The sequence below is a fragment of the Niveispirillum sp. FG156 genome, from assembly GCF_057809555.1.
Map to the genome: position 1 here is coordinate 1 of NZ_JBMDKE010000008.1, position 57,671 is coordinate 57,671.

Consider the following 57,671-nt stretch of genomic DNA (forward strand, 5'->3'; position numbering starts at 1 on the left):
CATGTCAATTGGAACCAGAGACTGGGCGTGGGGCAAAACCTAAGGCTCTTGGTATTAGACATCGACTCATAATCTGATTATCTGTATACAGCTATTTAGATTATGAAACATAACAATGGGAGGGTGACCGATGGCTGCGCGTTTTCCCCTGAACGCATGGTATGTGGCGGCTTATGATGTGGAGGTTGGGCGCAAGCTTCTACCCCGCACAATCTGCGGCAAACAGGTGGTTCTCTATCGAAAGCTGGACGGCTCTGCGGTTGCCCTGGCCGATGCCTGCTGGCACCGGTTGCTGCCCCTGTCATTGGGGCGGCTGGAAGAAGACCGCGTTATTTGCGGCTATCATGGTCTGGCCTATGATGATACTGGGCGATGTGTATACATGCCGTCGCAACAGACCATCAACCCATCAGCCTGTGTGAAAAGCTATCCGCTGGTGGAACGTTACCGGTTTCTGTGGATCTGGCCGGGTGATCCGTCCCTGGCCGACCCGGCCCTGATACCGGACATCCATTGGAACAATGACCCGACCTGGGCTGCTGATGGCAAGGTGATCCATGCCAAGTGCGATTACCGGCTGGTGGTCGATAATCTGATGGATCTGACGCACGAAACCTTCGTGCATGGCAGTTCCATCGGCAACCATGCCGTGGCGGAGGCGCCCTTCACCGCCACCCATTCCGATACCACCGCCACCATCACCCGCTGGATGACGGATATCGAGGCACCGCCCTTCTGGGCCGATAATCTTGGCCGCAAGGATCACGTCGATCGCTGGCAGATCATCAATTTCACCGCCCCCTCCACCATCATTATCGAGGTTGGTGTGGCGCCCACCGGCACGGGCGCACCGGAGGGGGACCGGTCAAAGGGCGTGGATGGACGCGTCATCAACTGTCTGACGCCCGAGACGGAGACGACCTGTCACTATTTCTGGGCGTTCGCGCGGAATTTCGACATCCATAATCAGGCCCGCACCCATAAGATCAGGGAAGGTGTCGCCGGCATTTTCCGGGAGGATGAACAGATCCTGGAAGCGCAACAGCGGGCCATCGACGATAATCCCGGCCATATTTTCTACAATCTGAATATCGATGCCGGGTCGATGTGGGCCCGCCGCTTGATCGACCGGATGGTCGAGAAGGAAAACCGCCCCACCCTGTCCGCCGCTGCTGAATAGGGACGGGAAGCATGAGCTATAACAAGGACGCCGCACAGACGGTGCGTGCCCTGGCCGGCATCCGCGATCTGATTCTGCGCGGCGATGTGGAACCGGGGGAAAGGCTGTCGGAGCCGGGGCTGGCGGAAAGGCTGGGCATTTCCCGTACACCGATCCGCGCGGCGCTGGCCCGGCTGGAACAGGAAGGGCTGCTGGAACGCGTGCCATCCGGCGGCCACATCCCGCGCCGTTTCACGATGGACGAGGCCATCGACGCCATTGAGTTGCGCGGCGTGCTGGAAGGCACCGCCGCACGTCTGGCGGCGGAGCGGGGCGTTGAGCCAAGGCGGATGATCGCCATCAACCGGGTGCTGGACGGTATCGACGCCGTGATGGTCAGTGATATGGCAAACCCGCCATTGGACCGCTATACGGCGCTGAATGCGGAATTCCATGCGCTTCTCTCCGGCCTGTCGGGTAGCGAGACGATTGAGCGGGAGATCGACAGGATCACCCGCCTTCCCTTCGCATCACCCAGCGCCTTTCTGGACAAGCCCGGATCAACGGTGGTGCCGCATTCACTGGTCCTGGCACAGGCGCAGCACCGCGCCTTGGTAGAGGCCATCGGTCTGCGTGAAGGCGCCAGGGCCGAGGCCGTGGCGCGGGAGCATGCGCGGTTGGCGCGGCGCAACCTGGAACAGGTGATGGAGGGCGGCAGCGATGCCTTGCGCCGCTTCCCTGCCCTGGCCTTGGTTGCTTGCTAAGCCATCCCATAGGCGAGGAAATCAGAATGAAGAATGATGCCGTCTGGCTTGATGCCGACATCGTACGTGTTGATGACATTGCCGAGGGGGTACGCCGTATCGAGTTTGCGGCGGCCTTTCCCCTTCCGGCTTTCGATCCCGGTTCGCATATCGCGATCCGTGCCAGCATCGGATCGGGCCACGCCATCCGCACCTATTCCTGTTTGCCCGACGCAGCCCCTGGCCATGTCGCGGTCGGGGTTAAACTGCATCCCAACAGCCGGGGCGGATCACGCTTCATGTTCGGCCTGAAACCGGGCGACAAGGTGCGGATCACGACGCCGGAGAACAGGTTCGACCTGTCCTGGCGTGCGCCTGAGTATCTGCTGCTGGCCGGTGGCATCGGGGTGACGCCGATCTATGGCATGGCACAGGCATTGATGGCGCGCGGCGCGTCAGTACGCATGGAATATGGGGGGCAGAGCCTGACCGCGATGCCTTTCATCGACCCGTTGCGCACCCTGCTGGGGGAACGGCTGGCTGTCCATCCGCAAGATCAGGGTGCGATGATCGATCTCGACAAGGTCATCGCCAATCTGTCACCCGACGGGGAGCTTTATATCTGCGGCCCCTTGCCGATGCTGGAGGCCGCAAAGCGCGCTTGGGCCAAGGCGGGACGCTCCACCAGCCGGTTCCGGTACGAGGTATTTGGCGACACCGGTCGTTTCACCGAAACACCGTTCACCGTCCGGGTGTTGGGATATGACGGCGAGGTCACTGTACCATCGGACCAATCCCTGCTGGATGCGCTGGCCGATGCCGGCATTCCGATGATCCATGATTGCCGACGCGGTGAATGTGGTCTCTGTGCCGTCGATGTGCTGAATCACAGTGGAGAGATCGATCATCGCGATGTTTTCCTGGCAGAATCGGAAAAACGTGAAGGATCGAAACTTTGTGCCTGCGTATCCCGGATTGCCGGCGGCGCAGCGGTGATCGACACAGGCTATCGGCCATAAGCAATCGATAGGATAAAGGCCAGGTGGTTTTGAGCCACCTGGCCTTTCCTATTTTGGTGATGTCACATAACTAAATAGTGTCAGGACTCAGCCCTTGAAGCAGCGCTGATAGACCTGATCCAGCAGCCCCAGCAGCAGGACACGTTCAGCATCCGACAGATGGGCCATCACGTCCCGTTCCGTCTCTTCCAGATTGGCGAATAACTGGTCCAGGGCGTCCCGCCCCTTTGGCGTCACCACCAGTTCATAGTAGCGCCGATCATTCGTGGACCGGCGGCGTTCAGCCCAACCACGGCCTTCCAGATCGTCAACAATCTGCACCGTCGCCGACTTGTCCAACCCCACCTCCCGCGATAGGAGGTTCTGGGAAATCCCAGGGTTTGCCGAGATTATGGCCAGCGAACTGAACAATCCGGAGCGAAGGTTCCATTCCGCATTACGGGCAGAGAAATTGCGTGACAGGTGGTTCTGGATACGGCGCAGCCGGAAGCCGATGAAGTCACCCAGTCGGCCCAGGTCAATCTCCGGCTGGTCGGCCGCATCGATCTTGTCATTCGCCATGGTCATCATCGGAAAGGGAGCAGGATTTGCACAAAACCTTGATACCGTATGCTGATCACTCTGTCCGCAAATTCCGTTCTCCGGGATCGCATTCAGGAAATTAGATAGTTGTTAACATCAACCGTCTATGTTATGAACGATAACGAAAGGCGAGAGTGCCTTCAGACGGGGCAAAGAACCCCGCCCGCACATCCAGGGAGGATGAAATGTTCCAGAAGTGGACGCCTCGCGGCGCCGCGCCCATTGCGCTGGCCGTCGGTCTTTACGCTATCCCCGCCATGGCCCAGGCCCAGCAGGCCGCAGCCCCCATCGTGCTGGAAGAGATCATCGTGACGGCGGAGCGCCGTTCCACGAACCTTCAGGACACGCCCATCGCCATCACGGCCCTGACCGCCGAGGATCTGCGCGAAAAGGGTGTTGTCGATCTGAAGGGTGTGGCCGATGCCACCCCGAATTTCCAGATGACCACCTCTGGCAACGGTTCCGGCGGCAGCAATTTTGCGCAGCTGTTCATCCGTGGCGTCGGGCAGCCCGACTTCATCATCACCAAGGACCCGGCGGTCGGCATTTATATCGACGGCGTCTATCTGGCGCGCGCGCCCGGTGCGGTTCTGGAACTGCTGGATATCGAACGGGTGGAAGTGCTGCGCGGGCCGCAGGGCACGCTGTTTGGCAAGAATACCTCTGGCGGTGCGCTGAATATCAGCACCAAGGCACCCAGTGATGAGTTTGGTGGGGTCGCGGAACTGCGTGTCGGCAATTATGGTCGCATGGATGTCGGTGGTTCCGTCAATGTGCCACTGGTCGAAGATAAGCTGGCGCTGCGGGTTAGCGCCCTGTCGCGCGATCAGGATGGCTATTACAAGCGTCTGCTGCCTTCCGCCGATGGCACGAAGCGCAACGGCAATGACGTGAATGTCCGCAGCGGCCGCGCCACCCTGGCCTGGACACCAACCGACACGCTGCAGGTGACGCTGTCGGGCGACGTGACCCGTGAACGGCAGGCCGCGACCGATTATCAGGCGGTCGGTATTTTCAATACGGCGGCAGCGGCGCCGAATATCGAGCTGTATAACCGCGTCGTGCTGGCCCCGCAGGGCCTGACCTATGATAATCGCTGGGTGGCGCCCAAGCCCTGGACCACCTATTCCACCTCCACCAGCTACGCCAATTCCGATGTCTGGGGCGTGTCCGGCGTGGTGGATTGGGACCCCGGAATGATCGGGGTGAAGTCCATTACTGCCTATCGTGACCTGGACGTACGCAGCAAGGCCGATGCCGACGGCACCCCCGCCGATATCGTGGCCTCTGCCGGGATCAGCGTACAGCAGCACCAGTTCAGCCAGGAATTCCAGTTCAGCGGTGACGGTTTTGACGATCGCCTGAACTGGCTGGTCGGCCTTTGGTACTTTGAGGAAAAGGCCCAGGATACGCAGTCCTCACGTCAGCTGGTGGGTCTGGTGGAGGCGCTGCGCGCGGCACCCAATCGCTCCATCTCCCCGCCGGGTGTCGCCGCCACCACCTGCCCCGCCAACGGGACGGGTCCGGCCAGCTGTCTGGGTGGTGCCAATAATGCCAACAATCTGCGATATGACCAGATGCGTCTGGGCAACCGCTGGCTGGACGGATCGTCCTACGCCGCCTTCGCCCATGCCGGATACAAGGTCACGGATGCGTTCAGCCTGACCGCCGGGGCGCGTATCAGCAAGGAGAAGAAGGACTTCCGCTATTACGAGGTCCGACCCCTGCAGAACAATCTGGTCAGCTTCAACAACGTCAAGGCGGGCGACACCTGGGATGTGTTCACGCCCAAGCTGGGGGCGGAATACAAGTTCGACAGCAACATGATGGCCTATGTATCCTGGTCCAAGGGGTTCAAGGCCGGTGGCGTGAATGGTCGCCCGACCCGCGCCGATCTGTTCAACACCTTCGATCCGGAAAAGCTGACGGCCTATGAGGCCGGATTCAAGGGCGACTTCTTCGACCGTCGCCTGCGCCTGAACCTCGCCGCCTATTTCAGCGAATATAACGACATCCAGATCACCCGGAACACCACCGATGCCACGGGCGCCTTCATCCGCCTGGAAACCAATGGCGGCGATGGGGAGATCAAGGGGCTGGAAGCCGAAGCGACGGCATTGCTGGCTGAGGGGCTGACCCTGCAGGCAGGTCTGGGCTATACCGATTTTAAGTTCACCAAACTGCTGCCGCAGCAGGCGACGGCGGGCACGGTGCTGCTGGGTCTGAAGAACGAACTGCCCTTCGTGCCGAAATTCACAGGTAATCTGGGCCTGACATATGAGGTGCCGGTGTCGGCGGACGGTGCGGCGGTCCGCCTGCGTGGCGATTGGCGCCATTCCAGCAGCTATTTCATCGATATCGACAATACCGCCGCCGTGGCCCAGGACGCCTATGACGTCTTCGATGGTCGCATCACATTTGTGCCCGCCACCGGTGGCTGGGAATTGTTCGTGGCGATGAGCAACATCGGTAACAAGGCCGTCATCGCCAATGGCGTCGCGTCGCCCGCCAATGGCAACCAGATGGTCACCTACAAGCCGCCGCGCATGACCTATGGCGGTATCCGGGTGACGTTCTGAGGGCGGCACTACGGGTAGAGTTTGTCTGATGTAGGTGGAAGAGGGTCAATCTAGCCCCAACCGTCATCCCCGCGAAAGCGGGGACCCAGCGTAGAGCGGCGTCTGCCGCGATAAGGATTATATCGGCGCTGACCGCGCCTCTCGCTGGGTCCCCGCTTTCGCGGGGATGACGGAAGAGAGGGGCAAAGAGAAGACGAACGGGAGGCATCTTGGTTCAACGCTTTGACAAACCACCCTCATCCGGTGGCGGGCTGCTGACCCGGGTCTCATTTGTGCTGGGGGCGGCCGGGCTGTTGATGGCCATGTCGGCAGATGCCATTGCGGTGCTGGGCCGGCATGTAGGCTTCACCCTGCTGGGCGCCATTGAGGTGGTGCAGGCCAGTGTGGTCCTGGCTGCATCGGCCGCCATGGTGGGGGCCACCCTGTCCGGTGCCCATGCCCGCGTTCACATCCTGATCGAACGGCTGGGGCCGACCTGGCATCAGCGCTACGACCGGGCGTCGGATTTTGCCTGCTGCCTGTTCTTCCTGTTCCTGGCCGCCGGGTCGGCCTGGGTCGCCGCGGACCTGTGGAGTGGGTTTGAGGTGACGGAAATCCTGGGCCTGCCCCTGCGCTGGCTGCGGGTGGTGTGGGTCGGTTCCTGCCTGCTGATCGCCCTTCTGTTCCTGATGCGCGCGCTGGGCAAGGGAGGCAACCATGAGTCCTGAAATTTGGGGTGCCCTAGGCATCATCGCGCTGCTGACCTTGCTGACGCTGGGTCTGCCCATCGGTGTGGCGCTGGCTGCTGTCGGGGCCGGCGGTATCGCCATCCTGGTCACGCCGGAAGCGGCCCTGATCAAGGCCGGGGTGGTGGCGTTTGAGACCATCGCCAAATACGAATTGGGCGTGCTGCCGCTGTTCCTGCTGATGGCGCATCTGTGCTTCGCGGCGGGTGCCAGCCGGGATTTCTTTGACGCGGCGGCCCGTTTCATCGGGCACCGGCCCGGCGGTCTGGCCCTTGCGTCCATCGCTGGCTGCGCCGGGTTCGGGGCGATCAGCGGGTCCAGCCTGGCGACCGCCGCCACCATCGGGTCGGTAGCGCTGCCGGAGATGCGCAAGCATAATTACTCTCCTGCCTTTGCCACCGGGGCGCTGGCCGCCGGCGGCACCTTGGGCGCGCTGATCCCGCCGTCCGGCGCCCTGATCGTGTTCGGTATCATCGCTGAACAATCCATCGGTCGCCTGTTCGCCGCCGCCGTGATCCCCGGTTTGAGCCAGGCCCTGTTCTACATGATCGGCATCTACATCCTGTGCCGCATCTGGCCCGAACTGGGGCCGAAGACGGCGCGGGTGCCGTGGCGGGACCGGCTGCCGGCCCTGCGGCGCATCATCGATATCGTGGCCCTGGTCATGTTCGTGGTCGGTGGCCTGATGGTCGGCTGGTTCACCCCGACGGAGGCCGCATCGGTCGGGGCCGTGGGTTCCTTCCTGCTGTGTGCCATCCGGGGTGCCCTGACGCGGGCCGCCATGACCAAGGCCCTGTCGGATACGCTGCGTACCACCGGCATGATCTATGTCGTCATCATCGGCGCCATCCTGTTTTCCACTTTCATCAGCCTGACGGGCATCACGGGGCATATGTCGGCCCTGGTCGCTGATCTGGATGCGGGGCCGCTGGCCGCCGTGCTGGTGATGACCCTGCTGCTGCTTGTGCTGGGATCGTTCCTGGATGGGTTGGCGCTGATGCTGCTAACGGCACCGATCTTCCTGCCGATCATTATCGATCTGGGCCTGTCACCCATCTGGTTCGGCATCTTTTTGGTGCGGACCATGGAAATCGGGTTCGTGCATCCACCGCTGGGCCTGAACTGCTACGTCATCCATGGCATCGCCAAGGATATCCCGCTGGGCACCATCTTCCGGGGCATCGTGCCCTTCCTCGCCATCGATTTCGTGCATCTTGCGGTCATCATCGCCTTCCCGGCGGTGACGCTCTGGCTGCCCAAGGTGCTGGGAGCATGAAGATGGCCAAGCAACTGACCCGCCTTCTGGCCGCCGGTGCCCTGCTTGCCCTGTCCGCCTGTAGTGGCAAGGAAGAAGCGCCCGGCACCATCACCCTGTCCTATGCCAGCCCCTATCCGCCCGGCCATCCGTTCAGCAAGGCGGACATCGAATGGATGCAGGCCATCACGGAAAAGTCCGGCGGCACGCTGGTGATCAAGCCCTTCTGGTCCGGATCACTGATTACGTCGGATCAGAGCATGGTGGAAATCCGCCATGGCGTGGCCGATATCGGTCTGATCACGCCCATCTACGCCCGTGGCGGCGCCCATGCGCTGCGTGGACAGGCAGGTTTCTATGGCGGGATCAAGGACCTGCCCGATCAGGTCGCCATCTATAAATGCCTGGAAGCCGCCTTCCCCGTGTTCAGTCAGGAATTGCAGGGTCTGCATGTCCTGGCCGTGCAGGGCGGTAACTTCCCCGGCGTCCTGACCCGGCACAAGCCGATCGAGAAGCTGGAAGACCTGCGTGGCCTGCGCCTGCGCGCACAGACGGAGGCGCTGGGCGTGCTGCGTGACCTGGGTGCCGATCCTGTGAACATGCCGATGGGAGAGGTCTATTCAGCCCTGGCCAAGGGTGTGATCGACGGAGTGGTGGCTCCGGTCGACACCGTCCATTCCCTGCACTTTGGCGAGGTTGCCTCTTATTTCACCGGTCTGCATTTCGACCGTGGCGCCTATCCGGCCCGCGCCATGTCAGACAAGGCCTGGCAACGCCTGACGCCGGAACTGCGTCAGGTACTGAAAGACGCGCAGCCGATCTGGGAAGCGGCATTGTCCCGCCAGATACTGAGTGCCGAGGATCGCGGCATGGAAAAGGGCAAGGCGCTGGGCATGCGCATCACCGACGCCCTGCCCCCAGCGGATCAGGAACGGTTCCGGGCGCTATACGCACAGAACGCCCGCCGCATCGCGGATGAACTGTCGCACTTCAACGTCGATGGTCATCCGATCCTGGCCCATGCCCAGGAACTGATCGCGGCCCGAGGGCGGGGGGAGACACCCGCCTGTTTCAACAGCCAAACGGAGCAATCGCCATGACACGCGAAGGCCCCCTGGAACGCCCCCTGTCTGGGTTGCGGATCGCTGATTTCAGCTGGGTCGGCGCCGGTCCGCGCGCCACAAAGGATCTGGCCGATTACGGCGCCACCGTCATCAAGGTGGAAAGCGCCAAGCGCCTGGACCTTGGCCGCCTGTCCCCGCCCTTCAAGGATGGAAAGCGGCACCATGATGCATCCGCCTTCTTTGCCATCACCAATACCGGCAAGCAGGGTGTCACCATCAACCTGAACGATCCGCGCGGGATCGAGGTGGCGAAGAAGCTGATCGCCTGGGCCGATGTGGTGGTGGAGAATTTTGGCAAGGGCTACATGGACCGGATCGGCCTGTCCTGGGACGTTCTGAAATCCATCAAGCCTGACATCATCCTGCTGTCGGTCAGTGTGGCCGGGCGTACCGGCCCCCTGTCGGACCTGCGTGGTTATGGCAATTCGGCGGCTGCCCTGTCCGGTTTCGCCGCCCTGTCCGGCTGGCCCGACCGGGGGCCGCACATGGCCCCCTTCGCCTATGGCGATGTGGTGGCCCCCATGATGGCGACGGTGGCGGTGCTGGCAGCATTGGAACATCGACGGGTCACGGGCGAGGGCCAGCATCTGGACGTGTCGCAGGTGGAGCCGATGATGCTGGTCACATCGGATTGTCTGGCCGATGGTCAGCGCGGGATTGAGCCGCGACGCGGGAATAACGATCCGCGCATGGAACCGCATGGCCTTTTCCCCTGTCGCGGTCCCGATCAATGGTGCGCCATTGCGGTCCGCGACGATGCGGACTGGCGGGTTCTGGCCGGACTGTCGGGGATCGATGATCCGCGTTTCGCCACGCTGGAAGGCCGAAAGGCCCATGCGGGCGATCTGCGCGCGCTGCTGTCTGCCTGGACGGCCACCCAGGACAAGCACCGGCTGGCCGACTGCCTATCCGCCGCAGGAGTGCCGGCGGAGGCGGTGAATGACGGGCGGGATGTCTTTACCGATGCCGAACTGGAACGGGCCGGCCATTACCACCGCGTCCGCCATGATAGGCTGGGCGACTGCGAGATGCCGGGGCCGCCCCTGCGCTTTTCCGATGCCGCCATCCATGTCGGCCCGCCGCCGCTGCTGGGCGGCGATAACCGCGCTGTTTTTGTCGACCTACTGGGTATGGACCCCGCAGCGGTCGATGAACTGACGGCCACCGGCGCGCTGGCGTGAGGGGGATGACGATGCTGAACCATCTGACCATCATCGACGCCACCGGCGAACTGGGTGCCTTGGCGGGCCATATGCTGGCGCAACTGGGTGCCGCCGTGACCCGGCTGGTGCCAGCGGGGGGGGGAAAGGCCGACCCTGTCTGGAACCGGGACAAGCGTTGCATGGCGCTGACCGATGCCGACCTGCCGGCGCTGCTGTCCAATGCCGACATCCTGCTGCGCAACGGGCCGCTGCCGGGCGTGGACATCACGGATTATCCGCGCCTGATCGATGTCCTGCTGACCCCGTTCGCCTGTAGCGACCGCCCGGCCACCGACCTGACCTTGATGGCAAGGTCTGGCCTGCTGCATATCGGCGGCGATCCGGACAAGGAGCCGCTGCGCCTTCCGGGGCAGCAGGCCTATGCGCTGGGCGCCATCCAGGCGGTGATCGGGGCGCTGACGGCGTTGCATGCCCGCAAGGATAAGGGCCAGGGCGTCACCGTCTCCGCCTATCAATCCGCCGTTCTGGCCAATTACCGGGAGCCGGTGATGTGGGATTGGGCGGGCAAGGTCGGCGGACGGCAGGGCAATTTGCTGGTGCGTGGCAAGTCCGGTGTCAATCAGGTCTGGAAGGTGGCCGATGGCTGGGTCACCTGGGCCCTGGTCGACAATCCCGGCATGATGCGCGCCATGGTCGCCCTGATGCAGGCCGACGATATGGCAGGCCCGCTGGCCGGGGTGGAGTGGGAGAATATCCTGGTCGCCGATTTGGCCCAGGAAACCCTGAAAGAGTGGGAGAAATTGGTAGGCGCGTTCTTCGCCACCAAGACCCGCGCCTTCCTGGCCGACCAATCCAACCGCCATGGCATGGGCCTGTCGGCCATCGATGAACCGGACGATGTGCTGAACAGCGCGCACCACGCGGCACGCAGCGCCTTCGTCCCCTTCGACGATCCCGTGTCGGGCCGCACCATCCGGGTGCCCGGCCCCCTGTTCCGCACCAACCGGGAGGACGCGCGATGAATGGTCCGCTTTCCGGCCTGACGGTCATCGATTTCTCCAAGTTCCTGCCCGGCCCTTACTGCACCTGGATGCTGGGCAATCTGGGCGCCGACATCATCCGCGTGGAAAACCCGCGCGAATTGGCGAAACAGGCGCAGGTCTTCGGCTGGGACAAGCTGGATGCGAACGCCCGCGCGGACTTGCGCGCCCGCGACATCTATGCCCGCAACAAGCGCAGCCTGGTCATTGATCCCGGTCACGTAGACGCCCAGCCGGTGATCGAGGCGCTGGTGGCGAAGGCCGATATATTGGTGGAGGATTACCGGCCCGGCGTGATGGAGATCATGGGCTATGGTGCCGCCGCCATGCTGGAACTGAACCCAAGGCTGATCTATACGTCAGTGACGCTGTGTGGACAGACGGGGCCGTACCGGGACAAGCCGGGGCATGATCCGGTGGCGCTGGCCATCGCCGGGGCTTTGTCCCGCATAGGCGAGGATGCCGCCCGGCCCAGCTTCCCCGGCGTGCCCGTCGCCGATCTGTTGAGCGGATCGAACGCCGTCATCGGCATCCTGTCCGCGATCATTGCGCGCGGTGTGACGGGTCGGGGTCAGCATGTCGATGTCGCCATGTCCGACGCCTCCCTGGCCCTGATCGCCAGCACGATTTCCCGCAATCCCGACCTGTCGAAGGTGCCGGGGCGCGGCAAGCGGCGGGCCGACAGCGGCATTTGGGAAACGGCGGACGGGCGTTTCATCACCACCACCGACATGGAACCCCGCTACTGGCAGCGTTTCTGCGTGGCGGTTGGTCGCCCCGATTTTGCTGCCCTGCAGATGGATGTCAGCCGGCGGGAAGAGATCGCGAACGCCCTGGCCGCCATCTTCCACAGCAAGACCCTGGCCGAATGGCTGGACATCCTGGCGGCGGCGGATACGCAGTTCGCACCCGTGCATAACCTGCCCGACGCCCTGTCCGATCCGCATAACCGGGTGCGCGGCATGGTGTTTGAGGTGCCGCTGCCCGGCGGCGGTACCGCCCCGCATATCGGCCTGCCCATCCGCCTGTCCGACACGCCCGCTGCCCCGCCGCGACCGGCGGCCCCGGCGGGTGGCGACAGTGACACCATCCTGGCCGGCATCGGCCTTTCCCAAACCGACATCCAGTCCCTGCGCGACAAGGGCGCCCTGTCCGCCCGTCAAGGATCACGAGCATGAGCACGACCGAGAACAACCAGCAGCGCCCCCTGGAAGGACTGCGCGTCCTGGATCTGACCCGCGCCCTGGCAGGACCCTACGCAACCTTGCTGCTGGCGGGTCTGGGGGCCGAGGTGATCAAGCTGGAGGACCCGGTCGGCGGCGATCTGGCACGCGACAACAGCCCCTATGTCGGGCGCGACGGTGTGGTGGTGGAACGTCGGCACGCGGATGACATCTCCATCTCCCACCTAACCCGCGCACGCGGCAAACATGGCATCAGCCTGAACCTGAAGCATCCGGACGCCAAGGCGGTGTTCGCCGATCTGGTGAAGGGCTGCGACATTGTCGTGGAGAATTTCACCAGCGGCACCGCCGACCGGCTGGGTGTGGGCTATGACGCCGCCAGGGAAGCCAATCCGCGCGTGATCTATTGCTCCCTCTCCGGCTTCGGGGCTAATGGGTCGGAGGGTGGCAAGGCCATGGATGTGATCATCCAGGCCCTGTCGGGCGCCATGTACACGTCGGGCGCGCCGGGGGAGCCGCCGGTGCGCATGGGCGTGCCCATGGCCGACATGCTGGCCCCCGTCTTTGCCGTGATCGGTATCCTGGCGGCATTGGAACAACGGCACCGCACCGGGGTGGGGCAGCATATCGACGTGTCGATGCTGGGGGCGCTCACCTCCTTCGTCGCCATCGAGAACTGGTCCGCGATGGCCGCCGCCGGCATGCCGTCGCGCACGGGCCTGACGGTACAGCGCCTGTCGCCCTTTGGCGTGTTCGAATGCGCCGATGGTTACATCGCGCTGGTGGCCGTGCATGACAAGCTGGCCGCCGGTCTGTTCCGCGCCATGGGACAGGTGGAATTGCTCCAGCACCCACAATTTGCCACCCGCGACGCCCGCGTGGCCAACGCCACCGAGTTGGAGGCGCGGATCAACGCCTGGTCAAAGCAATTGCCGGTGGTCGATGTGGTGGCAGCCCTGGAGGCACAGGGCGTGCCCGTGGCTCCCGTACGCCATCCCGAGGATGCGCTGGTCGATCCGCGCGTGATGGCCCGCAATGAGACCATGCCCATCGCCCATCCCAGCTACAGCTCCGACATCGACCTGCGCACGGCTGGCATTCCCATCCTGTTCTCCGGCGCGCGCACCGGGTTCGATCCCGTGCTGCCGGTGGCCATCGGGGAGCATAATGGCGATGTCTATGCCCGCCTGACGGGCTACAGCGCCGAACAGTTGGAAAGCCTGAAGCGGCAAGGGGTGATCTGATGGCCCGCCATCCCACCCTGGCCCCGCTGCTGACCGCCGCTGATGACTCCGCCGGAACGCTTGAAGCGCTTCGAGGTCAGGGATATCGCCCCCTGCGCCTGCTAGGCGTGGACGGCCCCCGCGCCTTGGTGCGGGCGGCGGGGCTGCTGCCCGTCCGGCTGGTGCCAACGACGGCACCGACGCCGATGATGGATGCGCTTATGGGCGGGGCCGGCCTGTCGGTGCGGGGCAAATCGTTGCTGGAACAGCTGGTGGGGAACGGGGCCAGACCTGATCCGGTCTTGATCACCAGTGCTGATAATGAACAGCCGCAGGTCTTCGCCGCCCTGCGCGAACTGGCGCGGGAGGCAGAGAACCGCCTGGGGCCTGTGCATTTCCTGGACCTGCTGCATGGCGGGGGGGAACAGGCCGCCCGATATAATGCCGTCCGTTTCACACGATTGCGGGAATGGCTGGCCGGTCTGGGCACGCCTGTGGGCGATGTGGCGCAGGCGGAGAAGGACGAGGCCCGGCTGCGGGTGCTGTTGGCGCAGGCCTTGGGTCTGCGCCGTACGGGACAGCTGACGGGTGCGGAGGCTGTACGGATCGTGGCCGCCGCCGCCATCCTGCCGCCAGAACAGGTGGAAGCGTTCCTGTCGGCACTGCTGGCCGATCCCCCGCCGCCGGTTGCCGCCGTCCGGACCCTGTTCCTGACCGGCAGCACACAGGAGGATTTCCGGCTTTATGATCGGTTGGAAGTGGCCAGTGCGATGGTGTTGGGCGAAGCGCAAGATTGGGGCCGCCCCTGGTGTGGTGGGTCCCCAGATCTTTCGCACCATATCGTATCCCCAAATTCCGCCCCTCCTCGTCATCCCGGCGAAAGCCGGGACCCAGGAGCCACAGGAACAAACCTAGACGCTGCGTCGATAGAAGCTGCTGCAAGGTCGGGCGCTCGGCCCCTGGGTCCCGGCTTTCGCCGGGATGACGGAGGGGAATTTAAAGCCGCCCCCATGGCCCGCCGCAGCCCCGATGATCCCAACGCCCTTATCGCCGCCGCGCGGGTTGCGGGTGCAACGGCCCTGCTGCACGCCATGCGCCCCGGTGACGAGGCGGCCCCCTGGGATGTGAAGCCATTGGGTGCCGCCTGCGCCGCTGCCGGCCTACCCTTCCTGGCCGTCACCTGGGATGGCGGCGGGGAAATGCCCGCTGCCCTGGCCGCATTCCTGGCCGATCCCATGGCCCGACCAAGGCCAGCACCCCCGGCGCCATCCCCGTCCCCTGCCCGCGTCAGCGGTGGACGCGCCGCCTTGAAGCCGCCGACACGCAGCCGCAAATCGCTGTCCGCCGTCGCCAGCTTCGGGCAGTTCCAGCGCGACTGGTTTGCGGGCCTGCGGGAACAGGTGGCGGCGGGTGCGCCGCTGGCGGTCGTCAATGCCAATGCGCCGCAGGAAATCCTGCGGGCCATGGACATTCCCTTTGTCGTGAACCAATGGTGGGCCTCCATCGTGGCAGCGAAACAGCAATCTGGCCGCTATTTCAGCCTGTTGCGCGACCGGGATTATCCAGCGGATGTGGAGGCCTACAGCGCGCAAGGGCTGGCCGCCGCATTCGACGATGATGCGGAAAACGCCCCCTGGGGTGGTCTGCCAAAGCCGAATTTCCTGGCCGCCGTCACCGGTACGGATGCCACTGCCCGCATTTTCCGCCATTGGGCGATGGAGACGGGGGCCGACCTATACCTCTATCAGCGCAGTTTCGACAGCCGCTGGCACATTCCCACCGATTGGTGGGAAGACCTTCCCGGTGATTGGGACCGGCATCTGGAGCCAGAACGTCTGGACCTGATGGAAGGGGAATTGCGTGCCCATGTGGCGCGGCTGGAAACGGCCACGGGCAAGCAGTTCGATCCCGACCGTTTTGCAGAAGTGATGGATCTGGTGAATGAACAGGAGGAATGGTACCGCCGTACCCGCGACCTGATCGCCGCCACACATCCTGCCCCGGTCAGCATCGTCGATACGATGCCCGCCACCATGGTGCCGCAATGGCATCGCGGCTCCATCTGGGCCCGCGATGCCGCGAAGGCACTGTATGAGGAAGTGGCCGCCCGTGCGGCGGCGGGGGACGCCGCCTGCCCCAATGAGCGTGTACGCCTGATGTGGGTCGGGCGTGGCCTGTGGAGCGACATGGCCTTTTACCAGCGCTGGGAGGAAAGCCATGGCGCGGTCTTCGTCTGCTCCATGTATCTGTCGCTGGCCGCCGATGGCTATATCCGCCATCACGACCGGGATCGTGATCCCATGCGGGCCCTGGCGGCCCGTTTCGTCACCATGGGTGATGAATTGCGCATGCCCACCTGGGCTGGGGCCTGGCATGTGCGCGATGCCCGTATCCATGGGGTCCACGGGGCGGTCGCCTTGACCGACGCCGATCCTTTTGTGCTGCGGGCGCTGGAGGAGGCGGGCATCCCCGTGCTGCGCCTGGACCTGGATAATTACAATCAGGAAAGTGCGGATGCAGCCGCCGTCGATAGGGCTGTGACCCGCTTCATTGAGGGGCTTCAGACCTAACCCACCTGTCATTGCAATTGCCGCAAGCCGTGATGTCAGGCAGAAGGGAACCATTCCTTCGGCGGATACGGGGTGGACTTGCGGTATGGATGATGCGAGGGCGCGCGCTTCACGGCTACAGGATATCGCCCGGCAAGCCGGCGTGTCGGTTTCCACCGTATCGCGGGCATTGAGCGGCAGCAGCGCCGTCAATGCCGAAACCCGCCGCCGTATCCGTGAACTGGCGGAGGCGGCGCAGTATGATGCGCCCCCTCGCCGCGCACGGCAGACGGCAGGCGGCGACCGGCCATCCGTGATGGTGGTGATGCCACCCGCCCATGCCGGCGGGCAATCGGTCGACCCGTTCAGCCTGGGTCTGGTCGGCGGGACCAGCCTTGCCATGCGCGAACGGGGGCTGGACCTGACCATCGGCCATGCCACCCCGGTTGATCAGCGCGGGCTGGCCGATCTGCTCGACAGCAGCCAGACCGACGGGATGATCTTCCTGGGTCAGAGCCAGTTGCACGAGGCGTTGAACCGCCTGTTCCGCGATGGCCGGCGCTTCGTGGTCTGGGGCGCGGTGGCACCGGATCAGGACTATTGCTCCGTCGGCAGTGACAATGTCCGGGGTGGATATCGCGCCGCCCACCATCTGGCCCGCCTGGGGCGCAAACGTATCGCCTTTCTGGGTGACACCCATACGATCGAACTTGCACAGCGTCATCAAGGCTATGTGAGCGCGTTGCAGGAGGCGGGTCTCACGCCGGACCCCAGCCTGCACCGGCGCTGCCGTCTGGTGCCCGATGCGGCGGTGGAGGCGGTGGATGATCTGTTGGACCAGGGCGTGGCATTCGATGCCATCGTGGCGGTCAGTGATCTGGTCGCCATCGGTGCCATTCGCGCACTGAACCGGCGCGGCCTGTCCGTACCGCACGATGTCGCCGTCGTCGGCTATGACGATATCGAAATTGCGGCCCATGCCCACCCGGCCCTGACCACGATCCGCCAGGATACCGCCAAGGCCGGGCGTTTGCTTGTGGCCAAACTGCTGCGCCTGCTGGCCGGGGATCAGGCTACGTCGGAACGGCTAAGCACCGATCTGATCGTCCGGGAATCCTGCGGCGCCTGATTTTTTGCAGATTATTTGTTGCAATTGCAGTGACCCTCATCCCACCTTCACGGGAAGGCCGAGCCGCCCAAGAACCATCATGACAGTTGGAGGAACCATGCCCCCGTCTCCGCGCCTGCTGCTGCTGGCTACCGCCGCCAGCCTGTCGATCCTGGCCCTGGATGCCGGACAGGCGGCCCATGCGGCGGAGACGCGGACCTTTCCGCCCTATGCGCTGGAGCCAGGGGCCAAGCCTGCACGGGTGACGGTGGAGGTCAAGGGACAGCCGGGCACGCGGCAGTTCCACCTGACCAGCAGCGCACCACAACGCGACAATACGCCCGGCACACGCGATATCACGGAGCGCGGTGCCTACACCTTGACCGGCAATCTGCTGTTTGACGCGCTTTTCGCGCAGTCGGTGGACGATGCCGCCCAGGCCAGTGTCAGTTCGATCAAGGATGGGGCCTATAATGGTGGGCAGCCCATCGCCTGCAACTGTTTCGAGACGGGCGAGAAGTGGAACTATGTCTGGACGCGGGATCTGTCCTACGCGCTGGACCTGGGGCTGGCGGGGCTGGACCCTGTTCGCGCGGTGGACAGTCTGTTGTTCAAGACAGGCAGTTTCCGGGCAGGCGTGACGGTGCCCGCCGAACTTCCCTCTGGGTCCACGCAGATCGTGCAGGATACAGGCTCGGGCGGTTCCTGGCCGATCAGCACAGACCGCACCACCTGGGCGCTGGGGGCGGAGGCGGCGCTGGCCAACCTGCAGGGCAGCGCCCGTGCCGATTTCGCACGCAAGGCCTATGACGCGCTGCGCGGCACCGTGGAGGCGGACCGGGTCGCCGCATTCGACACGGCCAACGGTCTTTACGGTGGTGAACACAGTTTCCTGGACTGGCGCGAACAGACCTATGCCCCGTGGGTCCGCGAACATCTGCCGGCGATGGCGCAATCCAAGGCCTTGTCCACCAACGTCCTGCAATATCGTGCCCTGCGTCTTACCGCCCGGCTGGCCCGTGAACTGGGCGATGGTGCGACGGCGGCCCGGTATGATGGCTGGGCGGATGCCCTGACCAAGGCCATTGATGCGAGTTTCTGGGACGCGCGGGCCGGGATGTACGCCACCTTTACCATGTCAGAGCCGACGCCGGCCCGGATTGAGAAATACGATCTGCTGGGCAATGCGCTGGCTGTCCTGTCGGGTGTGGCATCGCCGGAAAAGGCCAGGTCGATCTTCGACCGCTACCCCTTCGCCCCATTCGGCCCCTCAGTGGTATGGCCGCAGGCACCGGGGGAGTTTGTCTATCACAACCGTGCACAATGGCCGTTCGTCACGGCCTATGCCGTGCGGGCCGCCATCGCCGCTGGCCATGTGGCCGCGGTGGATCAGGGGCTTGCAGCACTGGAACGGGCCGCCGCCATGCACCTCTCCAACATGGAGAATCTGGAATGGCTGACAGGACGGGCACAGTTTGATGATGGGCCGGAGATTAATTCCCGCCGTCAGCTCTGGTCCGTCGGCGCCTATTACGGTGCCGTGGTTCAGGATGTCTTCGGCTGGCAGCCGGGTGCCGGCGGTGTGCGCATCGCACCCTATCTGACAACCGCGACCCGTGCCCAGTTCACCAAGCCCGAGGCGGTGCTGGGCGGCCTTTCCTTTGCCGGCAAGCCGGTGGAAATCGCGCTGATCCTGCCTGCCAAGGCGGCGGGTGGCGGTGTCTATCCCGTCGCGGGCATCACCCTGAACGGCACCGCCATGACCGGTCCCATCCATCCTGAACAATTGACGGCCAGCCGCAACCGGATCGAGGTCCGGTTCGGCACGGCGCAGATGTCGGACAGCCGGGTAACCATGGTCCCCGTAATTGACCCGGTCAGCCATGTGGAACCGCAGGCCTTCATGCCCTGGACCCCCGGTATTTCCGGCGCAAGGCGGACCATGGACAGTGTCGCCCTGGATTTCGGACCGACGAAGGACAAGACGCCGCTGCGGTACCGCGTGCTGCGTGATGGCGTGCTGGTTGCCGACGATGTTGCGGGGTCCGGCTGGACGGACAAGGCGCCGCCGCCTCCGGCGATGACCGCCTGCTATTCCATTGTGGCGGTGCATGTTTCGACCAACATCGCATCACAGCCATCGGCACCGGTCTGCTTGCGCGGGGAAGCGGCACAGACGATAGCGGTGGGTAAAATGGCCCGGCTGGGCCAGACGCTGGACCTTGGGCAGGTCGCTGTGGGGAGTGGCGGGCGGCACGCCCTGGCCACGACCTACGAGAACCGGACCTATGCCGTGAATACCGGTGTGACCAATGCCGTCAAACGGCTGGTTCTGGTGGATGAGACGGGCAAGCGGTACAGCGCCATTTTGCAGATGCCGCATATCGATCCGGAGGGGGATCGCTATTCGACACGCAGTTCCACCCGCGCCATCTTCGATCTGCCCGCCGGTCGTTACCGCGCCAGCATCGAGGATTTCTTCAATATGAGCGCGCTTTCCACCAATGCCAGCTATAGCGGACCCGGCGGCATGACAGGGCCGGTGAACGAGGCGCGCATTGAAACCTTGATGGTGGATCGGCTGCCCTGATCACGCCGGATTGATGCCCAGCATGGCCAGGAATTCCGCCTCCGTGGCCATGCGCAGGCGGCCATAACGCTGTTGCCGGGCATGGGCGGCGGTCAGTTTGGTCTGTCCGGGTGACAGGCCAACAATCAGCCAGTCCGTGTCCTGTGTGACATAGGTCTGGAACCGTCCACCGGCCAATTTGATGGCACGGGCGGCATCGGTCCTGGAACAGGCTGCCAGGGTGCCGGTCACCACGAAGCCTTGCCCATCCACCCGGCGGGTGGGCGTGGCCAACCCCGGTCGGGACGATGCGGATGGCGGACGGGCGGCACGGGGCCTGTCCTGTCCGACCCCCAGCTTTTCCGCCGCTTCGGCTACAGAACCGGCGCCGACCATCATGGCGACATGCTGGCCGATGGCAGCGCAGGCGGCGGCGTCGCTGCCCGCTTCATGGTGATCCAGCGGAATGCCCAGATGGTGGGCCACGATGTTCAGCTTGTGGCTGCGCAGATCGGGGAAGGCGGCACGGGCCAGTTCGACAGTGCAGATGAAGCGAATGGCGGGCACCGGCAGTCCGGCGGCGGTCAGGCAGGCCGTAAGGACACCGGAATCGAAACTGGCATTGTGCGCCAGCAGCACAGCCCCTTCCAGCCGGCGTGACAGATCCGGCCAGATGCCGGCAAGGGTCGGCGCGTGGGCCACATCGGCGGCCCGAATACCATGCACCGCAACACAGAATGGGGAAAATTCGGCGGGTTCCGGGCGGATCAGGCGGCGGAAGATCGATGCCTCGGGTCGAAACACCTCCGCCACACCAACGGCACAGGCACTGTCGCGGCGGGCATTGGCGGTTTCGAAATCAATGGCAAGTTCGATCAAGGCGAGGCTCCGGTTCGATTGCGCTGGTATAGCTCAATCCTTGCGCGCCTTGAACGCCGCCATATCGGCTGCAACCACGCCGGATGGCCCCCCTCCTGTCGGCACCGTCCTGGGCGGTGGCATCAGGATCAGGTTCATGGGCATGGCATAGCCGCCATAAATCGATGGGTTGGCACCATCCAATGTCAGGCGCGGACCATCAGCGGCAAAAATAATACCCAGCGACCGGAAGCGATAGTCGGACAGGGCACGGCCAACCAACGCCAAACTGTCATTGCGGACAGGGTCCAGCCATGAAGGCAGCGGGCCAGCCGGCACGGACAGTCTTCCAGGCCCGGCCGCCTGCAGGCCGCCGGCACCGGCATGGGCACCGGCAGCATCAATCCGGATCGGCACCGAACCGATCACAGTGCCTTCGGCCTGGACATCCACAACTCCCAGGGCTGCCAACGCATCGGCAACGGGCGTGGCGGGGATATCCAGACGCAGGTCCAGATGATCATTGCCAAGGCGGAACGTACTTTGCGGCAGGGTGATGTTCTGCCCGGCCCATCTGAACGGTTCCGGTGCCAGACGCAGAACCCCGTCTGCCGGCAGTGACAGGCCAAGGCCACCGCCGGTCAGGGCAATGCCGGGATCGAAAAGACCGATGGCCACGGTCTGCTGTGGCATGGACAGCGGCGACAGCTGATCGAAACGCAACACACCGTTGATCCCGGCCAGATGCAGGCCGGGGAGGCGCAACCCCGCCTCTTCCAGGAGGATATCGGCGGTGCCGTCCGCCTTCTCGCTGTTCCAGGCCGCCGTCAGCCGGGCCGCGATGTTGCCGGTCAGGGCGTGCGGCAGCGGCGCACCGGGGAATAATTCTGCGGCATCCCCTTCCCCCAGCCTGATCGGGGCCAATTTAGCCAGTGCCCGGCCACCGGCCCCGTTCAACTCCACGGCACCCGTCAGGCTGGCCCCGCCATTCCCGGTCACCATGTTCCATTCCAGGCGCAGATCTTCCGCCGGGTCGCCTCGCAACCTAGCCGCCAGCGTGGCCGGTGCCAGCCAGGGCAGGCGCAGATTTGCTGCACGGACATCAAGGTCCAGCGGCCATGCAAGCCGCCCGGTCAGCAGCAATCCCTTCGCCGACAGGCCGAGTGTCGGGATGGTCAGGCTGCCGGGCGGTTGATCAGCGGCGGGGGACAGCCACCATTCCCCATCAATGCGCCGTGCGGTGCCGGACAACGACACGGCATTGTCGCGCGGTCCCTGCCCGATGCCCAAGCTGCGGGCCCCAATGCTCACCGCAATATCGGGCCAGTCGCGGGGCGGCAGGTCCATTGAAACATTGCGGGCTGAAAGGGCCAGGGTGACCGGACCACCGGTCAGGCCGGGATCGGGACGGCCCAGATGGGCGGCGAAGCCGGGCACATCATCCACCCGCAGGGTCGCGGCCAGACGCTGCCCGCCGGTTTCATCGGGGTCCAGAAGGGCATCCAGGCGCGCAATGCCCTGCCATTCCAGCAAGGCCTGCCCCTGCCCCGCCTTCCAGCGTAGCACCATGTCTGGCAAACCCTGTGGCAGCGCCTTGGCGTTGACATCCAGTTCGCCTGTCCAGCCACCATTGGCCAGACGCCGGATGCTGCCCTGTCCCCCCAGACGTGGCCCACCGGGAATAGGTGTCAAACTGAAGCCGGCAGCCGACAGGCCATCCCTGCGCCAATCGGCGGTGATGCGGGCTGGAACGCCCGTTGATCCGACCGTCAGTGTCCCCTGCCCCTCCGCGTGCCATCCACCCTCAACCGAATTGATGGCGGCATCCATTAGCAGGGGAACGGAGCCCAAGCCACCGGGTAGTGCCAGGGTCAGGCGGGCCTGGGTGATCTGCACCGGGGCGTTTACATCGGGAAGATCAGACATGGAAGCGGTGAGCGGGCGCGACAGCCGAAGCCCCCGCACCTCCAGCCCCGTGAACCGCCCAGACCAAAGACTGGCAGGTGTATAGCGCGCGATGAACCGGTCCGCGCCATCCTCATGCCCGAGGGAGAAGGCGCCGGTGGCTTGTGTCAGGCCGAAATCATCGATGGCCAGTTCGGCCTGTAGGAAACCCAGGGCACGCAATTGCGATGTCCAGCGTGCGGCCAGCAGGCCGGGCAAAGACAACCAGAAGGCCAGCAGCCCCAGCGCCAGCAGGCCACCGGCCAGCAGAACCTTCTCCTTCCGCTTCAATGCGCGCAATCCGTCGCCCCCATCCGGCAAATTCCGCCGCCTTCGCGGCATCCGGTCTCTTTCCATGCAAAGATGCGACCGCTATCGTGGCGGGCGCAACGGTTGAGAGATGATGCCGCCCATGCTGTCCCGCCTTCTGGTCCTGCTCTGCCTGCTGCTGGCCGTTCCGCTGTCATATGCGGCGCGCCCGCCGGCCAATCCCGACGATACGCTGATCATGGAGTTGAAGACCGGTATGGTCATCATCCAGATGCGGCCCGATCTGGCGCCCATCCATGTGGCCCGTATCAAGCAACTGGTGCGGCGCGGATTCTATGATGGCGTCCCTTTCCATCGTGTCGTTGCCGGGTCGCTGGCCCAGACGGGTGATCGCAGCGGTACAGGCCGGGGCGGCACGGGCCGCTGGCTGGAACTGGAACCCAGCAAGGAACCGCATGTGCGCGGGGTGGTGTCTATGGCGCGCGGCATGAACCGGAATAGTGGCGACAGCCAGTTCTTCATCCTGACCCACGCACAGGACCCCTCGCTCGATGGCAACTACACCCTCTGGGGCCATGTCATCAAAGGCATGGATCTGATCGACAAGCTGAAGGCCGGCGACAAGAAGAAGGAAGGGTGGGTGAAGGACCCGGACCGTATCATCAGCATGCGCATCCAATCCGATCCACCGCGCCCACCAAAGGCCGTACCGCCGACCACGCCTCCGGCCCCGCCGAAATAGCGGGTGGGCCATCCCGTGGGCCTAGTTCCCATCGGCGTCACATGCCGCTATGGTGCCCGCCGACATGCAACCGAGAACCGGGGCAACCGGTTGGCAAGGATGACTGACGATGACTGACATGGATCTGGAAAACACCCTCTATCTCGACCTGGCCTCAGGCCGCGTCACCATTCAGCTGCGCCCCGACTTGGCGCCCAAGCATGGGGCGCGCATCAAGGAACTGGCGCGTGAAGGCTTTTATGACGGCCTGACCTTCCATCGCGTGATCGAGGGCTTCATGGCCCAGGGCGGCTGCCCCGATGGCAATGGCATGGGTGGTTCCGGGCAGAACCTGCCGCAGGAATTCTCGCGCGAGCCACATGTACGCGGCACCTGCTCCATGGCCCGCGCGTCCAATCCCAACAGCGCCGACAGCCAGTTCTTCATCTGCTTCGCCGATTCCCGCTTCCTGGACGGTCAGTACACCATCTGGGGCAAGGTTGTGGACGGCATGGAGAATGTCGACAAGATCAAGCGCGGCGCCGGCCGGAATGGCGAGGTTCGCGATCCCGACCAGATCGTGAAGTTGAGCGTCGCTGCCGATGTCGAAGCCACCTGAGGCCTCGACCATCATCTGAAGTCTGGAGCGCCGTCCCGAACCCTCGGGACGGCGTTTCTGTTTGGGGGTGCTTTCAGGTCGAGGGGAAATGGACCTGTGCAGCCGTACGGATATCGGACCAGTATGCAAAAGGTCCGTATCATGGTCACGCGCAGGAGCCCACCCGATGGCATGCCCGACAATCGCCGCAGCCCGCCTCTCTTTGATAGCCCTGTCGGCGGCGATGGCCCTGCCCGCGATGGCGGCCGAGAAATCCTGGAGCCTTTCTGGAAGCACGCTGGCGATTTCGACACCCTGCGCCAAGCAGGTGGAAATCTTGCCGGCGTCGCGCAGCGATGAGATCAGCGTCAGTGCCGTTGCCGAGCATCCCGAGGAAATCGACGCCCTGTCCGTCTCCAACGGCGGCAATGGTATAACGGTCACCAAGCAGGGCAATCGCTGCCCCTTATCACAATCGCGGAAGAGGGAAACCCTGCGCCTGACCATCACGCTGCCGTCGGGCAGCGACCTGTCGGTGCGCGAAGGCGGAAGTGGAGAATATCGGGTAACTGTCCCCGTTGACCGGCTGGACTTGCGGCTGTCAGGGTCCGGCGGCCTGTCGGCAGAACAGGTCGCGGGCCGGCTTGATGCCTCACTCTCCGGTTCTGGCGGTGGGCAGGTCGCGCGGATGGAAGGCGGGGATGCCATTATCAGGGCGTCGGGCAGCGGCGGGATGCTGGTCGGGGGCCTTATCGGCAACCTGCAGGTTGATCTGTCCGGCTCCGGTGGGGTGGAGGTAGGCGCGGCAGGTGCTGCAATCCTGGAAACCAGCGGTTCCGGCGGCATTCGTGCGCAAAGCGTCAACGGTCCGCTATCCTTTGAGGCCACAGGGTCGGGCGGCCTGAAATTGGGAATGATCAGTGCGGACAATGTGAAGATACGCACCTCCGGCGATGGAGGTGTCAGCATCCGGGATGGCCGCGTGGGCAGCCTGCAGGTTTCCGCCACCGGCAGCGCTGATGCCCGGCTGGACATCGTTGCAGATCGGGCTGAACTGTCCACCAGCGGCAGCGGCGATATCCAGGTTCGGCAGGTCACCGGAAATGTCAGCCAGCGCCACTCCGGCAGCGGAAAAGTCCGTGTCGGCGGCTGATCGGTAAGACAGTGGATGGGTGGGCGTTGCCCCCCGAAACGGCGATTGACAGCGCTATTCAAGATTAATAATATGTTATTTACCTGTAAAACGGGGTGGGCGGCTTCGGTCGCCCTTATGTGGGTGCCAATAATAAAATCAAATTAAAAAAAGAACGTGACGGGGAGGTAGATGATATGAGCGGTCAGCGAACGCGACACCCGGCGGCTCCGCCTGGGCGACTTCGACCTAGATAAAAATTTCAGATCAGGCCCTTTCCTGCATGGTGTTTGACGCCCTGCATCGGGTTCGCCTGCTGAAGAATCACGCCTGCTTACAACCGGGGCACCCGCCGCCACCGTTTGGAACGCCGCGTCTGGCCCCCGCCGGATAGGCCCTTCCGTACCTGACGGCCAAGACCCCGCGACAAACCGCCCCCGCCTGACCGCGGGAGGGGAACGGTGGCTCTGTGCCGCCTCTCCCCCTCCCCGCTGACGGACAGGGGCTGGGGATCGACAACCAGGAAAGGCCCTTCGGGTAATCCAATGACATCCACAAAGATCAAGTTATTCGCGCTGCTTTCCGCCTCCGGTCTGGCGTTGGCCGCCGGCGCGGCGCAGGCCCAGACGGCGCCCAAGGATGAGGCTGCCTCGCTGGAGGAGATCATTGTTGTTGGTCAGCGCAAGGCCATCAACAATGCACAGGAAACCAAGCGCAACGCAGAGGAGATCGTGGACTCGATCTCCGCCGTCGATATCGGCGCCCTGCCCGACCGGTCGGTGACAGAGGCGCTGCAGCGCGTGCCCGGCGTTTCGATCGGTCGCACCAATGAGGTGCGCGACATCGACCGTCTGAATGTCGAAGGTTCCGGCGTGCAGATCCGCGGCCTGACCTGGGTTCGGTCGGAAATCAATGGCCGCGACAGCTTTGGCGCCAAGAATGGCCGGGCTCTTGGCTGGGAAGATGTGACACCCGAACTGGCCGCCGGGGTGGATGTCCACAAGAACCCGTCCGCCGACATCGTGGAGGGCGGCCTGGGAGGTACCGTCAACCTGCGCACCTGGATGCCGTTCGACGGGGCAGGCGAAAAGATCGCTGCCTCGCTGGATGCCACGCGCGGGGACCTGCGCAAGGAATGGACGCCCTCCGCATCGGGCCTTTACTCGAACCGTTTCGATACCGGCATCGGCGAGATCGGCTTTCTGGTGGATATTGCGCATTCAGAGCTGAAAAGCCGTCTGAACGCCATTGAGGTCGACCCCTATAATGTGCATTCGGCAACCACCAAGTCGTCCTACGACGGTGGCGCCACGCTGAACTTCAACGGCAATAACCGCATCACGGGCCAGCCGCAGGACGTGGTGATGGTGCCGACGGGTGCGCAATGGCGCCTGCAGGATCGCGACAAGACCCGCGACGGCGTCTATAGCGCCATTCAGTGGAAGCCCAGCGAAAGCACGGAAATCTATTCGACCTTCTTATTGTCGAAGTCGAAGCTGATCAACCAGGACCATTTCGCCCAGACCTCGGCTTGTTGTTCGGCGACCAACAACCAGAATTTCATGAACGCCCCCGCGACAGGGACCAGTTTCACCTATGATGAGAATGGCAATTTCCTGACCGGCAGCATTGTTGATGGCGGTGGCGGCGGCAACGGCGTTGCCAACAGCTTCCTGATGAACCTGGGAACCCGCTATGGCGAGGACAAGGCGCAGACCTGGGACAGCTCGTCCGGCGTGAAATGGCAAGGCGACCGCTGGTCGGTGAAGGCCGATTTCCAGCGGATCGAGGCCAAGCGCGACGTCTATGACATGACCGTTTACAATACGGTCACCATGCCGGGCGGCATCGGTCTGGACCTGCGCGGCAGCGTGCCGAAGATCACCGCCAGCGACCTGACCAAGTCCACAAGCGCCTTCAACCTGTATGCCGCGATGGATCATAATGAAATCGACCGCGCCAACCAGAATACAGGCAAGCTGGACATCGCCTATGATGTCGATGGCGACTTCCTGAAGTCGCTGAAATTCGGTGGCCGCGTCACCGACCGTCATTCGGTACAGAAGGATGGCGGCTATAACTGGGCCTTGATCACCGCGCCCTGGGCCTTCTCACAGACGGCGTCGGTGGACAAGTTCCCGCAGTATCAGGAAACGGTCAGCTTCGATAATTTCTTCCGCGGCAGCAGCACGCCGCCCAGCCTGTGGATGCCGTCCATGGAACTGGCGAAGAACAAGGGCAAACTGTTCGATCATATCCAGGCCCTGCTCTACACGCCCAACCTGGGCAAGGGTCTGGCGGCCCCGACCTCCAACGATTACGGCTATTACTGCTCCACCTGCGGCAACGGGACCATCCCGTCCTGGGCCGCCAATGCTGACAAGTTCAGCCCCTTCCCCAATGGCAGCCTTGCCTCCTACCTGCCGATCTGGGCCGGTGCGCCGGTGGACGCCAACAACAAGCTGCTGGACCCGTCACGACCGGTCGGCTCCAACATCAATTTCTGGGTGCCGTTCAACGGCAACTATGAATACGCCCCCACCTCCACCTCCGGTATCGGCACCAACGATCAGACGGAACGCACCCAGGCCGCCTATGCCACGGCACGCTTCGGTTCCGACACGCTGTTCGGGTCTGATCTGGAATGGGACGGCAATGCCGGCCTGCGTATCGTACGCACGGAGAGTGTTTCCAAGGGCTTCGCCCATTTCCCGTCACTGTCGATCACCGGTGATCAGTCCGCCTATTCCCAGGCGGCGCGCGATGCGGTGCGGTTCGCCAACGGCGCCAATACCAAGACGCGGTACAAGAGCGACTATACCAACGTCCTGCCCAGCCTGAACCTGCGGTTCAGGCCGGATGATGACAAGGTGGTCCGTTTCGCGGCCGCCACGTCCATCGTGCGGCCGGACTTCTACCAGTTGCAGCCATCCTTCACGATGAACGGCACCTATCAGCAGCGTCGCGCGACGGTGGCTGATAATGTCTTCAACACCTCTGCGGGCCGTGCCTATACCCAAGCGGAACTTGACGCGCAGACCGCCGGCGGCAATCCCGTCATGTACAATTCCGGTGTGGCCTTCAATTACTTCTCCGGCAATCCCGACCTGAAGCCGATGCGGGCACATTCCTTCGACATGTCGTTCGAATGGTATGTGAAGCCGGGCTCGATGTTCTCCCTGGGTATTTTCGACAAGGAAGTGCGCAATTACATCCAGGGTGAACAAACGGCGCTGCAGCTGACCAATAATGGTGTGACGCAGACTGTCGTGGGTACCATCCCGCAGAATTTCGGCAAGGGCCGCATCTACGGCCTCGAAGGTCAGGCAACCTATTTCTATGACGAATTGCCGAGCTTCCTATCCGGCCTGGGTACGGACTTCAACTTCACCATCCTGCGCAGCGAAGGTACGCGCAACACCACCTCCAACGTCTTTGACGGCGTGCAGATCGGGGCGTCCAAGCTGGAGCTGCCGCTGGAGCAATTGTCCAAATACTCGTTCAACGCGGCGCTGCTTTATGTGAAGTACGGCTTCGATGTCCGCTTCGCCTATAACTGGCGTTCGCGCTACCTGATGTCGGCCTCGGCCTCCAATGTCCAGGCTCCGGCCTATATGGAGGATTACGGGCAGATGGACGCGTCGGTGGTCTATTCCATCACCGACAATCTGAAGGTCGGGGTGCAGGCCGCCAACCTGTTGAATACCAAGAACATCATCTCCGTCGACCAGCGCGACAACTGGTACTACGGTACCCAGGGGATGATGAGCAAGGACCTCATCTTCAAGCATAATTACACGGTCGCCGACCGCCGCTTCACCTTCGTGCTGCGCGCGGCCTACTGACCGGACGTGTTCCCCGGCGGGTGGATGTGCCCATCCGCCGGGTCTGTTTCAGGGGAGATGATCTTGGCAGCACCCATCCGGCATATCGTCATCGTCGGCGGCGGCACCGCCGGCTGGATGGCTGCGGCACTCTTGTCCAATGTTCTGCCGCGTGACCGGTTGCGTCTCACCCTTGTCGAAAGTCCGGATATCGGGACGGTCGGCGTGGGTGAAGCCACGATCCCCCCCATCCAGTTCTTCAACCGCGCCGTCGGTATTGACGAGGCGGAATTCATGCGGGCAACCGAAGGCACCTTCAAACTGGGGATTGCGTTCCAGGATTGGGTGCGACCAGGTCATCGCTACATGCATCCGTTCGGACAGCCGGGACAGGCGATCAAGGGCGTCTCCTTTCACGCCTGGTGGTTGCGTCTGCGTGCCGCCGGTTACACGGTGCCCTTGTCCGATTTCTGGCTGGCGGAGAAGCTGGCCGATGAAGGGCGCTTTGATACCCCGTCACCGGATGCAAGGTCGCCGAAATCAACGCTGGCCTATGCCTATCACTTTGATGCCGGGCTTTATGCCGCCTATCTGCGCACCATTGCTGAACCGCGCGGCGTGACGCGGGTGGAGGCAACGGTCGCGGATGTGGCACTTGACCCCACCGACGGCACCGTCAGCCACCTGATCTTGGCCGATGGGCGACGGATCGACGGGGATTATTTTATCGATTGCACGGGCTTTCGCGCCCTTCTTATCGGGCAGGCGCTGGGCCGGCCTTATGAGGATTGGTCGCATTGGCTGCCCGCCAACCGGGCCGTGGCGGTGCCATCCGCCCGTACCCGCGATCCCGTCCCCTTCACCACGGCCACGGCCCGGTCGGCGGGCTGGCAATGGCGTATCAATCTGCGCCACCGCACCGGCAACGGCTATGTCTATGTCGCAGACCATATCGATGATGATCAGGCGGCAGCGACGCTGCTGGCCAATCTGGATGGGCAGGCGCTGGCCGATCCGCGTTTCCTGCGCTTCACCACGGGCCGTCGGACACAGTCGCGTTATAAGAACGTCCTGGCCGTGGGCCTGTCGTCGGGCTTCCTGGAGCCGCTGGAAAGCACATCGATCCATTTCATTCAGCATGCGCTGATCAAGTTCGCGGCGACGTTCCCCCTGTCCAAGGATGATCCCCTGTCGGCCAATCTCTATAACCGCATGATCGGGGAGGAGTTGGAGCAGGTTCGCGATTTCCTGATCCTGCATTACCACGCCAATCAGCGGGTCGGGGACCCGTTCTGGGACAGGATGCGCCATATGGACGTGTCGGACAGTCTGGCCGAGAAGATGGCACTGTTCCGCGCACGCGGCTGCGCCATCTTCCCCAACCAGACCCTGTTTCAGGAACCGAACTGGCTGGCCGTCCTGCTGGGGCAGGAGGTGGAGCCGGCGTCTTACGACCCGCTGGCCGATGCGGGGGACCTGTACGATATCCGGCAGGGATTTGACGCGACACGACAGATCATCGCGCAGACGGCCAGGGCGGCCCCGCGACATATGGACTATCTGTCCCGCCTGATCGCCGGCACCGCCCACCGGGGAGCGGCATGAAAAACTTGCGCCGTATCCTGATCGTCGGTGGCGGGACAGCCGGCTGGATGGCTGCCTGCGCCCTGAACCAGGCCGTCAAGCGGCTGGGCACGGTCGTCGAACTTGTGGAAAGCGAGGAGATCGGCACTGTCGGGGTGGGCGAGGCCACCGTGCCCACCATCCGCGACTTCAACCGTTCCATCGGCCTGGACGAGGTCGCCTTCATGAAGGCGACACAGGGCAGTTTCAAACTGGGCATCGCCTTCCAGGATTGGCGCGCCAAGGGCACCAGCTTCTTCCATGGATTTGGGGATTACATCGTCAATGCCGGCCCCTACTCTACCTTGAACCATTGGCTGGTGGCCCGCCATCTGGCGGGGCAGGACGCGGTCGGTCCCTTTGATGATTATCACATGGCGGCGGTGATGGCTGCCGCTGGGCGTTTCGCAGCACCGGAGAACGACCCCCGCTCCCCCTATGCCTATTTCAGCTATGCCTTCCATTTCGATGCCAGTCTTTATGCACGAATGCTGCGTACCAAGGCGGAGGCGGAAGGGGTGGTCCGGCATGAAGGACGGATCACGCGGGTGGACCGGCACGCCGAGACCGGCTTCATCACCCAGGTCCATCTGGCCGATGGCCGCGTGCTGGCCGCCGACCTGTTTATCGACTGTTCGGGCTTCGTGTCCCTGCTGGCCGATAAGACCCTGGCCGAACCCTGGGTCGATTACAGCCATTGGCTGCCGGTTGATCGGGCCTGGGCGGTTCCCTGCGCCGGCAATGGCCCTCCCGCCCCCTTCACTCGCGCCACGGCGCTGGAGGCCGGATGGCAATGGCGCATCCCGTTGCAGCACCGAACCGGCAATGGCTATGTCTTCTCCAGCGCGCATGTGACGGAGGACGCGGCGCGGGAACGGCTGCTGGCCGGACTGGATGGTATGGTTCTGGCCGAACCACGCCTGCTGCGTTTCAGGACAGGGCGGCGGCAGCGCTTCTGGATCGGCAATTGCGTTGCCATCGGCCTTTCATCCGGCTTTGTGGAGCCGCTGGAAAGCACCTCCATCTCCCTGATCCAGGGCGGGATCACGCGGCTGGTCAACCTGTTGCCAGATCTGGATTTCAATCCGGGGCTGGCGGCGGAATATAACCGTATCCAGGCGCTGGAATTCGACCGTATCCGCGACTTCATCATCCTGCACTATGCGCTGAATGGCCGTGAAGATAGTGAATTCTGGCGTGAACGGCGCCGCACCCCCCTGCCCGATACCCTGGCGGAGAAGATCGAAACCTTCCGTGCCACCGGGCAGGTGGTTCTGCTGAACGAGGAAACCTTCGTCACGCCCAGTTGGCAGGCGCTTTTCATCGGCCTGGGCCTGATCCCGCAGCGTCTGGACTCGCTGATGGCGGCGCAGGATCGCGGGGAAGTGCTCGAAACACTGCACCTGCGCCGGCAAAGCCTGGCCCAGGCGGCAGCCCGCCTGCCCAGTCATGGTGATTTCATCAACCGCTTCTGCAAGGCCGATCCGGCCTGACCTTTCGGAGACAATGCTGATGTCCGTGCGCCTGCCGCTGCTGTTGGCCATTTCCCTGCTGACCGGGACCGCGTTCGCGGCCGATGCCCCGCTTCTGCACCCGATGTTCCAGGATCATGGCGTGCTGCAGCGCGACCGGCCCATCCCTGTCTGGGGTGATGCCAAGCCGGGGGAGATGGTGACGGTCACGCTGGGCAGTGCCACGGTGACAGCCAAGGCGGGCAAGGATGGCGCCTGGCGCGCCGATCTGCCGGCACGGGGCGCGGGCGGCCCCCTCACTTTGATCGCGAAGACAGCGACCGCGCAGCAGGTAGCCGCTGACCTGATGGTCGGTGACGTCTATCTTTGTTCCGGGCAGTCCAATATGGAAATGCAGGTCGCCCGCTCGCTGGATAGCTGGACAGAAACCAACCGGGCCAAGCACCCCAATATCCGATACCTGTCCGTGGATCGCGCCACCAATACCAGCCCGCAGCGCGACTTCACCCACCCGGTACGCTGGCGCGCGGTGACCCCGGAAACGGTGGGTGACATGTCTGCGGTCTGTTATTTCTTCGGGCGGGAAATGCGGCAGATCGTGGATGTGCCGGTCGGACTGATAAATTCCTCCTGGGGCGGCTCCACCATCGAAAGCTGGATGGATACGGCGGAGTTGGCCAAGACGGGGCTTTACGGCCAGGACCTTGCCATCCTGTCGGCCTATGACAAGGACCGGCATGCCGGCATCCGCAAATATTTCGACGTCTGGGAAGGGTGGTGGAAGACGAAGGGCCAGGGCGAACCGTGGCGGACGGCGCCGGCGGCGGGCGATGGCTGGCGCGCGGTACCGTCGCTGACATCCTTCGTGACCTGGGGCGTGCCGGAACTGAACCCCTATGTCGGCATCGTCTGGTACCGCAGCACCTTCACCCTGACAGAAGCGCAGGCGAAGCAGGGGGGCACCCTGCTGCTGGGTTCTGCCGATGATTATGATGTCTCCTGGGTCAATGATGTGCCGGCAGGCAGCCTCTACGGTCCGGGCGATCCGCGCCGGTATCCGCTGCCGGCCAGGACGCTGAAGCCCGGCGTCAATCAGGTCACCATTGCCGTCATCAACGGCTATGGCGATGGCGGGCTTTACGGCAGTGCCGATGAACAGGCGATCCTGCTGGCCGACGGAACCCGCGTCCCCATTGATGCCGGCTGGCAATACAAGGTGACGCCAGGCGAGATCGGCACGGCCCCGCATGCCCCCTGGGGCACCGTGGACGGTCTCTCAACAATCCGCAATGCCATGGTGGCGCCCATGGGACCCTATGCGGTGCGGGCCGCCCTTTGGTATCAGGGGGAAAGCAACACGGCCAAGGCCCCGGAATACCAATCGCTGCTGGCGGGCCTGATGTCGGGATGGCGGCGGCAGTTCGGTGCCGACCTGCCGTTCCTCGTGGTGCAATTGCCGGAATATGGCTATCCGCAGGACAAGCCCATCGAAAGCGGCTGGGCCCGGTTGCGCGAAAGCCAGCGGATGGCGGTTGTAGCCGATCCACATGCCGCCATGGCTGTCACCAACGGCCTTGGCGACTGGTACGATGTCCACCCCGCCAACAAGCAACAGGTTGCAAAGCGTCTGACCCGTGCGGCCCGTCGCTTGCTTATGGGTGAAAAGATCAGTGCCTCCGGCCCCGTGCCGGTGGATGCGCAGCGGCAGGGCGACGTGGTTCGTATCCGGTTCACCGATATCGATGGAAAACTGAAGGCCTTGAACCATCACCGCCCCATCGGCTTTGAATTGTGCGGCGCCGGCTGGGACAGCTGCCGCTTTGTCGATGCCGGCCTGTCGGGCGATACCGTCACCCTGCCCATCGGCGACGGCCCCACCATTCGCGTGCGCTATTGCTGGGCGGAAAGCGGCATGTGCAACCTCTATGACGATGCGCGACTGCCGGCAGGACAGTTCGAAATCCCGGTTCGCTGATCCCACCCAAAAAATTTAACGTCCGGCATGGCGGATTTTGCCGGCAGCGCCGTCTTCCTTCAGTATTGCGATGTCCGGTCTTTCTATGAAAGGCCGGACGGGGAGGAAGCACGGTGCGGACGACAACGCTCGACATCTGGTTCGCCACGCGCATCCTGCCGCTGGAGCCTGGGCTTCGCGGTTGGCTGGCGCGGCATGCCAATGATATCGATCCCGACGACATTATCCAGGAAACCTACGCACGGCTGGCCAAGGAACAGGCCGGTATCCGCGATGCCAAGGCCTATATGTACGCGGTGGCACGTTCCGTCGTGATCGAACAGTTGCGCCAGCGCCGGGTGGTGAAGATCGTGCCGGTGCCCGACCTGGAAGGCCTGTCGGTGGCCGACGAGGCCCCTACCCATGAAAGCGACCTGATCAGCCGCGAGGATATTGGCCTTCTCCACGCAGCATTGGCGCAATTGCCGGAGAAATGCCGTCAGGTCCTGACCCTGCGCAAGGTCGATGGCCTGTCGCAGAAGCTGGTGGCCCGCCGTCTTGGCCTGTCTGAAAGCACCGTTGAAAAGCATGTCGCCGCCGGCATCAAGCGCTGCGCGGCCTGGTTTGCGGCCCGGCAGGATGACCCGCCGGCCCGCCAGATGAGGAAACAATGATGGCCGACCGCCTGACCGCTGCCGAGATCGAAACGGTCGCCGCCGACTGGCTGGCACGGGAGGATGCGCGCGACCTGACCACAGCAGAGCAGGCCGAGCTGGAACATTGGCTGGGGCTGGATGCGCGCCATCACGGCGCCTATATCCGTCTACGCGCCGTATCCGCCCGGTTGGACCTGCTGCGTGGGCAACAGGTGCAGGACGTGCCGGCCTGGCGGCGCTGGGGCCCTGTGGCCGCTGCGGTCGTGCTGCTGGTGGCGGTCGGTCTGGCATGGCGTGGTCAACCGCCATCGACCCCGCAGGTTGCGGCCATCACCTATGAGACGACAAAGGGCGAGATGCGGCGCCTGACGCTGGATGACGGGTCAGTGGTGGAGATCAACACCGCCTCCCGTCTGCGCGTTGCCTTCTCTGATGGCGCACGGCAACTCTGGCTGGATCAGGGGGAAGCGAACTTTCAGGTGGCGCGCGACCCGCAGCGGCCCTTCACGGTCCATACCGGTGGCGGTACTGTTACCGCCGTGGGTACGGCGTTCCAGATCCTAACCGACGCCGATGCCGCCCGTGTCACGGTCAGTGAGGGCACTGTCAGCCTGCGTGCGGGCACCCTGGCCGCCGTACCGCTGACCCGCGACCATGAAGCCCATATGACGAAGACCCGTATCGTCACCCGTGCCATGGCATTGCCAGACATGGAACGCCGCGCAGCATGGCGTGACGGGCGGCTGGTCTTTGCCGGGGAAACCCTGGCCGATGCGGCGGGGGAGATCAGCCGTTACAGCCAGCAGCGCATCAAGGTGGACAGCGCCGTGGCACAGCGCCGGGTCGGCGGCATCTTCCGCAGCACCGATGCCGAAGGTTTCGCCCAGGCCGTGGCGGCAAGCCTGCAATTGCAGGTCACGCGGGATGCCGACGGCACCCTGACGTTAGAGGCACGCCCCTGAACAGGGCACTGTTAAGACGTTGTAAGGAGAAACTTCAGACATACAATCGTATATAGAAGACAGGTGACAGAATGCCGGCAGGTGATGGATCGCGGATCAACCCGACCCACCCGCCGGACGGCGCGCGACAGGGAGGGAGGCGCCATTGGCTTATCGTGATGGATGGGTACTGCCCGTCCTGGCCTTGCTGTATCCGGGTGCCTGTTCCGCGCTTGCCGCCGAGCAGGCACCCCAGATCATGTTTGACGTGCCCGCGGGTCCAGCCGCAGCGGGCCTGAACGAATTGGCACGGGCCGGCGGGCTGCACCTGTCATACCCGTATGACTGGCTGTCGGGTCGGCGGTTGCCGGCAATCCGGGGGAGCATGACCGCCCTGGAGGCGGTAGAACAGGCGGCGACGGCATTGGACCTGCGGATTGAAAAGCAGGTGGGCAATGCGGTGATCCTGTCGCCCGCCCTCGCCAGTCCGCGCCCCGCCGCCCACCGGATAGCGGCCCCGGCGAATGCAGCCATTCTACCGGCCATCGTCGTGACGGCGGAGAAGCGGCCAGCGGCGGCACAGCGCACGGCCTTGGCCCTGTCGGTCCTGGACGCAGCGCAACTGGCGGAACGATCCATTCTGACGCCGACCGACCTGTCGGGCCATATACCCAACATGCATGTGGGGCAGGCCAACAATGAAACCGTGATTTCCATCCGGGGTGTCAGTTCCGCCGGCATCACGCCTGCCGCCGATACATCCGTAGCCTTCCATCTTGACAGCGTCTATCTGCCCCGGCCATCGGGTGCCGGCAGCCTTCTGTTCGATGTGGACAGGGTGGAGGTGCTGCGCGGACCGCAGGGGACGCTTTATGGCCGCAACGCCACTGCCGGCACCATCAATGTCATCACGGCCAAACCCCGCTTCATCCCGGAAGCGGCGGCGGAACTGACGATCGGGTCACAGCAACGGCTGACCGCGCGCGGCATGATCAACCTGCCTTTGGTGGAAGATCGTCTGGCCCTGCGTATCGCCATGATCAACCATCAGCAGGACGGGTATACACACAACCAGGGCGCCGGACGACCCGACGTCAATGACGCGGATCAGATGGCGGGCCGTGCCCTGCTGCTGGCCATGCCGGCGGATGATCTGCGTCTGCTGCTGTCGGCGGATTATTATCATCGCGGCGGTGCCGGATCGGGACAGGTCCTGATCGGTCGCAAGGATACGGATTTCCTGGGCCTTGGTACTGCCCAGCCCTATCGTCTGGCCACGAACACCACGCCCGGCGTCGACAATGCGCTTTACGGTGTTCAGGGGCAGATAGACTGGACGCCGGGTGATGTCACCCTGACCAGCCTGACCGCGTGGCGGGCCGACAATGCCGACAACACCACCGATCAGGATGGCGACGCGGTCAATACCCGTACCCTGCGTTTCTATAACTATAATCGCAGCTTCTCCCAGGAGCTGCGTCTGTCTGGCCATACTGACGGGTTGGGCGACTGGATCACCGGAGCCTATCACTTTCAAGAACGGAACAATGACAATCTGGACCAGTTCACGGATCTGGCGCGAACCCAAGGCATCATCCTGCGCCGGCCACGACGGCAGGCACGGTCGGATGCCCTGTTCGCCAACCTGCGTCAGGACTGGACCGACGATGTGACGGCAACGCTAGGCCTACGCCAATCCTGGGACCATAAGGAAAGCCCGGAGGGGGTGACACGCACATTGGGGGAGACCACCAACAGCTTCAAACCCGACCATGCCGATTGGCGAAAAACCACCTGGAAGGCGGGGCTGGAATGGCAGGCCGACAACGGACGCCTGCTCTATGCCCATGTCGGCAACGGGTACAAGGCCGGCGGCTTTTCCAGCAACCAGATCTATGCCCCGGAAACCCTGATGGCCTATGAGGCGGGGGCAAAGCTGGATTGGCGGCAATTGCGCCTGAACCTGTCGGGCTTCCGCTATGATTTTCGGGATTTGCAGGTCAACAGTTCCGCGCCCGACAGTGACGGGGTTGTCCGCACCCGGACCAGCAATGCCGGTCAATCCACGGTCTGGGGGCTGGAGGCGGAAGGCCTGCTGCTACCAGCGCCCGGATGGCGGGTGGAGGCGACCTTGTCCTACCTGTCAGCAACCTTCGACCGCTATCCCGTGGCGGGCGATCCGGTGTTCCGGACACAGCAGGACCTGTCGGGCCGCCGCCTGCCCCGGGCACCCAGATGGACCGGATATCTGGCGGCTGACCGCACATGGTCGCTGGACAATGGCGGGGATGTCAGTCTGCGGGGGGAGGCGCGGTACATGTCGCGCATCTTCTTCAGCCCGTTCAATGACGTCCCCATCATGGTCGCGGGCCGCTTGTCCAACCCTTACCGTCTGGCCAGCCAGGGGGCGATCACGGTGACGGCAGCGCGGCTGCGCTATTCGACGCCGGATGATTGCTATGCCGAACTTTCGGTCGATAACCTGACCGACCGGGCCGTGATGATGTCCGCGACCTTCGGTATGGAGGGGGAGATACTGGCGGGATATTCCGCGCCCCGGCGTTTTGGCCTGCGCATCGGGACAAAATTCTAAAAAAGAGCCCCCGTGTCCATGCGCGATGACACGGGGGCCTCAAGCACGCCCCCGGCCCGCCCAAGTGAGAGAGGACGGCGGACCGGCGGCGATCACGGGGACCGGGTCAGGGCAGATGCTTGCGCATGATGTCGAAGATGCCCGTCTGATCGAAACTGCCCGTCACCGCATCGGCACCCGGACCGATGGCGAAGGCGGAGACATTGGCGCCGGTATGATACTGGTCGCCATCAGCGCTGGTGCCATGGCCGACCAGCATGGACCCGCCCTCGGCGGTGCGCAGGGCCAGGATGCGGTGTGGCACATGGCCCACCGTCAGCGGACGGCCCAGATCAGCCAGAAGATAGGAGGGAATGGCCTGGGTCGACTGGGCGTGGTCGGCGGTGACGATCAGCAGGGTGTTGCCCTGGCGCTTGGCAAAATCCACGGCAGTCTGTACGGCACGGTCGAAGGCCAGAAGTTCGCCGATCATGCCGCAGGGATCGCCATCATGCGCGGCCTTGTCGATGGCCGCCCCCTCTACCATCAGGAAGAAGCCTTTGGGGGCCGCATCCTTCTGCAGGCGTCCGATGGCCTGGCGCGTCAGGGTGGCCAGATCAGGCATATCGGCAGGACGCTTGGGGTTGGGTTCGCATGCGGCAGGAACCGGCTTTTCAATGGCGCCCGTGGCCGGGTCGGTGACTTTCGGCTTTTCCGCCTTGCGCCCGCCCGGCCCCTGCCATTCCAGCGGCACCACCTTGTCGGACAGCAGGGCCAGAACCGGTCCCTTCTCCGGTGCGGCGGCCCAGCCGGCGGGACCGGTTACTAGCGACACACCCTTGGCCCTGGCATAATCGGCCAACGTACCTTTGGATACATCGGCAGGGTCCAGCGGCTGCCCCACCATGGCGGCCCCGCCACCCACCACCAGATCAGCACCGGCATCGACCACCTGTTCAAAGATGGAACCTTTGCCACCCGCCGATTTCCGGTCGCCCTCACAACCCGGCAGACTGGGGATGAAGGCCTCCATGCGCGACGGCGTCTCGCAAAAGCGCATGCGGATATGGGCCAGGAAGGAGGCAGGCGTGGCATCGGTCACGGGCGCCGTGGTGACCACACCGGTGCGCAGGCCGCGCACCTTGGCCAGTTCTAGGATGCTGGGCACCGATGCGCCGCCTGGTACAGTGCCGATGCGGCCGACCGATGTGCGCTTTCCGGCTGCCAGGGCCGTACCGCCACTGGCGCTGTCGCCGACATAGTCACCAATGGTGGGCCGCCCCTCCTCCGCCGCCTGCACGATCAGGGAAGCCTGGTGCGGCAGGGTTTCCAGGAACAGAGGCACACCCTGCTTGTTGGCATAGGCGCGCGCGGCGGCGATTTCCGCCCCGCCCATCCCGTCACCGATCATCAGGATGATATTGGCGGGGGCCTTCGTGGCGGCCATTGCCACAGGCGTCAGGGCGCAGGCCGTCAGCAGTGCCGCCGCAAGGCGGCGCCCGTTCTTGTTCAATCTCATGGGATTGTCCTTTGCAGAAGCCGGGCGGGCGCACGAGGGCACCCGCCCGAAAACAGGTCACATGCGGATACCCAGCTTCACGCCAAAGGTGCGCGGCGGGCCGAAGGCGCCAAACGTCTCCCCACCCGTGCCATAGGTCACGGCGGTCAGGATGGCGTTGTTCTCCAAATTGTCGGCGAAGATTTCGGCGTACCAGTCACCTTCCGCCGGCTTGTAGCGCAGGCGAACGGCGCTGGCCGTGTAGCCATCCTGTACGGCCATGGCATAGGGGTTGACCGTCACGCCATTGGCGACAAAGGGCTTGTCATTGAAGGCGGAGAAGAAAATCTTCGACTGGTACCGGGTCTCGCCATGCAGGGTCATGGTGCCATGCTCCCCGACGCCTATGTCGAAATCGAACCCGATATTGCCGGTGAAGCGCGGGGCGCGCGGCAGGCGGTTGCCTGACAGGTCCTGTACGGTACGGAACAGGCTGTCGCTGGCGCCGGGATATCTGTCGAAGCTGGCATCCAGATAGGCCACGGAACTGTTGATCCGCAGGTCGCGAGTCAGCATGGCCTGCAATTCCGCCTCCAGGCCCCAGACGGTGGAACCGGCGGCATTGGTGGTGCGGGTGCGGACCACCCCATCCTCGTCCGGTACCGTGGCGGTGACCTGCAAATCCTTGTAATCATAATAGAAGCCCGACAGGTTCAGGCGCAGGCGGCGGTCCAGAAGGTCATTCTTCGATCCGACCTCATAGGCCAGCAGCGTTTCCGGCCCGTAATTGCGGTTGGAACTGAACCCACCCGACTTATAGCCATTGCCGACATTGGCGTAATAAAGGGTCGTGTCATCGGCCTGCCATTCCAGCCCGCCCTTCCAGGTGAACTTGTTCCACTTGCCGTAATCGGGACGGAAACTGTTGGTGGTGGTGCCGATTGTCTGGGTCAGGCCGACGGGGCTGCCCTTTTCGTCCCAGGACTGGCGCAGGCCGACGGTCGCGTTCAGATCATCCACCAGCTCGTAGCTGGCCTGACCGAACAAGGCCTTAGACCTTGCATAGCGTTCAGGGCGGCGCAGAATGACACCCGTGGTGCGCTGCAGGTTCGTATATTGGTCAAGGTTATCCCGATTATGCTCATAGGTGTAATAGGCACCGGCGATCCATTTGAAGCGGTCTGGGTCAGCCGCCGCCAGTCGCAGTTCCTGTGAGAAATTGCGGTTATAGTTGAAGAAGCGCGATGTCTGTGTTCCCGTCGCGGTCCCGTCCTGATCCGATGTCGTATCGGCATTATCGCGGCGGAACGCGGTCAGCGAGGTCAGGTCGACCGCCCCCAGCCCCCAGGTCAGCTCACCGGAAAAACCGAACAGTTCATTGTCGACATAGGGGATGGTATTGGTGGCGACCAGCCAGGGCTGGGCGGTGCCATTGGCGCGGAAATCATTGTTCAAACGCCCGATCAGCACGCTGTTCGATCCCGCACCGCCGCGATGATAATAATCACCAGACAGAAGGAAGCGGATATTCTCCGTCGGGTTGGTCAGCACGTGCAGGCGGCCCGCGATCTGATCGGCGTCGTTCAGCTTGGGCTGGCCATTACCGGCATTTCGGGTATAGCCGGCCTGACGATGCGACAGGAAAGCGCCGCGCACGGCCAGCTTCTCCTCGATCACCGGGACGTTCAGCATGCCCTGTACCGTCATGCGGGACAGGTTGCCCACCGCGATCTCCGCCGCCGATTGCAGGCGGTCGGTGGGCTTTGCCGTGATGACATTGATGGAACCGGCGGTGGCGTTGCGACCATACAGCGTGCCCTGCGGCCCACGCAGCACCTCCACCCGTTCCAGATCGAAGAACATGGAACTGGCACCCGACGGGCGCGGCTGATATACGCCGTCAACATGAAATGCCACGGATGCGTCGGCGGCAGGCGTGATGCCGGCGGAACTGACGCCACGAATGGAAATCACCGTTTCGTTGCTGGCCTGCCCGATATGCAGGTTGGGCACCTGTCCCAGAAGGGCGGTGGCGGACAGGATGTTCTTTTCCGCCAGCGCCTCGCCTGCCATGGCCGTCACGGCCAGGGCCGTCTTCTGCACACTTTCGGACCGCTTCTGGGCAGTGACGATCACCTCCTCCAGCATGCCCGTCTGTTCCTGTGCGCCAACAGGCAGGGTCATGGACAGAAGGCAAAGGGTGGCCATGGCGCGGCCCGTGGGGCGGCGCAACTTCCGGGATGACATGATTTCCTCCAGGCATCAAACGGCGGCGATACCGCCTTATTGTCTTTGCGTGAAGGAAGAAGGAGATGATGGGCAAATCCACCATTGGATTTTAAAATAAATATGCGGAGTTAAAATTGAGAAAATCCGCCACAGGACAAATAAATATTTTTTAATTACTTTTAAAATGAAAAGGCCGATATGCCTTGCGAAGCATATCGGCCATCCACATTTTAGGAAATCAGAATCGTGCTTACTTCTGCGCCTTCTCCATCACGTCCAGACGCTGACGCAGCGGATCCGGGATGAAGGCCGCTCCCCCTGCCCCATATTCCATCAGCTTGTCATCCGCCGCACGGTAAGCCGGATAGCCGGGATTGCCGGACTTGGCGAAGGCCACGAAATGCTCGTGAAAAGCCTTGGAGATGGCCTGGTCCGCCGCGCTGACTGCACCGGGATAGCGCAGATCGACGGTGCGGAAGGCATAGGGGATTTCACTGGCATGAGTGGCGCCGGGCATGGTTGCACGCTGGCTTTCCGCGACATAATTGAAGCGATAGGCATAGGTGGGCAACCCCGCTTCGGCCCAGTGACGGGCCAGATAGCGTGCCGGTTCAATGAAGATGCGGTCACCCACGATCTTCCAACTGGTCAGCAGCGGGGTCGGGCCGGCATAGGCCTGCCGCGCCGCTGCCTCATTGGCGCCGAAGCCCTTCAACAATGTCTCCGCATCGCCAATGGGGAAACCGTCCAGGCCCGTGGCGCCGATCATCATCGGCATGCGCGGTGCCTTGCCGTCGGCGATGCTCTTTGCCGGCTCCTCGGTCAGGAACTTGCCGTCCAGCATGGGGCCGGCATAGTGATCGACGCCGTCACCCATGATGGACCGCATATCCAGCCCATCGACAATCCTGTCCGCCGGCAAGGCACGGAGTGCCGCCAGACCCTTGGCACTGTCATCCGTCAGGCCGGCCTTGCGCGCGAAATTCACCCCGCGCATTTCCGCTTGCCGAAGGGGCAGCAGGCCCAGGGTGGTGACACGCCCGCCGCCGGACATGATCAAGGCTTTGTCGAACAGACCCTTGGCCGCCGGTGCCGCCAGCAGTACATGCACCGACCGGCCCCCCGCACTTTCCCCGAACAGGGTGACGTTGGCAGGATCGCCTCCGAAGGCGGCGATGTTGCGGCGGACCCATTTCAGGGCCGCGACCTGATCCATGAAGCCGAAATTACCGGTCGGTTCAGTTCCCGCCTCTGCCGTCAGGGCCGGATGGGCAAAGAAGCCGAAACGGCCCAGACGGTAATTCAGGCTGACCAGCACCACGCCGGATTTTGCGAAGGCAGAGCCATCATAAACGGCGGGCGACGAACCGCCATTTACGAAACCACCGCCATGGATCCAGACCATGACGGGCCGCTTGCTCCCCACCTGCGGCTTGGGTGCCCAGACATTGACGAACAAGCAATCCTCCCCCATCGGGCCACCCAACGGGGCCGCATCGCCGGGAAACGGGCTTTGCAGACAGTCCAGGCCATAGGTATCGGCCTTGCGCACCCCCTGCCAGGGGATGACGGGTTCCGGCGGGCGCCAGCGCAGGTCACCGACCGGGGCGGCGGCATAGGGAATGCCCTTGAACGCGACGATATCGCCGTCGGCAACACCCTCCACCTTTCCCCCCTCAACAGTGATGGGGGCGGCGATGGCGGCGGGCGCCATGAAAAGCAGCAAGGCAACAAACAGGTGACGCATGATCATCTCCCGATCAACGGCCAAAGCCGATGGGATAGGCCGGATTGACACTGTCATGCGGCAGGGCCGGCGACTGTGCCCGCACGGCGGACATGTCGGACGGGATTTCAAAGGGCAACTTACCCTTCGGCGTCGTGACACCACGCAGCGCATCGAACAGGGCCACATCGCTGATCCCGAAGGAGGTCAGCAGCAAGGCCGCATGCGGACGCACTGCCGACAGGATCGCCGGGCGGTCCATATCCACGGCCAGGATGACGGGACCGGCGGATGCCGCCTGTTTCACGATGGCCAGACCGGCATCATCAGGCTTGAAATCCAGATCGCCCTCATGCTGGCGCGACCCGAAGAAGTGTCCTGGATGCAGCGTCTGATGCGGGGTGGCGAGGCGGATCAGGCTGATATCCGCCTTGGCGGCACTGTCCACGATGGTGAAACCCGCCGCCTGGGCCGCCGCCGGATCGACACCATGCAGGAACAGGCGCTTACCCTTGTCCGGCAGGGCCACGGGACCCAGCCTGTTTTCCAGCACGACAAGCGACCGTGCCTGCGCCGTGCGGCCGGCGGCAACCTTGTCCGCCGAACCGACGATGGCACCGGCGCGGGCAGGATCGACGAACGGGTTCTCGAACAGGCCCAGCCGGAATTTCAGGGCCAGGACATTGGCCACCGCCGCATCCAGCCGGGAGACAGGCAGCAGTTTCTGCTCCACCGCCTCGCGCACCGGGGTACCGTCATCGACGCCGCCGAACTGATCAATGCCGGCCAGCATGCCCTTGGCGAAGCGCTGTGGCTTGGTCAGATCCTCCACGCCCCAGGGCATGGCAATGTCCTTCGGCCCCTGCTTTGGCGTACCCGTGCGGCAACTTTCATTGCAGTCATAGGTGATGGCCCAGTCGGACAGGATCAGGCCCTGATACTTGTGGACCCCGCGCAGCAGATCGGTCAGCAGTTCACGCGAATAGCCGCCGCCCACCGGCTCCACCGGCTTGCCGTTCAGCACCAGACCCTTTTGGATAGTGTAGGTCGGCATGATGCCGGTGGCCCCGGCATCGAACGCACCTTGGAAGGCCGCGACATGCCGGTCGAAGCCGCCCTTGGTGAAATCGGTGAAACGGCCATAGTAATTATGCCCGTCATACCCTTCCACGGCGGCGCCATAGCCGACCCAGTGCTTGACCACCGTGGCGACACCGCCGGGTGCCAGGCCGGCATCGGCCCCCTGCATGCCCTGCACGTAGGCCCTAACCTGTGCCGACACCCGCGCCGGGTCCTCCCCGAAGGTGCCGTTCAGGCGGGACCAGCGGGGTTCGGTACCCAGGTCGGCCTGGGGAGACAGGGCCATGGAGATGCCGACAGCGCGGTATTCATCCCGCACCATGGAAGCGAAGGTCCGGGTCAGGGCCGGATCGTCGATGGCCCCCAGGCCCAACGTCTCCGGCCATTGCGAGAAGCCGGTGGTGGTCACGCTGGCGCCCGCCGTCACCTGAAAATGGCTGCGCGGATCGGTGGAGATCATCACCGGAATACCCAGCCGGCCACTGGCGGCCACCTCCTGCAACCGGTTGTTCTCCGTCGCGAACTCAACCGGTTTCACGGCCATGCGGGTGATCATGGAGGTGACATGCCGGTCCAGGATCATGGCGCGCGCAGCATCCAGATCATAGGCCGGACCCGCCGACATCATGCCGCCCTGAACGGGGGCGGTGCCATGCACCGCCTCCCCCGCCTTCTCATCCAGGGTCATGCGCGACACCAGATCGGCGGCGCGCACCTCCGGCGACAAGCGCCAATCCTCATAGGGGTTCAGTTTGCCGTCACGGTTCAGGTCGCGGAAGGTCAGGCCATCGGCCTTCACCTGCGGCTGACCGCCGGGCAAGGCCGGCTGCGGCGGTGCCGCAACGCTGCCGGCGGCCAGCAGCAGCGCACCGAGCGAGACCATGCCGGCAGTGGTTCTGTTCGACATATTGGCCCCCTTACGGCTTCAGCGTGCGCTGGCTGACGCGGGCCTTGCCCGACAGCACGGTCTGTGCGGCAGACGGTCCGACGGCCACGTCGTAATCGCCGCCATCAATGCGCCACTGCCGACCTGCCTCGTCAAAATGGGCCAGCAGGCGCGGATCGGCCTTTACCGTAACGGTGCGGCGCTCACCGGGTTTCAGGTCGATCTTCTCAAACCCGATCAGACGGCGCAGCGGTTTGCCGGCGGCGCCGGCCAGATAGATTTGCGGCGCGTCCTTGCCCTGCAATTTGCCGGTATTGGTGACTTCAAAGCTGACGGTCAGCGTCTCGCCACCCTTCACCCGCAGCTTGTCATAGGTGAAGGTCGTGTAGGACAGGCCATGGCCGAACGGGAACAGCGGCTTCATGCCCTTTGCCGCGAAACGGCGGTAACCCACGTCGGAGCCCTCCTCATACACCACATCGAACTGTTGCTTTTCCGGCAGACCCCAGCCGGGCAGGTCGTGGCGCGGATACTGGTCCAGGCTGGCCGGGAAGGTGACGGGCAAGCGCCCGGACGGATTGACCTTGCCGGTCAGGACATCGGCAATGGCCTCGCCCCCCTTCTGTCCGCTGTACCAGGCGGAAACGACGCCGCCGACCTTGTCCAGCCAGGGCATCAGAACCGGGCCACCGGTTTGCAGCACGACGATGCTGTTGGGATTGGCGGCTGCCACCGCCTCAATCAACTGATCCTGTCCCTGCGGCAGGGAAATATCGTATGCGTCCAACCCTTCGGACATCCACTGGTTGGCGAAGATGATGACGATATCGGCGTCCTTGGCCAGGGCGGCAGCCGCAGCCGGATAACGGCCATCATTGAAGCTGACCGTAGCGCCGGGCAGTGCGGCGCGCAGGGCCTTCAAAGGCGAGGAATTGTGGAACGCCTGACGCAGCCAAGCGGCCATGAACCCTTCACCACCCACCGGGATCACCGTGGGGTTGCCGCCATGGCCGGTGACCTGTGACGAACCGGCGCCGGACAGCACGCCGCTATCGGCATGGCCGCCGATGATCGCCACCTTCTTCACACCCGGCGCCAGGGGCAGGATGCCCTTGTTGGCAAGCAGCACGATGCCTTCATCGGCCACCTGCTTGGCAATGGCTTCATGGGCCGCAATATCGATGGCCGGCGCCGGCTTCGCCTCAAACAGGCCCGCCGCGAACATGGAACGCAGGATACGGCGCGACATGTCGGACAGACGCGCCTCCGGAATGGTCCCGGCGGCCACTGCCTGTTTCAGGGGTTCACCAAACCAGACCTGATCATCCAGTTGTTCGCCCGACTGCTGATCCAGGCCCTTGGCGGCATAATCGGTGGCGTGGACCGCCCCCCAGTCCGACATGACCCAGCCCTTGTAGCCCCAATCACCCTTCAGCACCTTGTTCAGCAGATGATCGCTGCCACAGGAATAATCGCCATTCACAAGGTTGTAGGCGCACATGACGGAGCCGGGCTGGCCCTTCTCAATGGCAATCTGAAAGGCCAGCAGGTCGCTTTCGCGGTGGGCTGCTTCGCCGATAACCGAGTTGGCCCAATGGCGGTTGGTTTCCTGGCCGTTCAGGCTGAAATGCTTGACGGTGGAGACGATGTTCTGTGACTGGATACCCTTGATGCTCTCACCGGCCAGGGTTCCGGCCAGCAGCGGGTCCTCACCCAGATACTCAAAATTGCGGCCATTGCGTGGATCACGGGCCAGATTGGCGCCACCGGCCAGCAGGACATTGAAGCCCTTGGCGAGCGCTTCCTTGGCGATCATGGCGCCACCATCATGGGCCAGCTTCGGATTGAAGCTGGCGGCCAGTGCCAGACCGGATGGCAAGGCGGTGGCCGTTTCGCCGGGGCGGATTCCCATGGGGTTGGTGACACCCAGGCTGGCGTCGGTTTCCTTCAACGCCGGAATGCCAAGGCGCGGCACACCGGGAATATAACCGGCACCACCAATGGCGCCTTCCGGCAACCGCTCGATCTTGAAGGGCAGTGCCATGGGACCATGCAGCAGACCGATCCGTTCATCCGGTGTCAGCTCCGCATCCAGCAGCTTCGCCCGTTCATCGGGCGACAGCGCCGGGTCCCGCCAGTCCTTGGCCTCTGCCATGCGGATGCCGGTGGCAAGCGCCGTCAGGCAGAGGCCGGCGGCGAGGCCGCCCTTGATCAAGCGGTGGATGTTCATCAATGCCTCCAGGTTGGTTGGAAAAAACGGCGCGGGGGGCCCGTTCTGCGGTGGGATGGAAGGGGGATGCACCATGCAGCCCCCCGCGCCGGAGGGAGATCAGAAGTCGATACCAAGGCGCACGCCATAGGTGCGCGGCGGGGCGTAGAAATCACCGGTGCCGTTGGACGCCAGACCAGCCGTCGCATTGGGGCCGGACGTCGTGCGGACGTCGTCATTTTCCAAATTGCGGACAAAGGCCATGACCGTCCACGCACCCTCGGCGGGCTTGTAGGTCAGCGTCAGGTCGGTACGAGTGAAGTCATCCTGTTTGTTTTCCAGGAACCCGTGATATTCCAGATACTTGGAAGATTCATAATGGGTCTGGACGCGTGCCGTCAGGCTGGCACCATCCGCCATCGCGAATTCATGCTGATAGCCCAGATTGATCGACCATTCCGGCGTGCGTGCCATATGGCAGCCGGAGAAATCGGCCGGACGCGGTGCCGCTGCCGCATAGTTCGCGCTGTAGCAGCGGACGGTGTTGGCGTTGGCGGCATTGTTGGAGAAGGCGTCGCCACGCGGCAGCAGGAACTTCTTGTAACGCGCATGCAGCCAGGAAACGCTGGCATCGATGCGGTCGGCCTCGGTCAGCAGATAGTCGGTTTCCAGTTCCAGACCATAGATTTCCGCCTTTTCGGCGTTCAGTGTCACGGTCGCGTCCTGGCCGGCAATGGTGCCGACCGCCGATATCTGGAAGTCGCGGTAATCATAGTAGAAGGCCGAGGCGTTAAGCTGCAAACGGTTGTCCATCAGCCGGTTCTTCACACCCAATTCATAGGAGGTGATGCTTTCCGGCTTGTAATCGTTCGGCTCCACCCCGTCGAAATAACCACCAGCCTTGTACCCCGTGGCGACGTTGGCATAGAGCATGCTGCTTTCAGCCAGATCATAATCCACACCGGCCCGCCAGTTGACGCGGTCCCAGGTATTGTCCGACACGTTCAGGGTCACGGTGCTGGTAACGGCACCGGCGTTATTGGTGAAATAGGTGCCACCATTGCGGCCCTTGCGGTCCTTGGTGTAGCGCAGGCCACCCGTGAAGCGCAGTTCATCGGTGGCCGACCAGGTCGCCTGGGAGAAAACGGCCTTGGTCGACGCGAAGACATCGGGCTGAATGAAGCTCAGATACCGGTTATCCGCCAGGAAAAGGCGGAAATCGACGTCGTTATCTTCCTTGAAATAATAGGCGCCGATCACCCATTTCAGGCTGTCGGTTTCCCCGCCCAAACGCAGTTCATGCGACCAGGTTTCATCAATGCCATGAAAATAGTTGGGGGCATGGGTGGATGGGTTCTCGCCCACCCGGTTATCCTTGGCCGAGTTAAAGCCGACCAGATAGGTCAGCTGGGCAAAGTCCAGGTCGTAATTGACCTCCGTCCCCGCACTCCAATAGGTGTTGTCGCGATAGGTGTTGACGCGTGACAGGATGGTGCGCGGGTCACCCGTTTCCATGGGATAGGCAACGTCGCCGCCATTATTGCCGCCACGGGCCAGCCAGTCGGCGCGCAGATTGATCGACAGGTTCTCCGCCGGCGTCCAAAGGGCCTGGATACGGGCCGATTTGTCGTCCTGGCTGTCCTTGTCGTTGCCGGCCACGGGACCCGGCGTGATCGACTTCTGATAGCCGTCATGGCGGGTCGTCTGGAAACCGGCGCGCACCGCGAACGTGTCATGCAACGGCACGTTCAGAACGCCGCTGGTGGTCAGCGCGTCATAATTGCCGAACTCCACCGCCGCGGAGCCTTCAAGCTGCTGCGTCGGCTTTTTGGTGATGACATTGATGGCGCCCGCGGTGGCGTTGCGGCCATACAGCGTTCCCTGAGGCCCGCGCAGTACCTCAACCCGGTCGATGTCATAGAACAGGGCGCCCGTAGCCGTCGCGCGGGCAATGTAGATGCCGTCGATGTGATAGGCGACGGCGGGATCACCCACCTCCGTCACGTTGGTGCTGCCGATACCACGCATGAAAATCTGCGAGGCGCCACCGCCGGTATTGGTGATTTGCAGGCTGGGGACCGTGGCCGACAGGTCGACAACGCTTTTCACACCCGCACTTTCCAGGCCTTCGCCGGTGATGGCGGAAACGGCCAGCGGTGTTTCCTGAAGGTTTTCAGCGCGGCGCTGTGCCGTGACGACGATTTCGTCCAGCTGCAGGGCATTGTCTGCCGTCTGTGCAAGGGCGGTAAGGCCGGGCGCCATGGCAACGATGGCGGCACCGAACATCAAAGAGGATTTGCGCATAAAGTCACTCCCTTTTCGTCTTTTGATCGTTATGGGAAGCGAGCAAGAGCATCCGACGTCCATCAGGCGACGACCGATCGTTTCCGTCACGGAAGACCCGTGCGGATGGATGAAGGCAAGGACCGGCCGCTGACGCGGGAAAGCGTCAGGTGGCGGTGATGGCGCGTGCGGATAGGTTCATTGTCATCTCCCTGGAACCGTCCCCTTATGGGGCTCTCGCTCACGGTTGGCTTTTTAGGGACAACGTTGTCCCAGCCAATCCGAAAATAACCGGTCTCTCTCTACCGGTCACGAAATCTGTTACCATCGAAAATTATCCATTCGCAAGCAAAAAATGTCCAACGTTGTCCCTTCTGTTGCCCACATCGGTTCCGATAGGGTAAAAGCAAGTATCAACAAGGATTTGGCCGGAGCGCCCCTTCTCGTGAGCAAGCCCACCATCCATGACGTGGCCCGTGTGGCCGGCGTATCGATCAAGACCGTGTCGCGCGTGTTGAACGGTGAACCGAAAGCCAGTCAGGCGACGCGGGAACGGGTGATGGCGGCGGTGGCGTCGCTTGACTATTCGCCCAATCTGTCAGCGCGCAGCCTTTCGGCCTCACGCAACTTCATGATGGCCTTTGTGTTCGGCACCTTTCCCGACGTACCGAACGTATCCTTGCAGAATGAATATATCGCGGGCCTGCAGGTGGGGGCGGTCACGGCGGCCCGGGCGGCGGGTTTTCATCTGCTGGTGGAGCCGGTGGAGATGGTCGATGACAGATTTGCCGAACGGGCGGCGCGCATCATCGCAATGCCTGCCGTGGATGGCTTTCTGATCATGCCAGGTCTCGCCGATGATCCAAGGCTGTTGCGGGTGCTGACGGAACGCCGTGGGCATTATGTCCGGGTCAGTCCGGGCGTGGAACTGCCGGAACTGCCCGCCATGGTGCGGATCGATGATTACCGCGCCGCAGCCGACATGACACGGCATCTGCTGGAACTGGGTCATCGCCGTATCGGCTTCATCGGTGGCCGGGCGAATTTCGGTTCCGCCGAACTGCGTCTACAGGCCTTTCGCGACGTTACATTAGCGGCGAGTGTCTTCGACCCGGCGCTGGTACGCAATGGTGACTATACGCGGGAATCGGGCCGCACCGCCGGTCGTGAACTTTTGGCGCTTGCCGATCGGCCCACGGCCATCTTCGCAGCCAATGACAGCATGGCCATCGGCGTCATGGCCCTGGCGCAGCAACAAGGCCTGTCGGTGCCGAAAGACCTGTCCATTGCCGGGATCGATGATATCAGCATGGCATCCGCCATCTGGCCATCCCTGACGACGGTGCGGCAGCCGATCATTGCCATGGGTGCCGCGGCAGCCGGCTATATCGTTGCGGCCAGCCGATCCGATGTGTCGCCCCCGGCCCTGCCCTTCTTTGCCCATGAACTGGTGATCCGCGAAAGCACAGCACCCCCCAGTCGATAATATTCGGTATCCGACGTTTATGGATGGATTTCCGGCAGCACCCGACCACCCACCATCACCGGTTTGGCTTCGATCAGGATAAAGGCGATACGGCAGACCTGATCAGGGGATGGGTTGCGCCACAGGTGATTGGTGGCCCGCTGTACAACGATATCACCTGCCGACAGGGCGGTGACAGACCCATCATCCAATTCCAGTTCCAGAACACCCGACAGGACAATCCCGTAATCAATGGACCAAGACCGGTGCAGCGGGGAGGCACGGCCCGGCAGCATATCGACGATCCGGATCACCGACCCGCCATGCAGTGTCTTGCCCGCCGGCAGCATGCCGTCGCTGCCGTCATTCAGGTCTACCGGAACCGTTGGCGTGGCCCAGACCAGTTGGAAGGCAGCGTCACCGCTGTCGATCAGGCTGGGCGTCAGCGTATCGATGGCGCGGATAACAGACAGGCCCTGTTCATCATGGCCTGTGACGACGCGGCGGAAGGAGGACGGGTTCATGCGGGACTCCAACGCGACCGGAACAGCAGAAGCAGGGACAGCAGGCCCACCAGCAGTGCACCGCCGGCGATGATTGGAAAGGCATTGACGGTCCCACCCGTGGCCGCCGCCAGGGCCGGAACGACCAGGGCAGACAGGAACTGCCCGATGGCGAAGCTGGACTGCCACAGCCCCATACCCCGCCCCCGCACCTCAAAGGCCAGGACCGACATGGCCCAGGTCAGTAGGGTGGGCAGCAGCAGACCAGCCGCCACCTGCCCCACAAATGCCGCCGCTATGAACCAGACAGCGTCCGTGGCATAGGCCATGGCCAGGAACGCCGCCGCCATCAGGGCAAATTCCAGGCCCAGCAGCAGACGCACATCACGCCGCGCGACCGTCCAGAAGATAAGGCTGCCCAGCGGTGTGCCGACACTAGCCAGGGCAGAGAACAGGCCGATCTTCGCGGGATCGGTGACGCCGAAACCGGGCAGGACCGTGCTGACATTGATCTGGATCGTGTAGAAGAGAATGGCCGCCAGGATGGTGGTGACCGACGTCAGCAGCACATGCCTCCCCGGCAAGGCGGACCAGCCCGGCACCAGACGTTCCACCCGTCCCGGTTCGCGCACCAGCAGCAGAACGGCCAGTGCCATGGGCCAGGCCAGGCCATAGATCAGGAACGGCGCCTGCCATCCCTGCCGCCCCAGCAAACCGCCCAGGGCCAGGAACAGCAGGGCCGAGATCGATGCCACCGCCGTCTGTGACGATAGCCAGCGTTCGCGCGCCTGCCCGGTAAACAGGTCCCCGATCAAGGTGGTGCTGAGCGTCATGATCAGCGCCTCACACATCCCGACCAGCACGCGGCTGGCCAGGATCTGGTGGATGTCCGACAGGGCCAGGGGCGCCATGCCGGCCAGCCCATAGACCAGCATGGCCCCGATCAGCAGGCGCTTGCGCCCCAGCCGGTCCCCCAACGCCCCCGCAGCGGGGGAGAACAGGGCGATGCACAGGCCCGGCAGGGTCAGCAGCACCGGCACCAGGAATTCCACCCCCGGCACATCGGCAAAGGCCTGCATCATCTGTGGCACCACCGGCACCAGCAGCAGGATGCCCATCACGGCGGAGGTGGCGGGCAGCAGCAGTGCCAACCCCTGGGCAAAGCCCGCCTTAACACCCTGTTCCATAATGATCCCCGATCAGAAGCTGACCGAACCGCGCAACCCATAGGTGCGGGGCGGACGCAGGCCGTTATAAACGACGTTCAGGATGGGGCGGGTGACAGAGGTGGAATAGACGTCCTTATCCGTCAGGTTGTTGACATAGCCCGTCACGGACCAGCCCTGTGCCGGCGCCTCCAGCGTCAACCAGGCATCGGTCGTCATGTAGCCACCCTGATGCTGTTCGGGACGGTAATCGATCGACAGGAACCGCCCGCTTTCGATGCGGCTGCGCGTACCCAGGATCAGGTCGTGATCGGCGGACAGTTCGAATGTGTGGCTATAGCTGAGGTTCAGCGACCATTTCGGCGCGTTCACCGCCGGCTTTCCCGAACAATCGACCGTGAACAGCCGGGCCGGTGCCGCCACCGGCAGGGATGTATTCGGCGTCACCGCACAGCCGCTGGGCAACGGCGTACCGCCAGCCGAAATGGCAGTATAGACGAAGCTTTTGTACTTGCTGTCCATATATTGAAGATTGATGCCGATCTCGTCATTGCGGGTGGCCAGGAACTGCGCCTCGACCTCCATGCCGTACATACGGGCCTGGCCAACATTGGCCGTAACGGAGGCCTGACCATAGACACCTGGACGGACCTCAACAGGACCGATATAGCCGATCTGCTGATCCTTGTAGTCCCACCAGAATGCTTCGGCATTCAGTTGCAGGCGGTTATCCAGGAACCGGTTCTTGGACCCGACCGTATAGGCCGTCAGCTTTTCCGGATCGAAACTGTTCTTGCCCACCGCTGGATAGAAACCACCGGCCTTGAACCCCGTGGCGACATTCGCATAGAGCAGCGATTGCGGCCCGGCATCGAACTCAATCCCGCCCTTCCAGGTGACACTGTTGAAATTCTCGTCACCCGTCGCGGTGACAAAGGGCGGGTTGGGGTTGCTGACGCTGCTCTGGCGGACCGGTGTCGTCTGCTGCTTATTCTCATGCGTGTAGCGGACACCGGCGACAAGACGCAATCCTTGGGCCACATCATAGGTTCCCTGGCCGAACACCGCCTTGCTGACCGCTTCCTGGTGCGGCATGAAGGTGGTGGTGGAAAGCCCGCCCTGGAAGAAGCTGTTCAGGGCATTGACCTCGTCCCGGAACCAGAAGCCACCGACAACATAGCGGAACGGATTATCCTCAGCCGAGGCAAAGCGCACTTCGACGGAGCTTTGCTTGGACACCTCCTGCACCGTGCCCTGGAACCCGACGCTGTAGAAAACGAAATCCGGGCGGCTGTCGCGATAGGCGGGCAGGACCGTCAGGGTACCGGCATCAAACTGATAATCCAGCGTCGCCGTCACACCCCAGAAGGTGCTGTCATTATAGCCATCATCCTTGGGCGGCACCACCAGGCCGGAATTGATCAGCGCCGGGAAACGCAGGCGCAGTTCTGCGATGCTGGCCGCCTCCGACCCGCCAATGCGGTCTTTCACGGCGGGTGCCGTTGGGGTCAGGCTGCCGGGCACCAGCACGCCGCCCACACCCTTGCCACCCTGGTGGAAGTAATCGCCTGACAGAAGCAGGCTCAAACGATCATCCGGTTCCCACAGAAGGGAGGCGCGGGCCGCCTGCCCCTCCTCATCATCATAACCATCGGACAGGTAACCATCGCGGTCCACGATCTGCCCCGCCACACGCAGGCTTAGCGTATCGCTGACCGGGGCATTGATCATGCCCGTGGCCTTGCGCAGGTTGTAATTACCGATTTCCAGCCCGGCCTCGCCCGCAGTACCGCTGGCGTCGGGCCGGTTGGGGATGACGTTGACGGCACCGCCGGTGGCGTTGCGGCCATAAAGCGTACCCTGAGGACCCTTCAGCACCTCAACCCGCGCCAGATCGAAGAAGGTGCCGACCGGGGCCGTGGGGCGACCGATATAGACACCGCCATAATTGAAGGCGATGGCATTTTCGGAAAAGGAATTGGGGCCCAGCGTGCCGACACCGCGCAGGTAGAAGCCGGTATTGGACCCGCCGCCCGGTTGTACCACCAGGGCCGGGACCAGCTTGGTCAGCCCCGCCGTGTCGGTGACACCGGCGGTGACCAGATCGTCGGCGGATACCGCCGACACCGCCACAGCAACCTTTTGCAGGTTTTCCGACCGGCGCTGTGCGGTCACTACGATCTCTTCCAACACACCTGTATCGGTGGATTGCGCCTGGGCTGGGTGGGTTGCGACGGCGGTCAGGATGGCCGTGGACAACAGCAAGGGGGCACGCATTCTGGCTTCCTCCATGGTTCATCACCCGCCACCCGGACAAGGTGGGGGCGTTTCCGGACGTAGCGCCGGATTAAGACCTGGAACCTGAAAACAGGCGGATTGGGGGGTACAAGGGACCCGTAGATTGGGTCCCCTCACCTGCATGTGATGAAGGCGGAAACGCTGCCGCCAACGACCGCCAATGCGGCACTCTCCCCAACCGCCGGCCTCCGGGCCGGTCTGATGTTTTTTGGTCAGGGAACCATATCAGCGACGAATGCATCGCCGAAATCGTATTTTCCGATCCGACCTATCACCCTTACCAATGGTTCAGCCGGCATCTTGTTCGGCGGCAAGGCGGCGCATCAGGCCACGGAACCAGATAAGGGCCGGGTCACGCTGAAAATGCCGATGCCATTGCGCCATCTCCGTCAGGACCGGAAACTCAATGGGCAACGGCAGAATGCGTAGCGGCAAACGCTGCACGTAAAGCCGTGCCAGCCTTTCATGCATGGTGGCCAACAGATCGGTTCCGATCAGCATGCTGGGCACGGTGGTGAAATCAGCAACGAACAGTTCAGCATTACGGGTATAGCCGAAACGGTCCAGGAACCATTGGTCAAAGCTGGGGGCCCGCCGCATGCCAAACCGCACCAGCACATGGCCCATCGCCATATACTGGTCAAAGCTGATCGTATCCCCGACCAATTTGTTCCCCTCCCACGCCACGGCGACATGGGTATCGGTGAACAGTTTCTCCTTGGGATGGTCAGGATGGGTAAAATTGTCCGGCGTGATTACGAAATCCACCTGCCCCCTTGACAGGCGCTCCATCACCAGATCATCCATCCCGTCGATTTCCACCTTGATGCCGGGGGCAAGTTGCCGGGCCTCCCGGATTACGCGGGCCAGAAGCACCTCTGTCACGTAATCCGACGCGTGCATGCGGATGGTGCGGGTGGCGCTGGCGGGATCGAAACTGGGCTTGGTTTCGATGGTGGCCTGAATCTGCATCAGGATATCGCGCACGGGTTCCGCCAGACTTTCCGCCAGCGGCGTGGGCACCATGGACCGCCCGATCTGGGCCAGGATGTCATCGTCGAAAAACTCGCGCAGCCGGGCCAGATTGCCGCTAACAGCGGACTGGCTGAGGTTCAGGCGATTGGCCGCGCGCGAAACGCTGCGTTCCTCCAACAACACATCCAGTACCACCAGCAGGTTCAGGTCCAGTTTCTGGAACCGCATTATTCATCCTCCCATCCATCGGTCATACCGATAGTTTGGTTCAGTAAATACGATTTCGATGATGGGCGTACAGCCCCTATCGTCATCGCATCGACTTTCCCGCCGAGGAACCCCCATGGACGCGACCGATTATGGCCGCCTGTTCGACCTGTCCGGTCGCCGTGCCCTGGTCACCGGCGGGCAGCGCGGGCTTGGCCTGGGCATTGCCACCGCCCTGGCCAGCCACGGCGCGGATGTCTGGATTTGCAGCGAGGATGAGGCGGGTTGCGCCGATGCGGCGGAGCGGCTGCAGGTGCAGGGACTGACCGTTCGGGCGGTCATTTGTGACGTCACCGACCGCGCGGCGCTGTCTGCCATGGTGCAACGGGTGACGGCAACGGGGCCTCTGGACATCCTGGTCTGCAATGCCGGGGTGGCACCCCATGCGGGTCCCATCACGTCCGCCAGCGATGCCGACTGGCAGGCGACAATGACCATCAACCTGCAAAGCGTGCTGTGGCTGGCGGGTATGGTCCTGCCCGGCATGGCGGGGGCCGGT

39 protein-coding genes (1 of these 39 running past the window's edge) are annotated in these 57,671 nt (G+C 63.4%); 26 read left to right on the forward strand and 13 right to left on the reverse strand.

Annotated elements, in window-relative coordinates:
* Nucleotides 1–130 precede the first annotated feature (130 nt).
* Genes ACODSP_RS06530 through ACODSP_RS06540 form a run of 3 tightly spaced genes read left to right on the forward strand, consistent with a single transcriptional unit; the run spans nucleotide 131 to nucleotide 2,921 of the window.
* A complete protein-coding gene (locus ACODSP_RS06530) occupies nucleotides 131–1,180 on the forward strand; it encodes an aromatic ring-hydroxylating dioxygenase subunit alpha (protein WP_488964814.1) in 1,050 nt (349 codons plus the stop codon).
* 11 nt (nucleotides 1,181–1,191) lie between these two features.
* A complete protein-coding gene (locus ACODSP_RS06535; protein WP_054166519.1) occupies nucleotides 1,192–1,923 on the forward strand; it encodes a GntR family transcriptional regulator in 732 nt (243 codons plus the stop codon).
* A 26-nt stretch (nucleotides 1,924–1,949) separates the two neighbouring features.
* Nucleotides 1,950–2,921: a PDR/VanB family oxidoreductase gene (locus tag ACODSP_RS06540; protein WP_488964815.1), complete on the forward strand. Its 972-nt coding sequence runs from the start codon at nucleotides 1,950–1,952 to the stop codon at nucleotides 2,919–2,921.
* An 87-nt stretch (nucleotides 2,922–3,008) separates the two neighbouring features.
* On the opposite strand, the gene ACODSP_RS06545 is transcribed toward ACODSP_RS06540, so the two are convergent.
* The gene (locus ACODSP_RS06545; RefSeq protein WP_488964816.1) at nucleotides 3,009–3,482 is read right to left on the reverse strand and encodes a MarR family winged helix-turn-helix transcriptional regulator; all 474 of its coding nucleotides are present in this window, start codon (nucleotides 3,480–3,482) and stop codon (nucleotides 3,009–3,011) included.
* Between the two features lie 206 nt (nucleotides 3,483–3,688).
* On the opposite strand from ACODSP_RS06545, the gene ACODSP_RS06550 reads away from it, so the two are divergent.
* The 11 genes from ACODSP_RS06550 to ACODSP_RS06600 all read left to right on the forward strand — a co-directional run bounded on the left by ACODSP_RS06550 (nucleotide 3,689) and on the right by ACODSP_RS06600 (nucleotide 20,043).
* On the forward strand, nucleotides 3,689–6,082 hold the full coding sequence (locus ACODSP_RS06550) for a TonB-dependent receptor (RefSeq protein ID WP_488964817.1): 2,394 nt from the start codon (nucleotides 3,689–3,691) through the stop codon (nucleotides 6,080–6,082).
* Between the two features lie 296 nt (nucleotides 6,083–6,378).
* Nucleotides 6,379–6,789, forward strand: a complete 411-nt coding sequence (locus ACODSP_RS06555; RefSeq protein ID WP_488964818.1) for a TRAP transporter small permease subunit — start codon at nucleotides 6,379–6,381, stop codon at nucleotides 6,787–6,789.
* The gene (locus ACODSP_RS06560; protein WP_488964819.1) at nucleotides 6,779–8,083 is read left to right on the forward strand and encodes a TRAP transporter large permease; all 1,305 of its coding nucleotides are present in this window, start codon (nucleotides 6,779–6,781) and stop codon (nucleotides 8,081–8,083) included. Before ACODSP_RS06555 ends, ACODSP_RS06560 begins: the two co-directional genes overlap by 11 nt.
* Nucleotides 8,084–8,085: 2 nt before the next feature.
* Nucleotides 8,086–9,162: a TRAP transporter substrate-binding protein DctP gene (dctP, locus tag ACODSP_RS06565; protein ID WP_488964820.1), complete on the forward strand. Its 1,077-nt coding sequence runs from the start codon at nucleotides 8,086–8,088 to the stop codon at nucleotides 9,160–9,162.
* Nucleotides 9,159–10,367 carry a CaiB/BaiF CoA transferase family protein gene (locus tag ACODSP_RS06570; RefSeq protein ID WP_488964821.1) on the forward strand — a complete coding sequence of 403 codons (1,209 nt, stop codon included), beginning with the start codon at nucleotides 9,159–9,161 and terminating at the stop codon, nucleotides 10,365–10,367. The genes dctP and ACODSP_RS06570 overlap by 4 nt, the downstream gene beginning before the upstream one ends.
* An 11-nt stretch (nucleotides 10,368–10,378) precedes the next feature.
* On the forward strand, nucleotides 10,379–11,371 hold the full coding sequence (locus tag ACODSP_RS06575) for a CoA transferase (RefSeq protein WP_488964822.1): 993 nt from the start codon (nucleotides 10,379–10,381) through the stop codon (nucleotides 11,369–11,371).
* On the forward strand, nucleotides 11,368–12,567 hold the full coding sequence (locus tag ACODSP_RS06580) for a CaiB/BaiF CoA transferase family protein (RefSeq protein ID WP_488964823.1): 1,200 nt from the start codon (nucleotides 11,368–11,370) through the stop codon (nucleotides 12,565–12,567). Before ACODSP_RS06575 ends, ACODSP_RS06580 begins: the two co-directional genes overlap by 4 nt.
* The gene (locus ACODSP_RS06585) at nucleotides 12,564–13,817 is read left to right on the forward strand and encodes a CaiB/BaiF CoA transferase family protein (RefSeq protein ID WP_488964824.1); all 1,254 of its coding nucleotides are present in this window, start codon (nucleotides 12,564–12,566) and stop codon (nucleotides 13,815–13,817) included. Before ACODSP_RS06580 ends, ACODSP_RS06585 begins: the two co-directional genes overlap by 4 nt.
* On the forward strand, nucleotides 13,817–16,366 hold the full coding sequence (locus ACODSP_RS06590) for a 2-hydroxyacyl-CoA dehydratase (protein ID WP_488964825.1): 2,550 nt from the start codon (nucleotides 13,817–13,819) through the stop codon (nucleotides 16,364–16,366). Before ACODSP_RS06585 ends, ACODSP_RS06590 begins: the two co-directional genes overlap by 1 nt.
* 85 nt (nucleotides 16,367–16,451) lie before the next feature.
* Complete coding sequence (locus ACODSP_RS06595; protein ID WP_488964826.1) at nucleotides 16,452–17,474, forward strand: substrate-binding domain-containing protein; 1,023 nt, start codon at nucleotides 16,452–16,454, stop codon at nucleotides 17,472–17,474.
* Between the two features lie 97 nt (nucleotides 17,475–17,571).
* Entirely contained in the window at nucleotides 17,572–20,043 is a 2,472-nt protein-coding gene (locus ACODSP_RS06600; RefSeq protein ID WP_488964827.1) for an MGH1-like glycoside hydrolase domain-containing protein, read from the forward strand.
* Here ACODSP_RS06600 and ACODSP_RS06605 read toward each other — a convergent pair whose 3' ends face one another.
* Nucleotides 20,044–20,901, reverse strand: a complete 858-nt coding sequence (locus ACODSP_RS06605; RefSeq protein ID WP_488964828.1) for an exonuclease domain-containing protein — start codon at nucleotides 20,899–20,901, stop codon at nucleotides 20,044–20,046.
* 33 nt (nucleotides 20,902–20,934) lie between these two features.
* Entirely contained in the window at nucleotides 20,935–23,115 is a 2,181-nt protein-coding gene (locus ACODSP_RS06610; RefSeq protein WP_488964829.1) for an intermembrane phospholipid transport protein YdbH family protein, read from the reverse strand.
* A gap of 121 nt (nucleotides 23,116–23,236) precedes the next feature.
* Between ACODSP_RS06610 and ACODSP_RS06615 the strand changes: the two genes are divergently transcribed.
* The 10 genes from ACODSP_RS06615 (at nucleotide 23,237) to ACODSP_RS06660 (ending at nucleotide 38,608) form a co-directional block, all read left to right on the forward strand.
* Nucleotides 23,237–23,836: a peptidylprolyl isomerase gene (locus tag ACODSP_RS06615; RefSeq protein WP_488964830.1), complete on the forward strand. Its 600-nt coding sequence runs from the start codon at nucleotides 23,237–23,239 to the stop codon at nucleotides 23,834–23,836.
* Between the two features lie 118 nt (nucleotides 23,837–23,954).
* Nucleotides 23,955–24,434 carry a peptidylprolyl isomerase gene (locus tag ACODSP_RS06620; RefSeq protein WP_488964939.1) on the forward strand — a complete coding sequence of 160 codons (480 nt, stop codon included), beginning with the start codon at nucleotides 23,955–23,957 and terminating at the stop codon, nucleotides 24,432–24,434.
* A gap of 166 nt (nucleotides 24,435–24,600) precedes the next feature.
* Nucleotides 24,601–25,566, forward strand: a complete 966-nt coding sequence (locus tag ACODSP_RS06625; RefSeq protein ID WP_488964831.1) for a GIN domain-containing protein — start codon at nucleotides 24,601–24,603, stop codon at nucleotides 25,564–25,566.
* Between the two features lie 524 nt (nucleotides 25,567–26,090).
* Entirely contained in the window at nucleotides 26,091–29,390 is a 3,300-nt protein-coding gene (locus ACODSP_RS06630; protein WP_488964832.1) for a TonB-dependent receptor, read from the forward strand.
* Nucleotides 29,391–29,447: 57 nt separating this feature from the next.
* Nucleotides 29,448–30,974, forward strand: a complete 1,527-nt coding sequence (locus ACODSP_RS06635; RefSeq protein ID WP_488964833.1) for a tryptophan halogenase family protein — start codon at nucleotides 29,448–29,450, stop codon at nucleotides 30,972–30,974.
* Nucleotides 30,971–32,485, forward strand: a complete 1,515-nt coding sequence (locus ACODSP_RS06640) for a tryptophan halogenase family protein (RefSeq protein WP_488964834.1) — start codon at nucleotides 30,971–30,973, stop codon at nucleotides 32,483–32,485. Before ACODSP_RS06635 ends, ACODSP_RS06640 begins: the two co-directional genes overlap by 4 nt.
* A 19-nt stretch (nucleotides 32,486–32,504) precedes the next feature.
* Complete coding sequence (locus ACODSP_RS06645; protein WP_488964835.1) at nucleotides 32,505–34,439, forward strand: sialate O-acetylesterase; 1,935 nt, start codon at nucleotides 32,505–32,507, stop codon at nucleotides 34,437–34,439.
* 113 nt (nucleotides 34,440–34,552) lie between these two features.
* Entirely contained in the window at nucleotides 34,553–35,092 is a 540-nt protein-coding gene (locus tag ACODSP_RS06650; protein WP_488964836.1) for an RNA polymerase sigma factor, read from the forward strand.
* Nucleotides 35,089–36,036: a FecR family protein gene (locus ACODSP_RS06655; RefSeq protein WP_488964837.1), complete on the forward strand. Its 948-nt coding sequence runs from the start codon at nucleotides 35,089–35,091 to the stop codon at nucleotides 36,034–36,036. The genes ACODSP_RS06650 and ACODSP_RS06655 overlap by 4 nt, the downstream gene beginning before the upstream one ends.
* 145 nt (nucleotides 36,037–36,181) lie before the next feature.
* Nucleotides 36,182–38,608: a TonB-dependent receptor gene (locus ACODSP_RS06660; RefSeq protein ID WP_488964838.1), complete on the forward strand. Its 2,427-nt coding sequence runs from the start codon at nucleotides 36,182–36,184 to the stop codon at nucleotides 38,606–38,608.
* Between the two features lie 106 nt (nucleotides 38,609–38,714).
* On the opposite strand, the gene ACODSP_RS06665 is transcribed toward ACODSP_RS06660, so the two are convergent.
* The 6 genes from ACODSP_RS06665 to ACODSP_RS06690 all read right to left on the reverse strand — a co-directional run bounded on the left by ACODSP_RS06665 (nucleotide 38,715) and on the right by ACODSP_RS06690 (nucleotide 50,519).
* A complete protein-coding gene (locus ACODSP_RS06665; RefSeq protein ID WP_488964839.1) occupies nucleotides 38,715–40,106 on the reverse strand; it encodes an alkaline phosphatase in 1,392 nt (463 codons plus the stop codon).
* Between the two features lie 57 nt (nucleotides 40,107–40,163).
* Nucleotides 40,164–42,332 carry a TonB-dependent receptor gene (locus tag ACODSP_RS06670; RefSeq protein ID WP_488964840.1) on the reverse strand — a complete coding sequence of 723 codons (2,169 nt, stop codon included), beginning with the start codon at nucleotides 42,330–42,332 and terminating at the stop codon, nucleotides 40,164–40,166.
* A gap of 232 nt (nucleotides 42,333–42,564) precedes the next feature.
* Nucleotides 42,565–44,061, reverse strand: a complete 1,497-nt coding sequence (locus tag ACODSP_RS06675) for a carboxylesterase/lipase family protein (protein WP_488964841.1) — start codon at nucleotides 44,059–44,061, stop codon at nucleotides 42,565–42,567.
* 13 nt (nucleotides 44,062–44,074) lie between these two features.
* Nucleotides 44,075–46,027: a glycoside hydrolase family 3 protein gene (locus tag ACODSP_RS06680; RefSeq protein ID WP_488964842.1), complete on the reverse strand. Its 1,953-nt coding sequence runs from the start codon at nucleotides 46,025–46,027 to the stop codon at nucleotides 44,075–44,077.
* A gap of 10 nt (nucleotides 46,028–46,037) precedes the next feature.
* Nucleotides 46,038–48,236 carry a beta-glucosidase family protein gene (locus tag ACODSP_RS06685; RefSeq protein ID WP_488964843.1) on the reverse strand — a complete coding sequence of 733 codons (2,199 nt, stop codon included), beginning with the start codon at nucleotides 48,234–48,236 and terminating at the stop codon, nucleotides 46,038–46,040.
* A gap of 99 nt (nucleotides 48,237–48,335) precedes the next feature.
* On the reverse strand, nucleotides 48,336–50,519 hold the full coding sequence (locus ACODSP_RS06690) for a TonB-dependent receptor (protein ID WP_488964844.1): 2,184 nt from the start codon (nucleotides 50,517–50,519) through the stop codon (nucleotides 48,336–48,338).
* 424 nt (nucleotides 50,520–50,943) lie between these two features.
* Between ACODSP_RS06690 and ACODSP_RS06695 the strand changes: the two genes are divergently transcribed.
* Complete coding sequence (locus ACODSP_RS06695; protein WP_488964845.1) at nucleotides 50,944–51,984, forward strand: LacI family DNA-binding transcriptional regulator; 1,041 nt, start codon at nucleotides 50,944–50,946, stop codon at nucleotides 51,982–51,984.
* 17 nt (nucleotides 51,985–52,001) lie between these two features.
* On the opposite strand, the gene ACODSP_RS06700 is transcribed toward ACODSP_RS06695, so the two are convergent.
* The 4 genes from ACODSP_RS06700 to ACODSP_RS06715 all read right to left on the reverse strand — a co-directional run bounded on the left by ACODSP_RS06700 (nucleotide 52,002) and on the right by ACODSP_RS06715 (nucleotide 57,133).
* Nucleotides 52,002–52,487 (reverse strand): cupin domain-containing protein, encoded by a 486-nt coding sequence (locus tag ACODSP_RS06700; RefSeq protein ID WP_488964846.1) that lies wholly within the window; start codon nucleotides 52,485–52,487, stop codon nucleotides 52,002–52,004.
* A complete protein-coding gene (locus ACODSP_RS06705) occupies nucleotides 52,484–53,653 on the reverse strand; it encodes an MFS transporter (protein ID WP_488964847.1) in 1,170 nt (389 codons plus the stop codon). Before ACODSP_RS06705 ends, ACODSP_RS06700 begins: the two co-directional genes overlap by 4 nt.
* Before the next feature lie 12 nt (nucleotides 53,654–53,665).
* Entirely contained in the window at nucleotides 53,666–55,909 is a 2,244-nt protein-coding gene (locus ACODSP_RS06710; protein ID WP_488964848.1) for a TonB-dependent receptor, read from the reverse strand.
* A gap of 309 nt (nucleotides 55,910–56,218) precedes the next feature.
* Nucleotides 56,219–57,133 (reverse strand): LysR family transcriptional regulator, encoded by a 915-nt coding sequence (locus ACODSP_RS06715; protein ID WP_488964849.1) that lies wholly within the window; start codon nucleotides 57,131–57,133, stop codon nucleotides 56,219–56,221.
* A 115-nt stretch (nucleotides 57,134–57,248) separates the two neighbouring features.
* Between ACODSP_RS06715 and ACODSP_RS06720 the strand changes: the two genes are divergently transcribed.
* Nucleotides 57,249–57,671, forward strand: partial view of an SDR family NAD(P)-dependent oxidoreductase gene (locus tag ACODSP_RS06720; protein ID WP_488964850.1) — the 5' portion only. Its footprint extends 363 nt past the window's final position; only the first 423 of its 786 coding nucleotides appear in the window; it begins with the start codon at nucleotides 57,249–57,251; the stop codon falls past the right edge of the window.

What these genes read in the sequence shown, in the direction of transcription:
- ACODSP_RS06630 (WP_488964832.1), top strand. Translation starts at nt 26,091, where the DNA reads ATGACATCCACAAAGATCAAGTTATTCGCGCTGCTTTCCGCCTCCGGT.
- ACODSP_RS06535 (WP_054166519.1), top strand. Translation starts at nt 1,192, where the DNA reads ATGAGCTATAACAAGGACGCCGCACAGACGGTGCGTGCCCTGGCCGGC.
- ACODSP_RS06580 (WP_488964823.1), top strand. Translation starts at nt 11,368, where the DNA reads ATGAATGGTCCGCTTTCCGGCCTGACGGTCATCGATTTCTCCAAGTTC.
- ACODSP_RS06545 (WP_488964816.1), bottom strand. Translation starts at nt 3,482, where the DNA reads ATGGCGAATGACAAGATCGATGCGGCCGACCAGCCGGAGATTGACCTG.
- ACODSP_RS06690 (WP_488964844.1), bottom strand. Translation starts at nt 50,519, where the DNA reads ATGCGCAAATCCTCTTTGATGTTCGGTGCCGCCATCGTTGCCATGGCG.
- ACODSP_RS06600 (WP_488964827.1), top strand. Translation starts at nt 17,572, where the DNA reads ATGCCCCCGTCTCCGCGCCTGCTGCTGCTGGCTACCGCCGCCAGCCTG.
- ACODSP_RS06560 (WP_488964819.1), top strand. Translation starts at nt 6,779, where the DNA reads ATGAGTCCTGAAATTTGGGGTGCCCTAGGCATCATCGCGCTGCTGACC.
- ACODSP_RS06700 (WP_488964846.1), bottom strand. Translation starts at nt 52,487, where the DNA reads ATGAACCCGTCCTCCTTCCGCCGCGTCGTCACAGGCCATGATGAACAG.
- ACODSP_RS06575 (WP_488964822.1), top strand. Translation starts at nt 10,379, where the DNA reads ATGCTGAACCATCTGACCATCATCGACGCCACCGGCGAACTGGGTGCC.
- dctP (WP_488964820.1), top strand. Translation starts at nt 8,086, where the DNA reads ATGGCCAAGCAACTGACCCGCCTTCTGGCCGCCGGTGCCCTGCTTGCC.
- ACODSP_RS06680 (WP_488964842.1), bottom strand. Translation starts at nt 46,027, where the DNA reads ATGTCGAACAGAACCACTGCCGGCATGGTCTCGCTCGGTGCGCTGCTG.
- ACODSP_RS06585 (WP_488964824.1), top strand. Translation starts at nt 12,564, where the DNA reads ATGAGCACGACCGAGAACAACCAGCAGCGCCCCCTGGAAGGACTGCGC.
- ACODSP_RS06595 (WP_488964826.1), top strand. Translation starts at nt 16,452, where the DNA reads ATGGATGATGCGAGGGCGCGCGCTTCACGGCTACAGGATATCGCCCGG.
- ACODSP_RS06645 (WP_488964835.1), top strand. Translation starts at nt 32,505, where the DNA reads ATGTCCGTGCGCCTGCCGCTGCTGTTGGCCATTTCCCTGCTGACCGGG.
- ACODSP_RS06590 (WP_488964825.1), top strand. Translation starts at nt 13,817, where the DNA reads ATGGCCCGCCATCCCACCCTGGCCCCGCTGCTGACCGCCGCTGATGAC.
- ACODSP_RS06675 (WP_488964841.1), bottom strand. Translation starts at nt 44,061, where the DNA reads ATGCGTCACCTGTTTGTTGCCTTGCTGCTTTTCATGGCGCCCGCCGCC.
- ACODSP_RS06635 (WP_488964833.1), top strand. Translation starts at nt 29,448, where the DNA reads ATGATCTTGGCAGCACCCATCCGGCATATCGTCATCGTCGGCGGCGGC.
- ACODSP_RS06640 (WP_488964834.1), top strand. Translation starts at nt 30,971, where the DNA reads ATGAAAAACTTGCGCCGTATCCTGATCGTCGGTGGCGGGACAGCCGGC.
- ACODSP_RS06540 (WP_488964815.1), top strand. Translation starts at nt 1,950, where the DNA reads ATGAAGAATGATGCCGTCTGGCTTGATGCCGACATCGTACGTGTTGAT.
- ACODSP_RS06570 (WP_488964821.1), top strand. Translation starts at nt 9,159, where the DNA reads ATGACACGCGAAGGCCCCCTGGAACGCCCCCTGTCTGGGTTGCGGATC.
- ACODSP_RS06620 (WP_488964939.1), top strand. Translation starts at nt 23,955, where the DNA reads ATGGATCTGGAAAACACCCTCTATCTCGACCTGGCCTCAGGCCGCGTC.
- ACODSP_RS06665 (WP_488964839.1), bottom strand. Translation starts at nt 40,106, where the DNA reads ATGAGATTGAACAAGAACGGGCGCCGCCTTGCGGCGGCACTGCTGACG.
- ACODSP_RS06555 (WP_488964818.1), top strand. Translation starts at nt 6,379, where the DNA reads ATGGCCATGTCGGCAGATGCCATTGCGGTGCTGGGCCGGCATGTAGGC.
- ACODSP_RS06705 (WP_488964847.1), bottom strand. Translation starts at nt 53,653, where the DNA reads ATGGAACAGGGTGTTAAGGCGGGCTTTGCCCAGGGGTTGGCACTGCTG.
- ACODSP_RS06670 (WP_488964840.1), bottom strand. Translation starts at nt 42,332, where the DNA reads ATGTCATCCCGGAAGTTGCGCCGCCCCACGGGCCGCGCCATGGCCACC.
- ACODSP_RS06655 (WP_488964837.1), top strand. Translation starts at nt 35,089, where the DNA reads ATGATGGCCGACCGCCTGACCGCTGCCGAGATCGAAACGGTCGCCGCC.
- ACODSP_RS06530 (WP_488964814.1), top strand. Translation starts at nt 131, where the DNA reads ATGGCTGCGCGTTTTCCCCTGAACGCATGGTATGTGGCGGCTTATGAT.
- ACODSP_RS06550 (WP_488964817.1), top strand. Translation starts at nt 3,689, where the DNA reads ATGTTCCAGAAGTGGACGCCTCGCGGCGCCGCGCCCATTGCGCTGGCC.
- ACODSP_RS06710 (WP_488964848.1), bottom strand. Translation starts at nt 55,909, where the DNA reads ATGCGTGCCCCCTTGCTGTTGTCCACGGCCATCCTGACCGCCGTCGCA.
- ACODSP_RS06615 (WP_488964830.1), top strand. Translation starts at nt 23,237, where the DNA reads ATGCTGTCCCGCCTTCTGGTCCTGCTCTGCCTGCTGCTGGCCGTTCCG.
- ACODSP_RS06715 (WP_488964849.1), bottom strand. Translation starts at nt 57,133, where the DNA reads ATGCGGTTCCAGAAACTGGACCTGAACCTGCTGGTGGTACTGGATGTG.
- ACODSP_RS06625 (WP_488964831.1), top strand. Translation starts at nt 24,601, where the DNA reads ATGGCATGCCCGACAATCGCCGCAGCCCGCCTCTCTTTGATAGCCCTG.
- ACODSP_RS06685 (WP_488964843.1), bottom strand. Translation starts at nt 48,236, where the DNA reads ATGAACATCCACCGCTTGATCAAGGGCGGCCTCGCCGCCGGCCTCTGC.